52 protein-coding genes and 1 riboswitch are annotated in these 55,136 nt (G+C 69.4%); of the genes, 26 read left to right on the top strand and 26 right to left on the bottom strand.

Going from position 1 to position 55,136, the window contains the following annotated elements; genetic code table 11:
• Window positions 1-80: 80 nt before the first annotated feature.
• Window positions 81-746: a thiamine phosphate synthase gene (thiE, locus tag H5411_RS32910; protein ID WP_101437280.1), complete on the bottom strand. Its 666-nt coding sequence runs from the start codon at window positions 744-746 to the stop codon at window positions 81-83.
• 30 nt (window positions 747-776) lie between these two features.
• A riboswitch (TPP riboswitch) is annotated at window positions 777-882 on the top strand.
• On the opposite strand from thiE, the gene thiO reads away from it, so the two are divergent.
• From thiO to thiG, 3 genes are all read left to right on the top strand, one after another.
• On the top strand, window positions 879-1,967 hold the full coding sequence (gene thiO / locus H5411_RS32905) for a glycine oxidase ThiO (RefSeq protein ID WP_183126044.1): 1,089 nt from the start codon (window positions 879-881) through the stop codon (window positions 1,965-1,967). (Overlaps the previous riboswitch by 4 nt.)
• Window positions 1,967-2,167, top strand: a complete 201-nt coding sequence (gene thiS / locus H5411_RS32900; protein ID WP_037361904.1) for a sulfur carrier protein ThiS — start codon at window positions 1,967-1,969, stop codon at window positions 2,165-2,167. Before thiO ends, thiS begins: the two co-directional genes overlap by 1 nt.
• A gap of 2 nt (window positions 2,168-2,169) precedes the next feature.
• Window positions 2,170-2,922 carry a thiazole synthase gene (gene thiG, locus H5411_RS32895; RefSeq protein WP_037807946.1) on the top strand — a complete coding sequence of 251 codons (753 nt, stop codon included), beginning with the start codon at window positions 2,170-2,172 and terminating at the stop codon, window positions 2,920-2,922.
• A gap of 1 nt (window position 2,923) precedes the next feature.
• Here thiG and H5411_RS32890 read toward each other — a convergent pair whose 3' ends face one another.
• Window positions 2,924-3,865: an NAD(P)-dependent alcohol dehydrogenase gene (locus H5411_RS32890; RefSeq protein WP_183126043.1), complete on the bottom strand. Its 942-nt coding sequence runs from the start codon at window positions 3,863-3,865 to the stop codon at window positions 2,924-2,926.
• A gap of 57 nt (window positions 3,866-3,922) precedes the next feature.
• On the opposite strand from H5411_RS32890, the gene H5411_RS32885 reads away from it, so the two are divergent.
• Entirely contained in the window at window positions 3,923-4,546 is a 624-nt protein-coding gene (locus tag H5411_RS32885) for a TetR/AcrR family transcriptional regulator (protein ID WP_183126042.1), read from the top strand.
• 143 nt (window positions 4,547-4,689) lie between these two features.
• Entirely contained in the window at window positions 4,690-5,121 is a 432-nt protein-coding gene (locus tag H5411_RS32880; RefSeq protein WP_101440995.1) for a MarR family winged helix-turn-helix transcriptional regulator, read from the top strand.
• Here the strand turns inward: H5411_RS32880 and thiD (H5411_RS32875) are convergent.
• Entirely contained in the window at window positions 5,118-5,951 is an 834-nt protein-coding gene (gene thiD, locus H5411_RS32875) for a bifunctional hydroxymethylpyrimidine kinase/phosphomethylpyrimidine kinase (protein WP_101437285.1), read from the bottom strand. The genes H5411_RS32880 and thiD (H5411_RS32875) overlap by 4 nt on opposite strands.
• Window positions 5,952-6,063: 112 nt before the next feature.
• Between thiD (H5411_RS32875) and H5411_RS32870 the strand changes: the two genes are divergently transcribed.
• Window positions 6,064-7,071 (top strand): phosphatidylinositol-specific phospholipase C domain-containing protein, encoded by a 1,008-nt coding sequence (locus H5411_RS32870; protein WP_183126041.1) that lies wholly within the window; start codon window positions 6,064-6,066, stop codon window positions 7,069-7,071.
• Here the strand turns inward: H5411_RS32870 and H5411_RS32865 are convergent.
• The 4 genes from H5411_RS32865 to H5411_RS32850 all read right to left on the bottom strand — a co-directional run bounded on the left by H5411_RS32865 (window position 7,068) and on the right by H5411_RS32850 (window position 10,792).
• Window positions 7,068-7,271 carry a hypothetical protein gene (locus tag H5411_RS32865; protein WP_183126040.1) on the bottom strand — a complete coding sequence of 68 codons (204 nt, stop codon included), beginning with the start codon at window positions 7,269-7,271 and terminating at the stop codon, window positions 7,068-7,070. The two genes, H5411_RS32870 and H5411_RS32865, sit on opposite strands and share 4 nt — an antisense overlap.
• Before the next feature lie 16 nt (window positions 7,272-7,287).
• Entirely contained in the window at window positions 7,288-8,112 is an 825-nt protein-coding gene (gene thiD / locus H5411_RS32860) for a bifunctional hydroxymethylpyrimidine kinase/phosphomethylpyrimidine kinase (RefSeq protein WP_101437288.1), read from the bottom strand.
• A complete protein-coding gene (gene thiC / locus H5411_RS32855; RefSeq protein ID WP_279630011.1) occupies window positions 8,109-9,752 on the bottom strand; it encodes a phosphomethylpyrimidine synthase ThiC in 1,644 nt (547 codons plus the stop codon). The genes thiD (H5411_RS32860) and thiC overlap by 4 nt, the downstream gene beginning before the upstream one ends.
• 473 nt (window positions 9,753-10,225) lie before the next feature.
• The gene (locus H5411_RS32850) at window positions 10,226-10,792 is read right to left on the bottom strand and encodes a peptide deformylase (RefSeq protein ID WP_101437289.1); all 567 of its coding nucleotides are present in this window, start codon (window positions 10,790-10,792) and stop codon (window positions 10,226-10,228) included.
• A gap of 139 nt (window positions 10,793-10,931) precedes the next feature.
• Here H5411_RS32850 and H5411_RS32845 point away from each other — a divergent pair, with 139 nt between their 5' ends.
• Together H5411_RS32845 and H5411_RS32840 are read left to right on the top strand one after the other, a co-directional pair.
• Window positions 10,932-11,240: a DUF3263 domain-containing protein gene (locus H5411_RS32845; RefSeq protein ID WP_009084016.1), complete on the top strand. Its 309-nt coding sequence runs from the start codon at window positions 10,932-10,934 to the stop codon at window positions 11,238-11,240.
• Window positions 11,237-11,899: a LytR C-terminal domain-containing protein gene (locus H5411_RS32840; RefSeq protein WP_183126039.1), complete on the top strand. Its 663-nt coding sequence runs from the start codon at window positions 11,237-11,239 to the stop codon at window positions 11,897-11,899. The genes H5411_RS32845 and H5411_RS32840 overlap by 4 nt, the downstream gene beginning before the upstream one ends.
• A gap of 375 nt (window positions 11,900-12,274) precedes the next feature.
• Here H5411_RS32840 and H5411_RS32835 read toward each other — a convergent pair whose 3' ends face one another.
• Both H5411_RS32835 and H5411_RS32830 read right to left on the bottom strand, forming a co-directional pair.
• Window positions 12,275-14,563 carry an AAA family ATPase gene (locus H5411_RS32835; RefSeq protein ID WP_183126038.1) on the bottom strand — a complete coding sequence of 763 codons (2,289 nt, stop codon included), beginning with the start codon at window positions 14,561-14,563 and terminating at the stop codon, window positions 12,275-12,277.
• A gap of 54 nt (window positions 14,564-14,617) precedes the next feature.
• Window positions 14,618-15,493, bottom strand: a complete 876-nt coding sequence (locus tag H5411_RS32830) for an alpha/beta fold hydrolase (protein WP_183126037.1) — start codon at window positions 15,491-15,493, stop codon at window positions 14,618-14,620.
• Window positions 15,494-15,543: 50 nt separating this feature from the next.
• Between H5411_RS32830 and H5411_RS32825 the strand changes: the two genes are divergently transcribed.
• Window positions 15,544-16,179, top strand: a complete 636-nt coding sequence (locus tag H5411_RS32825; protein ID WP_246369519.1) for a winged helix-turn-helix transcriptional regulator — start codon at window positions 15,544-15,546, stop codon at window positions 16,177-16,179.
• 1 nt (window position 16,180) lies between these two features.
• Here H5411_RS32825 and H5411_RS32820 read toward each other — a convergent pair whose 3' ends face one another.
• From H5411_RS32820 to H5411_RS32805, 4 genes are all read right to left on the bottom strand, one after another.
• A complete protein-coding gene (locus tag H5411_RS32820) occupies window positions 16,181-16,348 on the bottom strand; it encodes a hypothetical protein (protein ID WP_183126036.1) in 168 nt (55 codons plus the stop codon).
• A 39-nt stretch (window positions 16,349-16,387) separates the two neighbouring features.
• Window positions 16,388-17,356, bottom strand: coding sequence for a CDP-diacylglycerol--serine O-phosphatidyltransferase (gene pssA, locus H5411_RS32815; protein WP_183126035.1), 969 nt, complete (start codon window positions 17,354-17,356; stop codon window positions 16,388-16,390).
• A 2-nt stretch (window positions 17,357-17,358) separates the two neighbouring features.
• Window positions 17,359-18,072: a phosphatidylserine decarboxylase gene (locus H5411_RS32810; RefSeq protein ID WP_101437295.1), complete on the bottom strand. Its 714-nt coding sequence runs from the start codon at window positions 18,070-18,072 to the stop codon at window positions 17,359-17,361.
• A 441-nt stretch (window positions 18,073-18,513) separates the two neighbouring features.
• The gene (locus tag H5411_RS32805) at window positions 18,514-18,804 is read right to left on the bottom strand and encodes a GlsB/YeaQ/YmgE family stress response membrane protein (RefSeq protein ID WP_101437297.1); all 291 of its coding nucleotides are present in this window, start codon (window positions 18,802-18,804) and stop codon (window positions 18,514-18,516) included.
• Between the two features lie 60 nt (window positions 18,805-18,864).
• Between H5411_RS32805 and H5411_RS32800 the strand changes: the two genes are divergently transcribed.
• Together H5411_RS32800 and H5411_RS32795 are read left to right on the top strand one after the other, a co-directional pair.
• Complete coding sequence (locus tag H5411_RS32800; protein ID WP_183126034.1) at window positions 18,865-19,410, top strand: ArsR/SmtB family transcription factor; 546 nt, start codon at window positions 18,865-18,867, stop codon at window positions 19,408-19,410.
• Window positions 19,407-20,630 carry an MFS transporter gene (locus H5411_RS32795; RefSeq protein WP_183126033.1) on the top strand — a complete coding sequence of 408 codons (1,224 nt, stop codon included), beginning with the start codon at window positions 19,407-19,409 and terminating at the stop codon, window positions 20,628-20,630. The genes H5411_RS32800 and H5411_RS32795 overlap by 4 nt, the downstream gene beginning before the upstream one ends.
• Here H5411_RS32795 and moeA read toward each other — a convergent pair.
• Window positions 20,627-21,820, bottom strand: a complete 1,194-nt coding sequence (gene moeA, locus H5411_RS32790) for a molybdopterin molybdotransferase MoeA (protein ID WP_183126032.1) — start codon at window positions 21,818-21,820, stop codon at window positions 20,627-20,629. The two genes, H5411_RS32795 and moeA, sit on opposite strands and share 4 nt — an antisense overlap.
• Window positions 21,821-21,954: 134 nt before the next feature.
• Here moeA and H5411_RS32785 point away from each other — a divergent pair, with 134 nt between their 5' ends.
• The 4 genes from H5411_RS32785 to groL all read left to right on the top strand — a co-directional run bounded on the left by H5411_RS32785 (window position 21,955) and on the right by groL (window position 26,530).
• Window positions 21,955-22,566: an AIM24 family protein gene (locus H5411_RS32785; protein WP_183126031.1), complete on the top strand. Its 612-nt coding sequence runs from the start codon at window positions 21,955-21,957 to the stop codon at window positions 22,564-22,566.
• Window positions 22,567-22,671: 105 nt separating this feature from the next.
• Window positions 22,672-22,875 (top strand): cold-shock protein, encoded by a 204-nt coding sequence (locus H5411_RS32780; protein WP_009083993.1) that lies wholly within the window; start codon window positions 22,672-22,674, stop codon window positions 22,873-22,875.
• 71 nt (window positions 22,876-22,946) lie between these two features.
• The gene (locus tag H5411_RS32775; RefSeq protein WP_312878664.1) at window positions 22,947-24,635 is read left to right on the top strand and encodes a serine/threonine-protein kinase; all 1,689 of its coding nucleotides are present in this window, start codon (window positions 22,947-22,949) and stop codon (window positions 24,633-24,635) included.
• Window positions 24,636-24,901: 266 nt separating this feature from the next.
• Window positions 24,902-26,530: a chaperonin GroEL gene (gene groL / locus H5411_RS32770; RefSeq protein WP_037361473.1), complete on the top strand. Its 1,629-nt coding sequence runs from the start codon at window positions 24,902-24,904 to the stop codon at window positions 26,528-26,530.
• 68 nt (window positions 26,531-26,598) lie between these two features.
• Here the strand turns inward: groL and H5411_RS32765 are convergent, their stop codons facing one another.
• Together H5411_RS32765 and H5411_RS32760 are read right to left on the bottom strand one after the other, a co-directional pair.
• Window positions 26,599-26,808 (bottom strand): PspC domain-containing protein, encoded by a 210-nt coding sequence (locus H5411_RS32765; protein ID WP_167441980.1) that lies wholly within the window; start codon window positions 26,806-26,808, stop codon window positions 26,599-26,601.
• Between the two features lie 85 nt (window positions 26,809-26,893).
• Window positions 26,894-27,832 carry an o-succinylbenzoate synthase gene (locus H5411_RS32760; protein WP_183126030.1) on the bottom strand — a complete coding sequence of 313 codons (939 nt, stop codon included), beginning with the start codon at window positions 27,830-27,832 and terminating at the stop codon, window positions 26,894-26,896.
• A gap of 67 nt (window positions 27,833-27,899) precedes the next feature.
• Between H5411_RS32760 and H5411_RS32755 the strand changes: the two genes are divergently transcribed.
• Window positions 27,900-30,686, top strand: coding sequence for an AfsR/SARP family transcriptional regulator (locus tag H5411_RS32755; RefSeq protein WP_183126029.1), 2,787 nt, complete (start codon window positions 27,900-27,902; stop codon window positions 30,684-30,686).
• Between the two features lie 570 nt (window positions 30,687-31,256).
• Here H5411_RS32755 and H5411_RS32750 read toward each other — a convergent pair.
• The gene (locus tag H5411_RS32750; RefSeq protein ID WP_183126028.1) at window positions 31,257-32,108 is read right to left on the bottom strand and encodes a DUF72 domain-containing protein; all 852 of its coding nucleotides are present in this window, start codon (window positions 32,106-32,108) and stop codon (window positions 31,257-31,259) included.
• A gap of 296 nt (window positions 32,109-32,404) precedes the next feature.
• Window positions 32,405-33,286 (bottom strand): SDR family oxidoreductase, encoded by an 882-nt coding sequence (locus tag H5411_RS32745; protein ID WP_183126027.1) that lies wholly within the window; start codon window positions 33,284-33,286, stop codon window positions 32,405-32,407.
• Between the two features lie 82 nt (window positions 33,287-33,368).
• Between H5411_RS32745 and H5411_RS32740 the strand changes: the two genes are divergently transcribed.
• The gene (locus H5411_RS32740; protein WP_183126026.1) at window positions 33,369-33,947 is read left to right on the top strand and encodes a TetR/AcrR family transcriptional regulator; all 579 of its coding nucleotides are present in this window, start codon (window positions 33,369-33,371) and stop codon (window positions 33,945-33,947) included.
• Between the two features lie 684 nt (window positions 33,948-34,631).
• On the opposite strand, the gene H5411_RS32735 is transcribed toward H5411_RS32740, so the two are convergent.
• Both H5411_RS32735 and H5411_RS32730 read right to left on the bottom strand, forming a co-directional pair.
• Window positions 34,632-35,393, bottom strand: a complete 762-nt coding sequence (locus H5411_RS32735; protein ID WP_101437307.1) for a DUF4253 domain-containing protein — start codon at window positions 35,391-35,393, stop codon at window positions 34,632-34,634.
• A 132-nt stretch (window positions 35,394-35,525) separates the two neighbouring features.
• On the bottom strand, window positions 35,526-36,167 hold the full coding sequence (locus tag H5411_RS32730) for a DedA family protein (protein WP_208637769.1): 642 nt from the start codon (window positions 36,165-36,167) through the stop codon (window positions 35,526-35,528).
• A gap of 136 nt (window positions 36,168-36,303) precedes the next feature.
• On the opposite strand from H5411_RS32730, the gene H5411_RS32725 reads away from it, so the two are divergent.
• Both H5411_RS32725 and H5411_RS32720 read left to right on the top strand, forming a co-directional pair.
• Window positions 36,304-37,431 carry a sensor histidine kinase gene (locus tag H5411_RS32725; RefSeq protein WP_101437309.1) on the top strand — a complete coding sequence of 376 codons (1,128 nt, stop codon included), beginning with the start codon at window positions 36,304-36,306 and terminating at the stop codon, window positions 37,429-37,431.
• Window positions 37,422-38,066, top strand: coding sequence for a response regulator transcription factor (locus tag H5411_RS32720; protein ID WP_183126025.1), 645 nt, complete (start codon window positions 37,422-37,424; stop codon window positions 38,064-38,066). Before H5411_RS32725 ends, H5411_RS32720 begins: the two co-directional genes overlap by 10 nt.
• A gap of 1 nt (window position 38,067) precedes the next feature.
• Here the strand turns inward: H5411_RS32720 and H5411_RS32715 are convergent, their stop codons facing one another.
• Window positions 38,068-39,714 carry a DNA repair helicase XPB gene (locus H5411_RS32715; protein WP_183126024.1) on the bottom strand — a complete coding sequence of 549 codons (1,647 nt, stop codon included), beginning with the start codon at window positions 39,712-39,714 and terminating at the stop codon, window positions 38,068-38,070.
• 78 nt (window positions 39,715-39,792) lie between these two features.
• On the opposite strand from H5411_RS32715, the gene H5411_RS32710 reads away from it, so the two are divergent.
• Entirely contained in the window at window positions 39,793-40,482 is a 690-nt protein-coding gene (locus H5411_RS32710; protein WP_246369518.1) for an LppU/SCO3897 family protein, read from the top strand.
• On the opposite strand, the gene H5411_RS32705 is transcribed toward H5411_RS32710, so the two are convergent.
• On the bottom strand, window positions 40,415-41,434 hold the full coding sequence (locus H5411_RS32705; protein WP_244194695.1) for an ABC transporter substrate-binding protein: 1,020 nt from the start codon (window positions 41,432-41,434) through the stop codon (window positions 40,415-40,417). The two genes, H5411_RS32710 and H5411_RS32705, sit on opposite strands and share 68 nt — an antisense overlap.
• 135 nt (window positions 41,435-41,569) lie before the next feature.
• On the opposite strand from H5411_RS32705, the gene H5411_RS32700 reads away from it, so the two are divergent.
• The 5 genes from H5411_RS32700 to H5411_RS32680 all read left to right on the top strand — a co-directional run bounded on the left by H5411_RS32700 (window position 41,570) and on the right by H5411_RS32680 (window position 49,050).
• Window positions 41,570-44,254 (top strand): sensor histidine kinase, encoded by a 2,685-nt coding sequence (locus H5411_RS32700; RefSeq protein WP_183126023.1) that lies wholly within the window; start codon window positions 41,570-41,572, stop codon window positions 44,252-44,254.
• A 3-nt stretch (window positions 44,255-44,257) separates the two neighbouring features.
• Window positions 44,258-44,935: a copper homeostasis protein CutC gene (locus H5411_RS32695; RefSeq protein ID WP_183126022.1), complete on the top strand. Its 678-nt coding sequence runs from the start codon at window positions 44,258-44,260 to the stop codon at window positions 44,933-44,935.
• Window positions 44,936-45,257: 322 nt separating this feature from the next.
• Complete coding sequence (locus H5411_RS32690; RefSeq protein WP_101437315.1) at window positions 45,258-46,898, top strand: S53 family peptidase; 1,641 nt, start codon at window positions 45,258-45,260, stop codon at window positions 46,896-46,898.
• A gap of 123 nt (window positions 46,899-47,021) precedes the next feature.
• Window positions 47,022-48,239: an acyl-CoA dehydrogenase family protein gene (locus H5411_RS32685; RefSeq protein WP_208637397.1), complete on the top strand. Its 1,218-nt coding sequence runs from the start codon at window positions 47,022-47,024 to the stop codon at window positions 48,237-48,239.
• A 91-nt stretch (window positions 48,240-48,330) separates the two neighbouring features.
• A complete protein-coding gene (locus tag H5411_RS32680) occupies window positions 48,331-49,050 on the top strand; it encodes a hypothetical protein (protein ID WP_246369517.1) in 720 nt (239 codons plus the stop codon).
• Here H5411_RS32680 and H5411_RS32675 read toward each other — a convergent pair whose 3' ends face one another.
• From H5411_RS32675 to H5411_RS32660, 4 genes are read right to left on the bottom strand one after another with little or no spacing between them, the layout of a single operon-like run.
• A complete protein-coding gene (locus tag H5411_RS32675; protein WP_183126021.1) occupies window positions 49,051-49,908 on the bottom strand; it encodes an ABC transporter ATP-binding protein in 858 nt (285 codons plus the stop codon).
• Window positions 49,909-49,922: 14 nt separating this feature from the next.
• Window positions 49,923-50,747: an ABC transporter permease gene (locus H5411_RS32670; RefSeq protein WP_376772259.1), complete on the bottom strand. Its 825-nt coding sequence runs from the start codon at window positions 50,745-50,747 to the stop codon at window positions 49,923-49,925.
• Window positions 50,744-51,511 (bottom strand): ABC transporter permease, encoded by a 768-nt coding sequence (locus tag H5411_RS32665; RefSeq protein ID WP_101437317.1) that lies wholly within the window; start codon window positions 51,509-51,511, stop codon window positions 50,744-50,746. The genes H5411_RS32670 and H5411_RS32665 overlap by 4 nt, the downstream gene beginning before the upstream one ends.
• Before the next feature lies 1 nt (window position 51,512).
• Window positions 51,513-52,475 carry an ABC transporter substrate-binding protein gene (locus H5411_RS32660; protein WP_183126045.1) on the bottom strand — a complete coding sequence of 321 codons (963 nt, stop codon included), beginning with the start codon at window positions 52,473-52,475 and terminating at the stop codon, window positions 51,513-51,515.
• A 693-nt stretch (window positions 52,476-53,168) separates the two neighbouring features.
• Between H5411_RS32660 and H5411_RS32655 the strand changes: the two genes are divergently transcribed.
• A partial coding sequence (locus H5411_RS32655) for a sensor histidine kinase (RefSeq protein WP_312878663.1) occupies window positions 53,169-55,136 on the top strand: 1,968 nt, incomplete at its 3' end.

Below are 55,136 nucleotides of genomic sequence, written 5' to 3'. Positions count from 1 at the left end.
GCAGGGAGGCTTCGTATCGGGGTGCGGGGGTGGTGTGGGTGCCTCGATTGTGGGTGCGTTGGTGGCGGTTTTGTTGGGGGTTAGGGGAGCTGTGATTTTAGTGTTTCTGCGGCGGCTTTTGGATCTTCTGCTTCGGTGATGGCCCTGACCACGACGATGCGGGAGGCGCCTGCGTCCAGGACTTCTGGCAGGCGGGTCTCGTCGATTCCGCCGATCGCGAACCAGGGTCGGGTCGTGCCGATCGCTGCGGTTGAGCGGACTAGGCCCAGGCCGGGGGCGGAGCGGCCGGGTTTGGTGGGCGTCGGCCAGCAGGGGCCGGTGCAGAAGTAGTCCACTCCGTCTTCGACCGCGGCTGCCGCTGCTTGCTCCTCCGAATGGGTGGACCGGCCGATCACCACGTCGTCGCCCAGGACTCGGCGCGCGAGCGATACCGGAATGTCGTCCTGGCCCAGGTGCAGGACATCAGCTCCGACGGCCAGCGCCACATCCGCCCGGTCGTTGACCGAGAGCAACGCTCCATGCTGCGCGCAGGCCTCCGCCAGGACCTCTAGCGCCGCGATCTCCTGCTTGGCCTCCAGCGGCGCGCCGCCGGTCTTGTCCCGCAGCTGCACGATGTCCACGCCACCGGCCAGTGCGGCGTCGGCGAACTCGGCGAGGTCTCCGCGGGAGGCACGGGCGTCGGTGCACAAGTACAGCCGAGCGTCGGCTAGCCGGGCGCGAATCTGGTCTCCGGTCAAGGCAGGCATGGCGGTGACGTTACCCGCGCGCTACGGTGTGGGGGTCCGCACGGGAGCCCGAGGCACGGGCTGAGAGGGAGCTGCCGCTCCGACCGTGGAACCTGATCCGGGTCATGCCGGCGCAGGGAGCGTGATTCCACTGTGAACACCAGCACCACAACCGTCACTGTCGTCGGCGGCGGCGTCATCGGGCTGTCCGCGGCCTGGCGCGCGGCCGCCCGAGGATGGCGCGTCACGGTCGTCGACCCGGATCCGGTGCGCGGCGGCGCGTCCTGGCTGGCCGGCGGGATGCTCGCGCCGGTCACTGAGGCGTGGCCGGGCGAGGAAGCCGTGCTCAGCCTGGGGGAAGCGTCGCTGCGGCGCTGGCCGGGCTTCGCGCGGGACCTCGCCGCCGAAGGCACCGATCCCGGGCTGGCCGAGCACGGCACGATCGTCGTCGGGTTCGACAGCGCCGACGCCGGGCACCTCGACATCCTCGCCGGGTACCTGCGTTCGCTCGATCGCGACGTCGAGACGCTCACCGGCCGCGAGGCGAAGCGGCTCGCGGCAGGCCTTGGCGCGGTCCGCAGCGGCCTGCACGTGCCGGGCGATTTGGCGGTGGACAACCGGAAACTGCTCACAGCGCTGAGCAAAGCGGCTACGAAGCGTGGGGTTGAGTTCCGTCGCGAACGGCTGCAGAGCCTCTCTGAGGTGTCCGGTCCGGTGATCCTCGCTGCCGGAGCGTGGACCGGCCAGCTGCATTCGTCGCTGGAGCACGCCGTACGCCCGCTGAAGGGCGAAATCCTGCGGCTGCGTCCGCGTCGCGGCTGCCTGCCTCCTCCGCCGTACACGGTGCGCGCGATGGTCGAAGGACGGCCGATCTATCTGGTACCGCGAGAAGGCGGCGAACTGGTTCTTGGCGCGACGCAGTACGAGGCTGGTTTCGATCAGGCTGTCACCGCGCGCGGCGTACGCGAGTTGCTGGAAGGCGCGGAACGGATCCTGCCCGGCATCACGGAGTACGAGCTGGTGGAAGTCGCCGCCGGACTGCGCGCCGCGAGCCGCGACGCTTTGCCGTACATCGGCGAAGTGAGCGAAGGCGTGTACGCGGCGACAGGACACCACCGCAACGGTTTGCTGATGGCACCCGCGACTGCGGACGCCGTGGTCGCATGGCTGGCCGGCGAAGCCCCGCCCCCGGAGGTCGCCGCGGCGACGCCGGCCCGTCTGGTCGAGAAGGAGCGAGTCTGATGGAGATCAAGGTCAACGGCGAATGGCGGGAATTCCCCGACGACAGCACCGTTTCCGCGGTCTTGGACGCGCTGGGAGCGGAACGCCGCGGCGTGGCCGTCGCGGTCAACGGCGAGGTCGTGCGGCGTGGCGAATGGGAAGAGGCGGTCGTGCCGAAGGGCGCGCAGCTCGAAGTGCTGACTGCGGTTCAAGGAGGTTGAGCATGGACGACCTGATCATCGGCGAACACAAGCTGTCGTCGCGATTGATCATCGGCACCGGTGGCGCGGCGAATCTCGAAGTGCTGGAACGAGCGCTGGTCGCGTCGGGCACCCAGCTCACCACCGTGGCGATGCGCCGCGCCGACGCCGAGGGCGGCTCCGGCGTGCTGGAGTTGCTGCGGCGCTTGGACATCGAGCTGCTGCCCAACACCGCGGGCTGCCGGACGGCGGCCGAAGCCGTGCTCACCGCCCAGCTGGCCCGCGAGGCGCTGGAAACGAACCTGATCAAACTCGAGGTCCACGCCGACGACCGCACCCTGCTGCCCGATCCGCTGGAAACCCTCGAAGCAGCCGAACGCCTGGTGGCGGACGGGTTCACGGTGTTCGCCTACACCAACGACGACCCGGTGCTCGCCCTCCGCCTGGAGGAGGCGGGCTGCGCCGCGGTGATGCCGCTCGGCGCCCCGATCGGCACCGGGCTGGGCATCCGGAACCCGCACAACATCGAGCTGATCGTCTCGCGCGCGTCGGTGCCGATCGTGCTGGACGCGGGGATCGGCACGGCGTCGGACGCCACGCTGGCGATGGAACTCGGCTGCTCCGCGGTGCTGCTGTCGACCGCGGTGACCCGGGCGGCGGATCCGGAACGGATGGCGCTGGCGATGCGGAGCGCGGTGGAAGCCGGGTACCTGGCACGCGGCGCGGGACGGGTGCCGCAGCGGTTTTGGGCGCAGGCGTCGAGTCCGCCTCGCTGAACTACACCTCGACGACGATTTTGCCGCGCACACCGCCGTTTTCGAGCGCGCGGTGCGCGTCGGCAATGTCTGCCAGCGGAAACGCCTGATCCACCAACGGCCGCACCAACCCGGCAGTGACCCACCGGCTCAGATCAGCGAGCAGATCCGCCTTGGGGTTCCCGCTGAAAGCCCGTACCCAGCGGGTGGGCCGCAGCGAGTTCGCCGCGACATAGCCGAGCGTGCGGGCCGGATGGGCGAGGTCGAACGCGATCGCGACCATCCGTCCGCGCGCGGTCAGCAGCCGCCGGAACGTGTCGAGGTCGCGGCCGACCGTGTCGAGGATGACGTCGAACTTCCCGAGGACGCCCGGATCGCGGTAGTCGAGCGCGACGTCCGCGCCGAGTTCCCTTGCCAGCCCCAGGTTCTTGGCGCTGGCCAGCCCGGTCACGTGCGCGCCCATCGCCTTGCCGAGCTGGGTGGCCACGAAACCGACCCCGCCGGTCGCGCCGCGGATCAACAGGCGTTCGCCGGGCATGAGATGGGCTTTGTCGCGCAGCGCGGTAATCGCGGTGATGCCCGCCAGCAGCGACGCCGCCTGCGCCGGATCGAGCTCGGCCGGCACGTGGTCCAGCCGATCGGCGGCCATCGCGTGGTACTCAGCGGCGGTGCCCATCCGTCGCCCGCCGCCCCAGACGAGGTCGCCGACGGCGAACCTGCTCGTCCCGGGCTCGACCACCTCGCCGACCAGGTCCACGCCGATCCGCTTGGGGAAACGCTTGCCGCTGAACGGAAGCAGCTTCCCCGACCGCATGGCGAGTTCGCCGCCGTTGACCGACAGCGCGCGCACCCGGACGAGCACTTCGCCAGGGCCTGGCACCGGCGTCGGAACGGTGGTCCCGCGCAGGACGTCCGGCGGTCCGTAGCGGTCGTAGGTGATGGCTCGCATCGAAGTGGAAGGCATGTTCCACTTCTAGCACGGAAAGTGGAAAGGGTCTTCCGGTTCGCGTAAAGTGAGAGAGTGCCGGAAAAATCCACTCGGTTGCGCACTGACGCCGCCCACAATCGCGCGCGCATCCTCGAGGTCGCTGAACGCACCTTCGAGACCGAGGGCCTGGACGTGTCGATGAGCGAGCTGGCGCGCCGCGCTGGCCTCGGCGTCGCGACGGTGTACCGCCATTTCCCGACGAAAGCCGACCTGGTCGCCGAAGCCTTCGCGGAGCCGATGGCCGAATGCGCGGGCATGCTCGACGAGGCGCTCGCCGACCCCGATCCGTGGCGCGGGTTCTGCCGGGTGATCGAGGAGGTCTGCGCGATGCAGGCGCGCAACCACGGTTTCTCCGCCGCGATCGTGACCGCGCTGCCGGATCAGGCCGCTTTCGCGGAGCTGCGAGACCGGGCGTTGCGGGGGTTCGCCGAGTTGATCCGCCGGGCGCAAGAAGCCGGTGCGCTGCGGGCTGACTTCGCGGTTTCCGACCTGTCGCTGGTCTTGCTGGCGAACGGCGGACTGCGGTCGGGCGCGGGAGCCGCGGCGGCGGCGGCGTCGCGTCGGCTCGCGGGATACCTGCTGCAGTCGTTCCGGGCGGACGCCGCCGCGCCGCTGCCGCCGCCCGCGGAACTTCCGCTCGACGTGTCGGTGCTCTGAACGGGCGGGCAAGCTGCACAAATACCCAGGTTATGGTGATTTCGCCCGCGCTTGACACGGATTGTGCACGGGAACGCCGTATGGTTGACGGCACCCTTTCCGGCGCACCCAGCGGCGGGCACCAGCGTCAGAAGGAGCCGATCGTGACTCTTTCCTCGGTCCAGGACGTATCGGGCCGGTTGTACCTTGCGGTGGGACGGCTCTCGCGGTCGCTGCGCCAGGCGGGCGTGCCTGGGCCGGGCCACGGGTCGATCTCCGCGCTGGCCACCCTGGTCCACTTCGGCGAGCTGCGGCTGGGCGACCTCGCCGCGAAGGAAGGCGTCGCGGCGGCCACGATGTCGCGGATCGTGGCCACGCTGGTCGAGGCCGGCTACGTCACGCGCGAGTCCGACCCGCTCGACCGGCGCGCGTGGCTCGCCCGCGCCACGGAGGAAGGCGAACGCCTCGTCTCCGGCGTGCGCTCCACTCGCGTGCAGGAGCTCAACCGCCGCCTCGACCGGCTCACGCCCGAGGCACGCGAGTCGATCATCTCCGCGCTGCCCGCCCTGGAAGCCCTGATCTCCGACGAGGGCTAGCGCTCTTCCGGGGCCAGCCGCCAGAACGCCGACACCGGGCCGACCTTCGCGCCCATCGGGTACGAGTGCTCGACGGCCTGCGAGACGAACCACTTGCCATACCGCGCCGCTTCGACCACCGGCATGCCCTTGGCCAGCCCCGCGGTCAGCGCGGACGCCATGGTGTCGCCGGCCCCGTGCGTGTGCGGCGTCTGCCAGCGCGGGCCGGGCAGCTCCACGAAGGTCGAACCGTCGAAAAGCAGGTCGACGCACTCCGGGTCGGACTGCAGGTGGCCGCTCTTCACGAGCACGTACTTCGGGCCGAGCTGGTGCAGCACGACAGCCGCGGTGTGCATGCCTTCGCGGTCGGTCACGGTCATGCCGGTAAGCAGCCGCACCTCGTCCAGGTTCGGCGTGAGCACGGTGGCGCGCGGCAGGAGCTCGTCGCGCAACGCGGCGAGGCCGTTGTCGTCGAACAGAGACTGACCGGTCATCGCCGCGGCCACCGGGTCGACCACGAACGGAATCGCGCCGTCGCGCCCGATCCCGGCCTTGTCGCAGGCCGCCGCGACCGCGTGGATGATCTCCGCGGACGCCAGCATGCCGGTCTTCGCCGCGCCGACGCCCATGTCCGCCGCGACCGCCTCGATCTGCCCGGCGACGATGTGCGGCGGCAGGTCGGAGCGGTCGTGCACGCCGAGCGTGTTCTGGACGGTGACCGCGGTGACCGCGACCAGGCCGTGCACCCCGCAGGTGAGGAAGGTCCGCAGGTCCGCCTGCAGCCCGGCGGCCCCGCCGGAATCCGATCCGGCGATGGTGAGCGCGGAGGGCGGGCTCGGGTTCTCTGTCATGTGCGCGTTCCGACTTCTGGTCTGGTCCATTGAGGCAACTGTGCTTCAGTCACAGTCCACCACGATGGCACAGTAGGTGTTCGTGCTGGTCCAGTGACGAAGGAGACACCCTGTGAAGCTCGCCGCGGCCGGTCTTCTGCTCTTGTCCGCGCTGGCCTTCCCGGGGGTGGCCAGCGCGGACAGCCCGAAGCTCTCGCACGTGACCACGGTCGGCGTGCACAACACCTACGACCCGGCCGCGTACCCGTATCTCGCGCAGGCGCTGGACAACGGCTCCTCCCTGCTCGAACTCGACGTCTGGCCGGACTTCTTCACTCACGAGTGGAAGGTCAGCCACTCCAGCCCGCTCGGAAACGGCAACAACTGCGTCGACGCCCGAACGGCGGCCGACCTGTACTCCGGCGGGACCAACAAAGACCTCGAATCGTGCCTGGACGACATCCGGATCTGGCTCGGCGCCCATCCCGGCCGTCCGCCGCTCACGGTGAAGATCGAAATGAAGACCGGATTCTCCGCGAATACCGGCCTCGGTCCGGCCCAGCTGGACGCCGCGTTCCGCGACCATCTCGGTGCCGCGGTGTTCAAGCCCGCGGATCTTCTCGGCAACCACGCCACGCTCGATGAAGCGTCCAAAGCGGACAATTGGCCGACGCTGGACGCGTTGCGGGGCAAGGTGCTCACCGAGATCATCCCCGGCACCGTCGAAGAGGGAAACCCGACCGACACGTTGCACACCGACGTCGAGTACGCCGGTTATCTGCTGGACCAGAAGGCCGCCGGAAAGCTGGATTCGGTGCAGATCTTCCCGACCGTGCACGGCGCCGCGAGCGGCGATCCGCGCGACAAATACTCCGCGGAGCAGAAACCGTGGTTTGTCGTGTTCGACGGCGACGCGAGCGAATGGCTCGCGAAGGCCGGAATGTCCTGGTACGACGAAAACCACTACTACGTGGTCATGACGGACGCGCAGAACGTCGCGCCGGCCATCGACGACCACAACCCGACCGTCGACCAGGCGACGCAACGCGTGGCCGAACTGGCCAAACAGCACGCATCCGTGGTGACGTCCGACTGGACCGGCCTGACGACCGTGCTGCCGACGGTGGACGCGCGCGGCTAAAACCGCGGCGGCGGCTTCAGCACCGACATCCGGTATTGGTACACCGCTTGTGCTTCGGCGATCCCGGGCCGGGGCGCGACGCCCGAATTGCGGATCGTTTTGACCGCCGACGCGGTGCGGTGCTCGGTGACCAGGCCGTCGACCTCGTGCTGCACCTCAAGCGGCAGCTTCGCCCACAACGCTTCCGGTGTCTCGCTCATCCGCCCAGTGTCGCATTCACTGCGGGTTCGCGAGCCGCCAGAACGGGGAAACCGGGCCGACCCCGGCGCCGAGCGGATACGCCTCCTGGACGCAGCGTTCGATGAACCGCTTCGCCTCGGCGACCGCGGTGGGCACGTCCGCGCCCTTCGCGAGCGACGAGGTGATCGCCGACGCCATGGTGTCGCCGCCGCCGTGGGTGTTTTCCGTGTCGATGCGCGGACCGCTCAGCTCGAGCACCGTCGAACCATCGGTGAGCAGATCGACGCAATCGGCGGCGTCGTAGAGGTGCCCGCCCTTCACGAGAACCCACTGGGAACCGAACTCCAGCAACGCTTCCGCGGCCGCGCGCTGGCTCGTGGCATCGGTGACCGTGACGCCGGTCAGCAGCCGGACCTCGTCGAGATTCGGCGTGACGAGCGTGGCTCGCGGGAACAGTTCCGTCCGGATCGCTTCCAGTGCTTCTTCGCGCAGCAGCGCGTGGCCGGTCATCGACGCGGCCACCGGGTCGACCACGAACGGCGTGTCCGTGGTGCGTCCAATGTGGACTTCGTCCAGGGTTTTCGCCACCGCCTGAATGATTTCCGCGGTGGCGAGCATGCCGGTTTTCGCCGCGTTGACGCCCATGTCCTCGGCGACCGCTTTGATCTGCGCGGTGACGACGTCGACCGGAATCTCGGAAAACCCTTGCACGCCCAGCGAGTTCTGCACGGTGACCGCGGTGAGCGCGACCAGTCCGTGCACCCCGTTGGCGAAAAACGTGCGCAGGTCCGCCTGCACGCCCGCACCACCGCCGGAATCGGATCCGGCGATGGTGAGGGCGGTGCGGGGCGTGCTGGTCACTGGTTGACCACGGGCAGGTAGACCTTGTTGCCCTGCTCGGAAAACTCCGCGGACTTCTCGGCCATGCCCGCCTCGATCGCCTCCACGGAGGACAGACCGTGCTCCTCGGCGTACTTGCGCACGTCCTGGGTGATCCGCATCGAGCAGAACTTCGGCCCGCACATCGAGCAGAAGTGCGCGGTCTTGGCCGGTTCCGCGGGCAGCGTCTCGTCGTGGAAGGACCGCGCGGTGTCCGGGTCGAGCGACAGGTTGAACTGGTCGTTCCACCGGAATTCGAAGCGGGCCTTGGACAATTCGTCGTCCCAGTCCTGCGCGTACTGGTGCCCTTTGGCGAGGTCGGCGGCGTGCGCGGCGATCTTGTAAGTGATCACGCCGGTCTTCACGTCGTCGCGGTTCGGCAGGCCCAAGTGCTCCTTCGGCGTGACGTAGCACAGCATCGCCGTGCCGTACCAGCCGATCTGCGCCGCACCGATCGCCGAGGTGATGTGGTCATAGGCCGGAGCGATGTCCGTGGCGAGCGGGCCGAGCGTGTAGAACGGAGCCTCGCCGGTGAGCTTTTCCTCCAGCTCCACGTTTTCCTTGATCTTGTGCATCGGCACGTGGCCGGGGCCCTCGATCATCACCTGCACGTCGTGCTCGCGCGCGATGTGCGTCAGCTCGCCGAGGGTTTCCAGTTCGGCGAACTGGGCGCGGTCGTTGGCGTCCGCGATCGAACCGGGACGGAGGCCGTCGCCGAGCGAGAACGTGACGTCGTACTCTCGCAGGATCTCGCACAGCTCGGAGAAATGCGTGTACAGGAAGGATTCCTGGTGATGCGCGAGACACCAGGCGGCCATGATCGACCCGCCGCGGCTGACGATGCCGGTGACCCGGTGCGCGGTCAGCGGGATGTAGCGCAGCAGCACGCCGGCGTGCACCGTCATGTAGTCGACACCCTGCTCGCACTGCTCGATCACGGTGTCGCGGTAGATCTCCCAGGTGAGCTTTTCCGGCTCCCCGTTGACCTTTTCCAGCGCCTGGTAGATCGGCACGGTGCCGACCGGGACCGGCGAGTTGCGCACGATCCACTCACGCGTTTCGTGGATCCGCTTGCCGGTGGACAGGTCCATGATCGTGTCGGCTCCCCAGCGGGTCGCCCACACCATCTTGTCGACCTCTTCCTCCACAGAGGACCAGACGGCCGAATTTCCCATGTTGGCGTTGATCTTCACCAGGAAGTTCTTGCCGATGATCATCGGCTCGGTCTCCGGATGCTTGCGGTTGACCGGAATCACCGCGCGACCGCGGGCGACCTCGTCCCGCACGAACTCCGGCGTACAGCGTTCGCGCGCGGCGATGAACTCCATTTCCCGGGTGATCACCCCGGCTTTCGCCCAGCCGAGCTGGGTGTTGTGCTCCCGCCCGTCGGCCCAGCCGGACCGCAGCGGGTGAAGTCCATTGTGGACATCGATGTTCGCGTCCGGATCAGTGTAGGGCCCGGACGTGTCGTACACGTCGAAGTGCTCCCCGTTCGACAGGTCGATCCGCCGCGCCGGAACCCGCAGTCCGGATTCGGTGCGGTGGTACACCTTCCGCGAACCGGTGATCGGCCCGGTGGTGACGGACGGGGCGATGGCACCCTGATTTTCCAGCGTCGTCAACGACGTTCACTCCCTACGCCGGCATTACCCGGTCAGGTTCATGCGGTCGGTGACACCGGGTGTCCGCGAGATGGACACCAGCCACCCTCTCAGCCCGCCAAGGCGCGAGCTCCCGCGTTGCATTCGGTTGAGGTTGCCTGTCCGACGATGCCATGCGGTGTCGGGTCGGCACAACCCCGCCGCGGTGTTGGATTGCCCCGGCGGTGTTGATGGCCTCGGCTCCGCCGAGGCGCCGAGATCGCCGGGAAGCTGGTTTCTTCCCTCCCGATTTCCCCGGCCTGGGGGCCGGGGAAATCGCTCAGTCCAGAAACCAGCGCGATCTCGGGTTGTGGTCCGGAGACTGGCGCGCTCTTGCGGTGTGGTCCGGAGATCGGCGCGGTCTCGCGGGGTGGTCTAGTGACCGGCGCGGTCTCGCGGGGTGGTCCAGTGACCGGCGCGAGCATGCGGTGTGGTCTCGCGACCCGTCGCGCGGGTCAGGCGTCTGCGGGTTCCTTGGGCGGCAGCCAGGTCAGGCCGGGCACGCCCCATTTGTTCTTCTTCAGCATCTTCTTCGCCGCGCGCGCGTGGCGGCCGACGAGGCGGTCCAGGTAGATGAAGCCGTCGAGGTGATCGGTCTCATGCTGCAGGCACCGCGCGAAGTAGCCGGTGCCCTCGACCTCGATCGGATTTCCCTCGACGTCGAAGCCGGTCACCTTCGCCCACGAGGCGCGCCCGGTCGGGTACGACTCGCCAGGGGCGGACAGGCAGCCCTCCCAGTCGTCGTCCGGGTCCGGCATGGTCTCCGGGATCTCGGAGGTCTCCAGCTTCGGGTTGACCACCACGCCCTTGTGCTGCTTGCCCTCGTCGTCCGGGCAGTCGTATACGAATACCCGCAGGTCGAGCCCGATCTGATTGGCCGCGAGGCCCACGCCCTCGGCCGCGTACATGGTCTCGAACATGTCCTCGACGAGGGTGGCGAGCTTGTCGTCGAACTCGGTGATCTCGCGCGTGGGCTGGTGCAGCACGGGTTCGCCGGCGATGCAGATGGGGTGGACGGTCACGGACGCCGAGTTTAGTCGGACCCTTCTGATAGACCTGGATCGGACCGTGACGCGCCGTGTCGGATGCCCATGTCGAGCATGGGTTCCGTGGTTCAATGACGCCCGCGGAAGGACTGCCGACACCGATTGCGAGGACCGCATGGACGCCGCGGAGTCGATGGCTGGGAACCAGCCGTCGCCGCCGGAGAATGTCGGTGGCCTGACCGAACGCGAACTGGACATCCTCGCGTTCGAGCGGCAGTGGTGGCGCCACGCCGGGGCGAAGGAGAACGCCATCCGGGAGCGCTTCGGACTGTCCTCCACCCGTTACTACCAGTTGCTGAACACGCTGCTGGCCAAGCCGGAGGCGGTCGCGGCCGATCCGATGCTGGTCAAGCGGCTGCGCAAAACGCGCGCCGCCCGTCAGCGCAAACGCGGGGCCCGGCGGTTGGGGATCGAGCTGTCATGAGCGTCTTCTCGGGACTGTCCCGGCCGCTGAAAGCCGCGGGCGTCGCGCTGATCGGGGTCGCGGTCGTCGCCGCCGTCATCGGCGGGGTGACCGTGCTCAACACGAGCGGGGACCAGAACGCCGGGCCGAGCACGTCCGGCGAGCCCACCGCGCCCGGCGGATCGTCGTCCGCGCCGCAGCAGTCCTCCTCGGCTCCCAGCTCCGCGCCGTCGTCGCCCGCCTCCTCGTCGGCCCCGGCCTCGTCGTCCGCCGCCTCGTCGGGTCCGGCTTCGGGCCAGCCCGGGCAGCCCGGCGGCCAGCCGGGCCAGCAGCCAGGACAGCCAGGCCAGGCGGGTCCGGACCAGCAGGCCTCGAACAAGTGGGTCACCCTGCGGGTCTACAACAACTCGCTGATCAAGCACCTCGCCGAACAGGCCGCCGCCGACTTCCGCGGGTCGGGCTGGAACGTCGCCGAGGTCGGCAACTACTCGCAGGGCAACATCCCGACGACCACGGCCTACTTCCGGCCGGGCACCGACGAGGAAGCCGCCGCGAAGCAGCTGGCCGCCGAATTCGGCTTCCAGGCCCAGCCCCGGTTCGAGGGCATCCAGAACTCGAGCCCGGGCGTGATAGTGATCATCACGAAGGACTACCAGCCCGGCGGACACAAGGGCAGCTGACCTTCCCGCACCTACGACAAAGCCCGCGCTACGGCGCGGGCTTTGTCATGTGTGCTGGCTGCCGGGTCGTGCCGCGGTGCGGGCTGCCGGGTGGGTGGTGCTGGGCCGCGCACAGGGGGTTGCCCGATGGGCTGCCCGCGTTTAGTGCTCGGCTGGTTCACGTGCGGAGCGCGGCCGCTCGACACGTCTGGCAGCTCGGCAAGCATGTCCGGCAGCGAGCCGCTGCCGATCAGCTGTCGCGAGGTGGCGAGTACTGCCTGCGCGCCTGTCCGGCTCAGCGCACCCCAATGCCACATCGGGGCGGTCGTCTAGTACGCGACATCGGCGGCCGCGGAGGGCGAGCGGTTCGGCACGGCGGGCGGCGCACTCACGGCCTCACCGTTCCTGCTGCGCCTGCGCGTAAGCCTCCAGCGTCGCCAGCTGCGCGGCGTCCAGCGACGGCCGCACCGCCTCGCGCGCCTTGTCCAAGTGCGCCGCGGTCACCTCGCGTGCCTCCAGCGACTCGCGCATCGCGGTCAGCGCCGCCTCGCGGATCAGCGCGGCGCAGTCGGCGGCCGAGTAGCCCTCCAACGCCTCCGCGGTGGCCGCGAGGTCCACATCGGACGCCAGCGGGGTGTGCTTGGCCGTCGCGGCGAGGATCGCGGCGCGGGATTCGGCGTCCGGCGGCGGGACGTAGATCCGCCGCTCCAGCCGTCCGGGACGCAGGAGCGCCGGGTCGACCAGTTCGGGCCGGTTCGTCGCGCCCAGCACGACGACCTCGCGCATCGGCTCGACGCCGTCCAGTTCGGTGAGCAGCGCGGCGACCACGCGGTCGGCCACGCCGGAGTCGGACGACTGGCCGCGGCGCGGGGCGAGCGCGTCGATTTCGTCGAGGAAGATCAGCGAGGGGGCGGCGTCGGCGGCCCGGCGGAACAGGTCGCGGACCGCGCGCTCCGATTCGCCGACCCATTTGTCCAGCAGTTCCGCGCCCTTGATCGCGAAGACGTTCAGCGCGCCGGTGCCGGCGAGCGCCCGGACCAGGAACGTCTTGCCGCCGCCGGGCGGGCCGTACAGCAGCACACCGCGCGGCGGTTCGATGCCGAGCCGCGCGAACGAGTCCGGGTAGCGCAGCGGCCACAGCACGGTTTCGGTGAGCGCTTCCTTGACCGACGTCATGTTGCCGACGTCGTCCAGGGTCAGCCCGCCGGTGGCCAGGTTGTCCGAAGTGGACAGCGAGATCGGCCGGACGGTCGCGAGCGCGTCGAGCAGGTCCTGCTGGGAGATCTTGGGTTCGTCGACGTCCCGCTGACGCAGCGCGGCCCGCAACGCCGCGTCCCGGCGGAGGGCGAGCAGGTCGGCGGCGACGAATCCGGGGGTCCGTTCGGCGAGCACGCCCAGGTCTGCACCGGATTCGACCGGCACGTCGCGAAGCAGGATCCGGAGCAGTTCGACGCGCGTTTTCGCGTCCGGCAGCGGCAGTCCCAGCTCGCGGTCGAGCAGGTCGGTGCCGCGTAGCCGCGGATCCACCGACTCGGCCCGCGCGGTCGTGGCCACCACGGCCAGCCCGTCCCGGCGCAGCGCGGCGCGCAGTTCTTCCAACACCACGGTGGCCACCGGCGGTGGCTGGGTGGCCGGGAGCAGCGCGTCGATGTCGTTGATCAACAGCACGCCGGGACCGTCGCCGTCCGCGGCGCGATCGATGGCCGCCCGCAGCGACCGGTGCGCCGCATTCGGTTCCAGCACCGCGATATTCGGCGCGGTCACCGACACCACGCGCACCTTCTCCGCCGCGGCGACCGACCGCACCAGCGTCGCCTTGCCGACGCCCTCCGGTCCGGACAGCAGCACGCCCAGATGCGCCGAAGTGCCCAGCTTCGCCAGGAGTTCCGGTCGGTGGAACGCCAAATCGAACCACTCGGACAGCTTGCGCGCCGCGCTCTCGGCCCCGACCAGATCGGCGACCGGCACCGGCTCGTCCTGCTCTTCCTCGCGAGCCTCCGTAACGACCTCTTCGACGATCTCCGCTTCGAGATAGTCCTCGGCCGCGGTGACGGCGGTGGTGCGGACGAGCGCGGTCGCGTTGCGCGCCGACGGTTCGCTGGCGGGGGTGCCAGTGCGGGCGCCGTCCCGCCAGCTGACCACAGTGGACGGTCCGACGACGACCACGCCAGCCGGTTCCGTCGCCGTGACAGTCAGCAGCTCATTGGTCCACGTCGCCCCGATCACGCGGGACAGCTGGCCCCGCACGGCGGCGACGTCCGATCCCGGCGCGGGCGCGAGGTCTTGCGGCAACAGGGAAACCGCGTCGCCGCGGGTGAGCACCTTGCCCGTGAGCGCGAGCCGCAACGTCTGCGGCGACACCGAAACCGACGCCAGCCGAGACCCGGACACGGTGACCGTGCGGGCAGCGGCGACCTCTGCGGGCGACACCACGACCTCGCCGCCCTCAGCGACGCCGAGGTTCGACATGGTGACGTCGTCGGTCAACACGACCCCCGGCGTCGCTTCCTCCGCGGCGGGCGCGGCCAACGCGGCACTGCGCCGCGCGCCGGTGAGATGCACGGCGTCCCAGGCGCGCAGGCCGAGCGCGTCGAGCACTTCCGGATGCAGCCGGACAACTCCGCGCCGCGCGTCGAGCGCGGACGGCGTGTGCCGGACGGTCAGGGTGATCTGCGGATCGCTCACCCTGCTCACCCTAATGAACCGGCGGGCGGTTATGGGCGAACGAGAGAACCGCGCTTACTGCGTCGCGGACCAGTCGCGGATCGCGGCGACGAACTCCTCGGGCGCGTCGGACTCCACGTAAAGCCCTACGCCGTCAAGGGTCACGGTCTGGTGATGGGGGAAGGTCGCTTCCAGCCGTTCGCGTTCCCGGGTGCGGAAGCCGATCTGAGCGTTGCCCCACACGATCAGGGTCGGCAGTTCGGCGAGAGCGGGAAGGCCGGCCTCGACCTCGGCGAAGAAGGCCCGGCTGCCGAGAATTCGGCCGGGGAGCACGCCGGAGGCCTGGCGTCGCTCGGGCGTGTCCATCGCGCGACGGTAGTGGGTCATTTCGGCCGCGGTCAGCTTCCGCTTGCGGTGGCCCATGGGGAGGAACGCCTTGACGACGAGGTTGAGCCGCCGGGCCAGAAAGCGGATCGGCGGTCCGCCGCCGAGGAGCCCGAACGCCTCGAAGTACGGGTCGCCGTTGACCGGCCAGGCCCAGGTGTTGACGAGGACCAGCCGCTCGAACACACCCGGTCTGCGCTGCGCGGCAGCGAGGCCGATCGGCCCGCCCCAGTCCTGTCCGACCAGGGTGGCCCCGCTGAGGCCGAGCGCGTCGACGAAACCGGTGACCACGTCGGCGTGTTCCTCGGGCAGGTAGCGGTAACCGGGCCGTGCCGTCGACAGTCCGAAGCCCGGATAGTCGAGGGCGACGCACCGGAAGTCTTCGCGGAGTGCGCGGATCACGTCGCGCCAGAGGAATGACCAGGTCGGATTGCCGTGCAGGAGCAGCAGAGTCGGGCCGGAACCCTCGTCGACGTAATGGACGGTGTGCCCGTCGATGTCGGCAAACCGGCTCTTGAACGGGAACAAGTCGTCATCGACCCAGGCGGGCCGTGCGCTCTCAGCCATGTCGCCCCCTATGCTTGAGCACGACAAGCGTACTTGAGATTGTCAAGTGGATGGACATAATGCGCAGCTACGGCCAGTACTGCGGGCTCGCCCGGTCCCTCGAAATCGTCGGCGACCGGTGGAACCTGCTGATCGTCCGCCAGCTCCTGCTCGGCCCCGCGCGCTACCGGGACCTGATCGACGGGCTCCCGGGCATCGCGACCAACCTCCTCGCCGACCGGCTCCGCGACCTCGAGGCCGCGGGTGTGGTGGAGCGGCGGCTGGCGGGCAAGGGCAATGCGGTCGAGTACGCCCTCACGTCATGGGGCGCTGAGCTGCGCGAACCGATCGAGAGCCTGATCCGTTGGTCCACGCCGTTGATGGTCCGCGGCCCGGAGGGCGATTCGTTCCGCCCCGAATGGCTCGCGCTCGCCGTTCCCGCCCTGCTCAACGCCAGGGTCAAGATCCGAACCGCGGCGACGGTCGGCCTTGACATCGGCGGCCCGCCCTTCCAGCTCCGCGCGACGCGCTCCGGCTTCGAGGTCAGCCCACAGGACGGCCGCGACCTCGACGCCACCGTCCGCGCTGATCCGGCCTGCGTCCTCGGCCTCGCCGCGGGCGCTCTCGCGCTCGACGACGCCCGAGCCCTCGGGATGCTCGAAATCGACGGCGACGAGTCTGTGGTTCGCGCGGTGTTCGCCGCCTGAGCTACTGCCGCGTCCAGCCGTCGAAGGAAAGGATGTCGTCCACCGGCGGGCGGCTGGCGGGGGCGAACTCGCGCTGGGTCGAGTAGGCCACCGCGAGCAGGCCGATCTGCTGGACGGCCTCGTGGCCCGGATGTTCGAGGCCGACTGCCGACCGGATTTCGAGACGCAACCGGACCTGCTGGTGTCCGCGCTGGGGAAGGGACTGAACCTACCGGCGCCGGATGCCGATCCGACGCCAGCTGCGCCGCCGCTGGGTAGGCCCGGACGTGGCCGAGCTGTGGTCCCGCTCCCGCAGATTCCGGCTCCGCACCAGGTCCGAGTTCGTCCGCCGCACCGCGCGCATCGCCGCACCGGCGACGCGGCCCGAGGCCGGGCGCAACCGCAGCCGTCGGTGGCTGCGGGCCCGGCGGATCGCGCGGCGCTCCCGCGGCGGCACCTCCCAGGCCTCCGGGTGCGCGGCGAGCCAGCGGTGCCGGTAGACCGAATACGGGATGTGCAGCAGGTACAGCACCAGTGCGATCGCCAGCGCCACCAACGGGAACACGATGATCGCGGCGGCCAGCAGGCCGACGCCGACCAGGATCGGCGCGATCGCTTTCGCCGGAGCCTTCACGGTCTTCAGCGACAGCGTCGGGATGCGGCTGATCAGGAGCGCGGCGACCGCGATGGTCCACACGAAGACGACGTACTGCTGGGACCACCAGCCCTCGCCCCACTGCAGCGTGGCGATCAGCGGCAGCATCGCGACCAGACCGCCGGCCGGTGCGGGCACGCCGACGAAAAACTCGGCCGCGTACGGCGGCTGGTCGGTGTCGTCGAGCAGCGTGTTGAAGCGGGCGAGTCGCAGGATCATGCAGACCGCGAAGATCAGCGACGCGACCCAGCCGATGCGGTCCCCGTGCGACTGCCAGACGTAGAGCACCAGCGCGGGCGCGACGCCGAACGAGATGCCGTCGGACAGCGAGTCGAGTTCGGCTCCCATTTTGGACGTCGCGTCGAGCAGCCGGGCGATGCGGCCGTCGAGGCTGTCGAGGACGGCGGCGATGCCGATCGAGCCGATCGACATGGCGTAGTTCCCGGTGAGGGCGAACTGCACCGAGGAGAGACCGGCGCAGAGCGCGAGCACGGTGATCGCGTTCGGCAGCAGCCGGACGCCCGGGGTGGTCACGCGGACCATGGTCAGCTTTCTCCCTGCACAGGAAGTTCGGCGAGCACGGTTTCGCCGCCAACGGTGCGCTGGCCCTTGGCCACCACGACCCGGCTGCCTGGCGGCAGGTAAGTGTCGACGCGCGAGCCGAAGCGGATGATGCCGTAGGTGTCGCCCGCGGACACCTTGTCGCCCTCGCGGACGTCGCACCGGATGCGGCGCGCGACCAGCCCGGCGATCTGCACGACGACGAGCTCGTGGCCGTCGACGGTGTGCAGCACCAGCGAATTGCGCTCGTTGACCTCGCTCGCCTTGTCGAGGTCCGCGGAAAGGAATTTGCCCGGCTTGTACGCGACCTTCGAGATCACGCCCGCCGCCGGCGTGCGCTGGACGTGCACGTCGTAGACCGACAGGAAGACGCTCACCCGCATCCGCGGTTCGGCGGGAAGGCCGAGCTCGGCGGGCGGGACCGCTTCCTCGATGAGCGAGACGGTGCCGTCGGCGGCCGAGATCGCGACGTTGTCCCGCGCCGGGGGCACGCGCTTCGGCTCGCGGAAGAACGCCGCCATGCCCGCGGTGGCGAGCCCGCCGACCACGCCGAGGCGCTTGGAGAACCGGCGCAGCACGAGCGTCGCGGCGAGGCCGCCGAAGAGGAACGGCCGTCCTGCCGGGTGCATCGGCGGGAACGTCTCGCGGGCCAGCTGGACAGCGTGCGCGAGGGGGTTACCGGTGGGCTGGCCGCTCATGGGTCGAGTTCCCCGCTGTTCGTCTCGGTCGGTGTAAGGGTCCGATTTGGGCTTCCCCACGCTACCGCCCGCCTGCGGCGGACCCGGCGGCCCCTGGTCGTAAGGGTCGCCGCGGCACGGGTGGGCGCGACCACAAACCGGTAACGACGCGTCGAACAATCCGATAACACCGAGTAGTTGACGCCGCTCGGGACCGGTGCCCGGGCCGACCTGGCGAGGGAGACGATGGCGGTACCCGATCTGCTCGCGCAGCTGTTGCGCGCCTGGCGCCGGGATGTCGTTTCGACGCCCGTTCCGCAGCTCGTCGACCCTGTTCACGCCGCTCGGCTCGTGCGGGCCGCGGCCCGGGTGCGTGCGTCCCCCGACGAAGCACGCACCCGGCCGCGGAACGGATCAGTTTAGCCCGCACACCAGGTGTTCTGACGGATCGTCGGAAAACCGTTACCAACGGTCACGATCGCGGCGGCTCGAGGTCGCGGCTCCGACCAGCCGCAGGACGAGCAGCAGCACGACCGCGCCGAGGATGGCGACGCCGAAGCTCGGGAAATCGAAGTCGAAGTGCTGCTGCTCACCGGTCGCGAGCCGGTAGATGAAACCGCCGAGGGCCGCCCCGACCACGCCGACCAGCACGCTGACGAGACAGCCCTGCCGCTGCCGTTCCCGGCCGCCGACCACGAGGTTCGCGATCCAGCCGACCAGCGCGCCGAAGACGATCCACAGGATGATGCCCATGCCTCGAGGATACCCGCGGGGTATTGCACAAGAGTTATTGTACAACTACTCTTGTGCAATATGGAGGTCCGCGATTCCCAGGTGCTGGCCGCGATGTCGCATCCGTTGCGCCGCCGCCTGCTGGACATGCTGAAGCTGGACGGCCCGGCCACCGCGTCGGTGCTCGCGGAGAAAACCGGGCAGGCGGTGGGCAACGTGAGCCACCACTTGAAGGTGCTTTCCGGGGCCGGTCTGGTGGTCGAAGCGCCGGAGTTGGCGCGGGATCGGCGAGAACGGTGGTGGCGGCGCCCGTCCGACACGTTGTCGTGGGTCACTTCGGACTTCGCTGGGGACCCGGTGGCGGAGGTCGCGGAGGCGGTGAGCCTCGATCGGCAGACGACGTTGTCGCGGGCCTGGCTTTCGGAAATGGAGACGGCTCCGAAGGAATGGCGCGACGCGTGGTTCTCGACTGATGCGTGGATGCGGTTGACGCCTGCGGAATTAGCGGAGTTGAACGATCGGATGACCGCGCTTTTCCAGGAATTCGGTGCTAAGGCGGCTTCTGATCCTTCGACGGAACGGCTGCCGGTCTTCGTGTTTGGGCGTGGTTTCAGAGCGCAGCCGTGAGAGGCGTCGCGTTCCGTTTCTTGTGGACTGGGCAGACCGTCAGCACGGTCGGCAGCGCGGTGGCCAGTGCGTCGGTTCCGTTGGTAGCGTTGCTAGTTCTGCACGCCTCGACGTTCGAGGTCGCTTCGCTGACCGCTGCCGCGTGGGTTCCGTGGCTCGCGGTGGGGTTGCCTGCCGGGGCTTGGGTCGACCGGTGGCCTAAACGGCGGGTGATGCTCATCTGCGACGTCATCCAGATGGCTGCTTTTCTCGCCGTTCCTGTTTCGTGGGCTTTTTGCTTTCTTTCTGTCTGGGCGCTCTTAGCTGCCGCTTTAGTGGGCGGCTTTGCTAAGGTCTTCTTTTCCCTTGCCTATCGAGCTTTCCTTCCGTCTGTTGTGGACGATACGGATCTATTGGGAGCCAACGTCCGGCTCCAGGGTGCGGAGTCCGCCGCGCAAGTCGGCGGTCCTGGTTTGGCTGGACTGCTGGCTTCGTCGTTCGGACCAGTCAGCGGGGTGCTCGTGGATGCGCTGAGCTTCGGGTTTTCCGCACTATGCTTGGGTTTTTTGCGCGCCGACGAACCATCTCCGCGCCCGCGAACGCGCTTGCGCACCGAAATCGCCGAGGGCATGCGAATCGTGATCCGGGACCCTTACCTGCGGGTGCTGGTTTTGTCCGGCGGGGTCGCGAACCTGGCCCTGAACGGCTTTTTCGCGGTGGCAGTGGTGTTCCTGGTTGACGTGCTTGGTCAAGGCCCGGGTGCCGTCGGACTTGTGCTCGCTCTAGGCGAGGTCGGCGGAGTGCTCGGCGCGACGCTGGTGAGCCGCGTGGCCCGCCGGACCGGCACCGCTCGGGGTTTCCTGTGGTGCGAAGCGCTGGTAGTCCCGGCGATGCTGCTGGGCCCGCTGGCTCAGCCGGGATGGGGCTTGACGCTGTTTGTCCTTGCCGGAGCAGGAATCGCGGCGGGCGTGGTGGGGTCGAACGTGCTGGGCGCGACGTTCCGGCAGTGGTATTGCCCGCGCCATCTCTACGGACGGATCAGCGCGAGTTCAGCGATGGTCAACTACGGCACGATCCCGCTGGGCGCGCTGCTGGGCGGAGCGCTCGGACAAGCGGCCGGGGTACGGGTGGCGATGTTCGCGATGGTGGGCATTCAGCTGGCTTCGCTGGGAGTGCTGCTCGTGGGCCCGTTGCGGCGGGCGCGGGATTTTCCGGCAGCAACCCCTCTCGCCCAGCGCTAAAGCAGCAACACCTCAACCTCATCCCCCTCCGAAACCTCCGAAACCTCCTCCGGCAGCACAATCAGGCAGTTCGCCTGTGTGAACGCCGCCAGCAAATGCGATCCCGGCCCGCCCCTCGGCCCGACCATTCCGGTCACCTCGCCGAGAACCGGCGTGAAGAACCCCCTCCGGAACTGGCGTCGTCCGGCTGGAGAGGTCATGTCCTCGGTCAACCGGGCCCGCACTCGTCGGCGGTCCACGTCTGAATGGCCCATCGCCGACAGCACCGCCGGGCGCAGGAACGCTTCGAACGACACCAGCACACTCACCGGGTTCCCCGGCAGAGTCACCACTGGCACGCCGTTCCACCGGCCGCACCCCTGCGGGCCGCCCGGTTGCATCGCGATCTTCTGGAATTCCACGCCCTGCCCGGTCAGCGCGTCCTTCACCACTTCGTACGCGCCCGCCGACACCCCGCCGGAAGTGATCAGCAGGTCCACCGACTCCAGGCGCGGCTCGATGATCTTGCGGAATTCCTCCACCTCATCGACGACGCTCCGCACGACCTCGACCTGACAGCCGAGCTCCCGCAGCGCCGCCGCCAGCATCACGCTGTTCGACTCGTAGATTTGCCCGTGCTGCAACGGGTTCGGGGCTTCCACCAGCTCCGTGCCGGTCGACACCACCAGCACCGACAGCGGCCGGTACACCTCCAGTTCCGCCAGGCCGACCGCCGCGGCGAGACCGAGGTGCGCGTGGCTCAGGACGGTGCCCGCGTGCAGGGCGACGGCCCCCTTCGTGACGTCCTCGCCGGTCCGGCGGATGTGGTTGCCTTCCGCGGCCGCGCGGGAGATCCGGACTTCCGACGTACCGCGGTCGGTGTCCTCGACCATCACGATCGCGTCCGCGCCCGGCGGCAGCGGCGCGCCGGTCATGATCCGCTGAGCGGTACCCGATTCGAGCGGTTTGACGTCGACCCGGCCGGCCGGGATGTCGTCGGCCACGGGGAGCGTCACCGGCGCCTCGGCGACGTCCGCGGCGCGCACGGCGTACCCGTCCATCGCGGAGTTGTCGAAGGGCGGCAGCGCCACGCCGGCGAGCACGTCACGGGCCAGGACGAGCCCGGCGGCCTCAGCCACGGGAACAGTGCGGACAGGAGCGCGGCCGAGCAGTTCGGTCACGGTCTCGCGGTAGGCGTCGACGGAGATCACGCGGACCATCCTCCCTCTTGCTGCCCGTCGTGCAACACTCTCCCGGCACAAGCCGGGGAGTACGGGGAGAGTTCTGATGCAGTTTCGGGTCCGCAACCAGCCCGGGCGCGCCGCGCTCGCGACGCCCCGCTGACATGCGCGTCCACACCAGGCACACGCCGGGGTTCGGCGTCGCCCGCGTACTGCTCGCCCCCGGCGAAGCCGTGCAGGCCGCCGCGGAAACGTTGCTGGCCAGCAGCTTCAACGTGGCGGAGACGAACCAGAACCGCGGCCGCAAGGGCGGCCGTTCGGTGTTCACCGCACCGCAGGAGGGCGGCTGGGTCGACCTGGCCCCGCTCGGCCCCGGCGACGTCTACCCGCTCGAACTCACCGGGTCCACCGGCTGGTCGGTGCACCGCGAGAGCGTGCTCGCCCGGCCGAGCACGGTCCGCGTCGACCAGAACTGGGCCCCGCTGCAGCAGTTGTTCGGCGCCGATTCCGGGTTCCTCGAGCACTACAGCGGCCGCGGCCCGCTGCTGCTCACCGCGCCCGGCCCGGTCGACTCGTTCGACCTCGGCCGCGGCGAGATCGTGACCGTGCGGCCGGACTATCTCCTCGCCTATCCCGACACCGTGCAATGCCGGTTGCGCGCGCTCGACCCGAGCGGCCCGCAATCGCTGCGCACCGGCGAAGGGCTCGTCCTCGATTTCGCCGGACCGGGGACCGTCCTCGTCCAATCACGCAACCGGCGAGTAGCGCGGGCGTAAGAGGAATCTGCCGATTACCCCATTGCCGGGAGCGCTGATTCCGGTAGCGTGAACTGCACTTCGCACGCTGATGGACAGCGGATTCTCGTCCCGAGGGAGGGCGCCGTGGCAGTCGGCACCGTCAAGTGGTTCAACTCGGAAAAGGGCTACGGGTTCATCGAATCCCCCGAAGGCCCGGACGTCTTCGTTCACTATTCGGCCATCCAGGCCGACGGATTCCGCACTCTCGACGAGGGCGACCGGGTGGAGTTCGAAGTCCAGTCCGGCCGCGACGGCCGAAGCCAGGCCGCGGACGTCCGCAAGGTCTAGCGAGGCAGGTCCGCTGACCGGTTGGGCGAACCGGCAGTGGCAGCGGATACCGGCGCGTTAAGCTGCGCTGCGTGACAGGCGACGTGTCGGGGGACCTCACCGGTCGCCAGCTGGGCCACTACCGCATCGACTCGGTGCTCGGCAAGGGCGGCATGAGCGTGACCTATCAGGCCACGGACACGCGGCTCGGCCGCAAGGTGGCGCTGAAGGTCATCGGTGACCACCTCGGCGCCGACGCCGAGTTCCGCGAGCGGTTCGTCGACGAGGCACGCAACACCTCCGCGATCGACCACGCCAACGTCGTGCCGCTGTACGACTTCGGCGAACTCGACGGCATGCTCTACATCGCCATGCGGATGGTCGACGGCGGAGACCTCGCCGGCCTCATGTCCGCGGGCCCGATCAGCCCGTCCCGCGCGCTCAGCCTGCTCGACCAGGTCGCCGACGCCCTCGACACGCTGCACAACCACGGCCTCGTGCACCTTGACGTCAAACCGGCCAACGTCCTCGTCACCAGCCGCGAGACCTCGCGCGAGCACGTCTACGTCGCCGACTTCGGTCTCACCCGCCGCGGCGCCACCGGCCACCGCACCCGCGGCGGCGACTTCCTCGGCTCGCCCACCTACGCCGCGCCGGAACACCTGCGCGGCGAACCGCTCGACGGCCGCACCGACCAGTACGCCCTCACCTGCGTGCTGTTCGCCTGCCTGACCGGCAACCCGCCGTTCCGCGGTGACGTCCCCACCGTCATCAAGGGCCACCTCGGCGGAGAACCGCCGTCGGTGGCGAGCGTGGTCGCGCTCCCGGCCGCCGTGGACGACGTGATCCGCAAGGGCATGGCGAAAAACCCGAACGACCGCTACCCGAACTGCGTCGCGATGATCGCCGCGGCCAGGGTCGCGCTCGGCTCGCTCGCGACCTCGGACACCCCGCCGGGCCCCGCCCGGCCGAACGGACTTCCGGAGGCGGGCATGCAGCAAGGACCTGGCGGCGCCGGCGGACCGGGAGCCAGCGGACCCGGCGGTTCGGGACCCGGGGCTGGCGGACCGGCTGGGCAAGGCGGACCTGGCGCTGGTCCCGGCGGGCAGCCTGGAGCTCCCGGAGTTCCGGGACAGGGCGGTCCCGGCGGTGGTGCGCCGGGCGGCCAGGGCGTCCCCGGTGGTTGGGGCGCCCCGCAACCCGGTCAAGCGGGATACCCCGCCCAAGGCGGCTACGGCGGTCCCGCCGGTTACGGCAACCAGCCCCCGCCCGGTTATCCAGCACAGCCCGGACAGCCGCACCCTGGCCAGCAGGGCTACCCCGGCCAAGCACCGGCAGGCCCGCCTCCCGGCTACGGCTACCCCGGCCAACCGGGACACCCGGGCCAGCAGCCACCGCAAGGCCCCCCGCCCGGCTACGGCGGCTACCCGAACCAGCCCGGCTACCCCGCTCAGCCCACCCAGCAGGGGCACCCGAACCAGGCCTTCGGCGACCCGATGCGGCTGCGCCCGCCGTCCCCGGCAGGCGGCGCGGGCGCGTTCGAAACGAAGCCCAAGAGCGGCGGCCTGAAGTGGCTGTGGATCGCGCTGGGGGTGCTCGTCGTGGCCGGACTGGTCGTCGGCGCGATCTTCCTCTTCGGCGGGGACGACAAGGACAACGGCGGCACCGCTCCGACGTCCTCGGCGCCCAACATCCCGGTCGGTCCGGGCGGCTCGAAGTCGGCCGGACCGTCGTCGCTGCGCCCGCCGCCGTCGTCGATCCACATCCAGCCGAGCCACTGACCGGGTCGACCTGGTCCCGCCGGGCACCGGCGCTGACCTGCGCTCCTTGCACTCGACCCCGGAGAGTGCTAAACACGGCATTGGCACTCGACGCCGTCGAGTGCTAGGCGAGCGGTCACCGACCGCCTGCCTGAAGGTCGGGACGGTGAGGCTGACCCACCGGTCAGTCGTCCGTCGCGGGCACCGAGCCTGGCCGAGGACGTGTCCTGCTGCCGCCGCTGGAGACAGCGCGGCGGTGGCGCCCAATACCGGAGGACCACACCGCAATGGCCAAACTGATCGCGTTCGACGAGGACGCCCGCCGCGGTCTTGAGCGCGGCTTGAACACCCTCGCCGAAGCCGTCAAGGTGACCCTCGGCCCGCGGGGCCGGAACGTCGTGCTCGAAAAGAAGTGGGGCGCGCCGACGATCACCAACGACGGTGTCTCCATCGCCAAGGAGATCGAGCTCGAGGACCCGTGGGAGAAGATCGGGGCCGAGCTCGTCAAGGAAGTTGCCAAGAAGACCGACGACGTCGCGGGCGACGGCACCACCACCGCCACCGTGCTGGCCCAGGCGCTCGTGCGCGAGGGCCTGCGCAACGTCGCGGCCGGTGCCGACCCGATCTCGCTGAAGCGCGGCATCGAGGCGGCTGTCGAGGCCATCACCGAGCAGCTGCACAAGGCCGCCGTCCAGATCGAGACCAAGGAGCAGATCGCTGCTACCGCCTCGATCTCGGCCGCTGACCGCACCATCGGCGAGCTGATCGCCGAGGCGCTGGACAAGGTCGGCAAGGAAGGCGTCGTCACCGTCGAGGAGAGCAACACCTTCGGGCTCGAGCTGGAGCTCACCGAGGGCATGCGCTTCGACAAGGGCTACGTGTCCGGTTACTTCGTGACCGACCCGGAGCGCCAGGAAGCCGAGCTGGAGGACCCGTACGTCCTGCTCTTCGGTTCCAAGATCTCCAACGTCAAGGACGTCCTGCCGCTGCTGGAGAAGGTCATCCAGTCCGGCAAGCCGCTCCTGATCATCGCCGAGGACGTCGAGGGCGAAGCCCTGGCGACCCTGGTCGTCAACAAGATCCGCGGCACCTTCAAGTCCGTCGCCGTCAAGGCCCCGGGCTTCGGCGACCGCCGCAAGGCGATCCTGCAGGACATCGCGATCCTGACCGGCGGCCAGGTCATCTCCGAGGACGTCGGCCTCAAGCTGGAGAACGCGGACCTGTCGCTGCTGGGCCGTGCCCGCAAGGCCGTCATCACCCGTGACGAGACCACCATCGTCGAGGGTGCGGGCGACGCCGACCAGATCCAGGGTCGCGTCAACCAGATCCGCGCGGAGATCGAGAACTCCGACTCGGACTACGACCGCGAGAAGCTGCAGGAGCGGCTCGCGAAGCTGGCCGGCGGCGTGGCCGTCATCAAGGCCGGCGCCGCGACCGAGGTCGAGCTGAAGGAGCGCAAGCACCGCATCGAGGACGCGGTGCGCAACGCCAAGGCCGCCGTGGAAGAGGGCATCGTCGCCGGCGGTGGCGTGGCCCTGATCCAGGCTGCCGAGGCCGCTTTCGCGGGCCTGAAGCTCGAGGGCGACGAGGCCACTGGCGCGAACATCGTCAAGGTCGCCGTCGAGGCTCCGCTCAAGCAGATCGCGATCAACGCCGGTCTCGAGGGCGGCGTCGTGGCGGAGAAGGTCAAGGGCCTGCCGCAGGGCCACGGCCTGAACGCCGCCACCGGCGAGTACGAGGACCTGCTCGCGGCCGGCGTGCCGGACCCGACGAAGGTCACCCGCTCCGCGCTGCAGAACGCCGCTTCCATCGCGGCGCTGTTCCTGACCACCGAGGCTGTCGTCGCGGACAAGCCGGAGAAGGCTGCTGCCGCTCCGGCCGACCCGTCCGGCGGCATGGGTGGCATGGACTTCTGAGTTCGGCTGCTTTTCCGGCGAAGCCCGGTTCACCCTCGCGGTGGGCCGGGCTTCGCCCGTTCCTGGGCTCAGTCTTCGGGCGTCAGGACCGCGGCGGCGGCGTAGACCGGGAGGATCACCCCGGCCGAAAGCACGGCCCCGGCGACCGCGGCGATGCGCACCACCGCGGGGTCGACGTTGAGGTAGTTGGCCCATCCGCCGCACACGCCGGTGAGCATGCGGTCGGAGCGGCTGCGGAAGATCTTCTTGGCCGGTGCGGCCTGCACGTTGTCCGTCATGCCAGCAATACTCCGCGCCGGGAGCCCGCCGCACATCCGGGAACGTCCCGGAGAAAGCCCTGGGGACGCGACCCTGAAGTCTCCCTTATCCGCTGATCTTCCGGACCCGCTCGAACCGGTCCAGCCACGCCGCTTCCACCTCGGGCGACGCGGCGAATTCGGCGTAGGCGTCGGGTTCCGGCGCTTGCCGCAGCACCGGCAGATGACCGTCCACAGGGGACAGTGTGGCGGTGCAGACATCCCCGCGCAGCAATGACATCGTGCCGAGTCCGCAGGCGAAGTCCAGCTCCGGCAAGGCTCCGGCGAGGGCGAGCCCGGCGGCCAGCCCGACACTTGTCTCGACCGCCGACGACACCACGCACGGCAGGCCGCACGCCTCCGCGACCTCCAGCGCACGCCGTACTCCGCCGAGCGGGGCGACCTTGAGCACCGCGATGTCGGCAGCTCCCGCGACCGCGACCTTCAGCGGATCTTCCGCGCGGCGGATCGATTCGTCGGCCGCGATCCGCACCGACACCCGGCGTCGAACGGCGGCCAGGTCGTCGATGGTCGGGCACGGCTGCTCGGCGTACTCCAGTCCACCTGCTGCGCGGTCCAGTTCGCCCAGCGCGTGCACGGCGGTGTCGACATCCCACGCCATGTTGGCGTCGACCCGGATCGCGCCGGACGGACCCAACGCGTCGCGCACCGCTTCGATGCGCGCGCAGTCCTCGGCCAGTGTCGCGCGTTTGTCGGCGACCTTGACCTTCGCGGTGCGGCAACCGGAGGTTCGGACCAGTTCGTGCGCGCGTTCCGGCGACACGATGGGGACTGTCGTGTTCACCTCAATGCGGTCGCGGACCGGTTCGGGCCAGCCTTCTTCGCTCGCCTCGAGCGCGGCGGCGAGCCAGGGAACGCTCTCGGTGTCCGAATAGTCCGCGAACGGGCAGAACTCGCCCCAGCCGGCGGCACCGCGAACCAACAGCCCTTCACGGACGGTGATGTCCCGGAACCGGGTGTGCAGCGGGAGCGCGTAGACCTGCATGACTGCCGATCATGCCATCGCCGCCGCGGCGGAACCTAGGTGCCGCGGGGGCCGTCTCAACGCCACAATGGAACGTGTGGACGGCCTCGACTTCCGGGTGCTCGGCCCGGCCGAGGTGCTGGCCGGGGACCAGGTGGTGCCGCTGGGCGGCAGCCGCCCGCTGATCGTGCTCGCCGGACTGCTGCTGCGGGCCAACCGCCTGGTGTCGGTCGACGTGCTCAGCCACTGGCTGTGGGGCGACGACCAGCGCCGGTCGAAGGGTGCGCTGCAGACCTACGTCCTGCGGTTGCGGCGGGCGCTCGGCGACGGCGCGTCGATCCGCACCGAACGCGGCGGCTACCTGCTGGAAGTCGACGAGAACGCGGTGGACCTCGGTCGGTTCCGGCAATTCGCGGCGCGGGGCCGCAGCGCGGCGGAACGAGGCGAACACCGGCGGGCGGCGGGGTATTTCGAGGCCGCGCTGGGGCAGTGGCGGGGCCCGGCGCTGCAGAACGTCGAGTCGGACGCACTGCACCGGGACGAGGTCGGGCAGCTCGCCGAGGAGCGCACGCGGGTGCGCGAGCTGTGGGCCGAGACGTTGCTGACCGTCGGCGAACACGACACCGTCGTGCCCGAGTTGGAGCGGTTGACGCGCGAAAATCCGTTGCGGGAACGACCGCACGAACAGTTGATGTACGCGCTCCTCCGCTCCGGGCGGCAGGCCGAGGCGCTGGACGTGTACCGGCGGATCAGCGGATTGCTCGCCGAGGAACTGGGCTTGGACCCCGGTGCCGGACTGCAGCGCGCACACCGGCTCGTGCTGGGCGGCGACGCGGGCACCCGTTTCCGGACGCCTCTGGAACCCCATATACCGCACCAACTTCCGGCCGATCTAGGTGCTTTCGCCGGTCGAGCAGCGGATCTGAAAGCCCTGCGCGCGTTGCTGCCGGAAGCCCTCGACGACGGGACCTCCACGCCCATCGCGTCGGTGGAAGGCATGGGCGGACAAGGGAAAACCACCCTGTCTGTCCACTTCGCACACCAGATCGCCGATCGTTTTACCGGTGGTCAAGTGTTTCTGGACTTGCGTGGCTACGGTCCAGGCGCACCGGTGCCACCGATCGCCGCGCTGGAGACAATGCTCATCGCGCTGGGTGTTCCCGCCGACCGAATTCCGTCCGGTTTGGACGAACGAGCGGCGACTTGGCGCACGTACACCACCGGTCGGCGGCTACTGGTGGTTCTGGACAATGCGAACAGCACCGAACAAGTGCGCTACTTGTTGCCTGGACCGGGATGCCTTGTCGTGGTGACGAGTCGCTGGCAGTTGCGCGGACTGGTCGCGACACACGGCGCCCGACGAATCGCTCTGTCTGAATTGGACAGTGAAGAAGCGGTGGAACTGCTCGCCTCGGCCATCGGGGTCGAGCGGGTGCACGAGGATCCCGTCGCGGCTGGCCGGTTTGTGCAGTATTGCGGCGGACTCCCGCTGGCGATCCGGATCCTCGCCGTGCGCGCGGCGCAGTTCCCGCGGCTGCCGCTGGACGAGTTCGTGACAGCGCTGCCCTCGGATGCCGGCCGGTTGAGCACTTTCGACCTAGGCGACGGCGACGAGACCAACATCCGCACGGTCTTTTCTTATTCCTACCGGGTTTTGTGTCCAGCGGCGGCGAGGCTGCTGCGGTTGCTGGCGCTGTCGGTCGGCCCGGATTTGTCGCTGGGTATGGCAGTAGCGCTCAACGGAAGGTCTGAAAAGGACACTCGCGGCGCTCTCGACACGCTCGTTTCGGCGCACCTGCTCACCCAGCCGAAACCGGGCCGGTACCAGTTCCACGACCTGATTCGCGCCTATGCCACTGAACTGTCGGAACAAGAAGACGACGCCGCCGAACGCATGGCGGCCAGCGCGCGATTGCTCGACTGGTTCATCGCGTCGGCGCGGAACGCGGGTCTGGCGATGCGTCCGCACCAGCTGATGGACGAAATCGGGCCGATCCTGTCTGACGGAGTGCTCGAGTTTTCGGACTTCCACCGGGCGTTGGCTTGGTTTATCGAGGAACACGCGAATCTGCTCTCGGTGATCCAATGGTCGTTCCGGATCGGCCAGTACGCGCGGTGCTGGCGACTGGCGTGGTCGCTGTTCACCTACTTCGCCGGCCGCGCACGGGTCGACGAATGGCGGTACGTCTTCGAGATTGGCCTGCGGGCGGCGCGGAATTCCGGTGAGCGGCACGGTGAAGCGGCGATCCTCAATGGACTCGGCGTGATCGAGGGAGTCGCGCGGAACTACGTGCTGGCGCGCGAGTATCTCGAGCAGGCGCTGGCTGTGCAGCTGGAACTGGGCTCGCTGCCGGGAGAGGCGCGGGCGCGTTACAACCTGGCGATGACCGCGCAGAACATCGAGGACTTCCCGGAGGCGTACCGGCATGGCCTGCGGTCGCTGGAAATCACGCGGGAACTGGGATTCACCTCGGTGGAGGCGAACGTTTTGCGCGCCTTGGGCGACCTGTGCGCGATGATGGGCGACTACCCGCAGGCCCTGTCGCTCGCGGACGAGGCGCTGGCTTTGGTCCCTCCGGACGACCTGCCGCAGGGCCGCTTTTCGTTAGCCGCGAGGGCCCGCGCGTTGCTGGGCTTGGGGCGGCACGTGGAGGGAATCGAGTGCCTGTCCGAGGCAGTCGACATGTTCTTCGCCATGGATGAGGAGTATGAGGCCGCGGATGTGCTGTCGGAACTCGGCACCGCACACCTACGCTACGGCCGCACCGCCGCGGCCCGAGACTGCTGGCTACGCGCGGTCCGGTTGTTGACGAGGCTGGACCACCCGGACGCGGACCGGGTGCGGGCGCAGCTGGCTGGGTTGGTGCGGGGGTAGTTTCGGCGGTGATGCCGCGATGCCGGGCTCGGGATCGCTGGCTGGGCAAGGTTGTTGATGCGGTTGGTGCATTCGGATGCGGATCGTCCGCAAAGCCGCAGTGCGCACACGCGCGATGGCAGCGCCGCCGTGGTGCGGGATTGCTGGGTAAGTGCGGTTCGGTTGTTGGCTCGGCCGGACCACTCTGATAGGGATCGGATGCGAGCGCGGTCGACCGGATTACGGTGAAAGGAGGTCCGGCCTTACCGCTGCTGCGCGAGATTGGTTGGCCCACCGGGACGGAGCAACTGCGGGACCAATTGGCCAGAGGCGTGAGGGCGGCTTCGGCCAGATCGCTGCGGTCCGAGATGGTGCGGGGTCTGGCAGGTGGCGCGGCTGGAACATCCCGGCGCGAAGTGGGCAAGCACAGTTGCCTGGCACCAGGGCCAACTTCCGCCGTTTGACAGAGTGTTTCCTGTTGTTCACCTGAGGGCAGCGGGGCGCGGTGGTCCGCGTGCCGACCCCCAGCGGCAGCACGTAGACCACCGGCGGCCCGTGCCACTACCCAACCGGAGTGCGCTCACTGTCCGCTCACTGTGTCGGGTCGGGTTCTGCGGGGAGGCCGAGCAGGCGGGCGAGCGTGACGGCGTTGTGCGGGGCCGCGACTTTGCTGTCGTTGTCGAAGTAGACGTGCACGTCGCGGCGGCCGTTGTCGTGCCATTCGGTGATCTTCGCGGCCCAGGCGCGCAGGGCTGAGTCGGAGTAATTGCTGGTGTAGAGCTCTTCCGCGCCATGCAACCGGACATAACTGAAATCAGTGGTCTGGTCCTCCCGGTACGGCCACGGCGCGGCGGCGTCGGAGGTCACCAGGGCTACCTGGTGTTTTTTGAGCAAATCCAGCGCTTCGCTCGTGGTGAAGCTCGGGTGGCGCACTTCGAGCGCGTGCCGCATCGGTCGGTCGGATCCTGGTTCCAGAAACGGCGGGGACTTGAGTTTGTCGTCGTGTTTCGCTCCGAGCGTGGCTGCTTCGGTGGTGGTGCGGGGGAGTTGGCTGAGGAACGTCGAAACCCGATCGGCGTCGAAGGCCAGCCGCGCTGGGAGTTGCCAGAGGAACGGTCCCAGTTTGTCGGCGAGCGCGAGGACGCCGGACGCGAAGAAGTTGGCGAGCGCGGTTTCGACGTCCCGCAACTGTTTGAGGTGCGTGATGAACCGGCCGCCCTTGACGGCGAACAGAAATCCGGCTGGGGTTTCGGCGCGCCAGCCGAGGTAGCGCTCCGGTCGCTGCAGCGAGTAGAAGGACCCGTTGATCTCGACGGCGTTCATCTGCCGGGAGAGGTGCTCGAGTTCGCGTCGTTGCGGCAGTCCAGACGGGTAGAACGCGCCGCGCCACGGCGGGTATCGCCAGCCGGACGTGCCCACTCGGATCTGGCCGATTTCGCTCACCGCCTTTCGTGCCCGGGGATTCCCGTCTGGACGGTCGCGGAAACCCAGCCTTTGGGACAGCTGGGCTGATTATTGGGACAGATGTCCTGTTCGCCGGGCTGCGGCGGTCACAACAGTCGCGGCCCGGATACCGGAGTGCTAGACGTGCGTGGAGCTGATGACCTGACCGCCCGGTGGGCGCGGGACGATGTCGAACGGAGTCGCGACGTTGGGGGCATGTTGCGTGGCCGCGTCGATGAGCTTGCGCGGTGCCGGGAGGTCGGTCAGAGCGAGCAGGAAACCGTCGGACCCGAGGTTTACGGCTGGAGGTTCTCCAGGTCCTCGAGCAGGTTCGGGTGCGTGGGCTGCCAGCCGAGGACTTCGCGCGTACGGACGCTGGTGGCGGGCTGGTCCCGGGCGAAGATCGGGCCGAACGGGCCGAAGTTTTCCTGCGGCACCGGTTCGACTGGCAAGCCGAGCCGTCGGCCGATGACGGCCGCGATGTCGCGGACCGCGTCGCCCTCGTCGGCTACGGCATGCCAGGCCGTTCCGGCCGGTGCTGATTCGAGCGCCAGGCGGAACAGGGCCGCCGCGTCGCGTGCGTGCACGGCTGGCCAGCGTTGGGTGCCGTCGCCGGGGTAGCCGACCACGCCGGTGCGGCGCGCCTGTTCGGTGAGCAGTCCGGCGAAGCCGCCCTGGCCCTCGTTGTGGACTGTGCGCGGCATGCGGACCGCCGTGGCGCGCACGCCGCGTGAAGCCATCGCCAGCAGCGCATTGACCGAGCGGCCGCGGCCGGCGACTGGACCGTCGGTCGGCAGCGGATCGTCTTCGGTAGCAGCGCGGCCGGGAACCCACGGCGTACCCGAGACCGTCACGATCGGACGGTCGCTGCCGACGAGTTCTTCTCCCAGCGCGGCCATGGCGGCGCTCTCTTCGGCGATCGACCGCGCGAGCGCTTCCTCGGTGCTGTAGTCGCTGCCGAACGCCAGGCTGATCACGCCGTCGGACTGCGCGGCACCGGTCCGCAGGACGTCGAGGTCGGCGATTTGCCCGCGCAGCACCTGGGCGCCGGCGTCGGTGAGGGCCTGCGCGGACTTGTCCGAGCGGGCCAGCGCGAGAACCGTGTGCCCGTTGGCGAGCAGTTCGGCCACGACCGCGGAGCCGATCGTGCCCGTACCGCCGGTGACGAAAACCTGCATGAGACTCTCCCGAGGTGATAAGACCTTTGTCCCGTCACCATACACAGTGACGGGACTCTTGTCCCGTCACTAGGATGAGCTCATGGCCCGATGGCAACCGGAGACAACGCAGCGGCTTGTCGTGGCGGCGGTCGACCTGTTCACCGAGCAGGGCTACGACGCCACCACCGTCGCGCAGATCGCCGAACGCGCGGGCGTCACCAAGAGCACGTTCTTCCGGCACTTCTCCGACAAGCGGGAGCTGCTGGTCGCCGGTCAGGAGACGTTGAGCCGGCTGCTCTCCGAGGGAATCGCCGAGGCGCCCGCGGAAGCCAGCCCACTGGAGGCAGTCGCGGCCGGTCTCGAACGAGCGTCCGGGGCGATGGGGCCGGCGAACCGCGAACTCGGCCCTCGCCTCAAGGCCGCGGTGGCGGCCAGCACCGAGCTTCAGGAACGGGACGCGCTCAAGAACGTCGGCCTCGCGGCTTCGATGTCCTCCGCGCTGGTCGCGCGCGGGGTCCCCGACCCGACCGCGCATCTCGCGGCTGAGTTGGGGGTTATCGCGTTCAAACGGGGCTATACGCAGTGGTCCGAAGCCGAGCGCGACAGTGAGCACGGTCTCGCGCACTACGCGCTGGCGGCGCTACGGGATTTGCGTGCGGCTGCGGCGTCATTGGAGTGACGCGCGGCGCGAGGCTTGTCTGAGGGGTCTGGCTCAGTGCTCGACGCGGTCACTATCGTGCCTCGCCTCGCCTCGCCTCGCCTCGCCTCGCCTCGCCTCGCCTCGCCTCGCCTCGCCTCGCCGTGCCCGCGGCCGCCGGGCTGTGACGAGTCGGCCAAGCCGATGAGACCCGTCGGATGTCCCTGCCGCGCTGGCCGGTGAGGCTCCGTCGAGACGGTCAGGTCTGCCCGGCCCGACGGATTCGCCGACGTCGCCGTGCCTGCCAGTTCGCGGTCAGGTCGACGGATCGCCCGGCGCTGCCGGATGCCGCCGTCTTTGTGGGGGCCGCAGCTTCGCCGGGTCCGATGGATCCTGGCGGGTTGGACGGATCGCTCAGTTCCCTCCGTCGACGGATCGGTCGGCGCCGCCGTATCCGCCAGCTAGCGGCCAGGTTCGACGGATCGCCTGGCGCTGCCGGACGCCGCCTTCCTGGGGAGGTCCGCCAGCTCCGCCGGAGCCGATGGATCCTGCCGCGTTTGACGGATCCGTCAGCTCCCCCGCCGACGGATCCGTCAGCGTCGCCGTATCCGCCGGGCCCGCCAGCTCCGCCAAGCCTCGCTGTGCCGTTGGAGACCGGCGGATCCGGAGCGGCATCGGCGGAGCCTGCGCCGCCTTCGGCCCCGCAGTCCGCACCTCCTCATTTCCTCAGGCCCACGAGAATCGCCACCGTCGGCTCTGTACCAGGGACGTCGCGTACTCCCGCAAATTCCCCGGCTGGGCGAGGTATGTCGGGAGGCTGAAGGCCCGGTGCTCGGCCGCCACTGTCAGCGCCCTGGCGTGGGTGCGGGGTGGGGCGGAGACCGACAACTCGAGCGAGTCGAAGCCCAACGTCACCAGCGTCGCGCCGAAGCGGTCTTCCCAGCTGCGCAGGACCGCTGACAGTTCCGCGACCTGGTCTGTCGACTTGATCATTCCCGTCCAGCCGATGAGGGCCGGGACGTCGGCCGGACGGTCGGCTTGGACCAGGCCGAGCCGGTGCGGGGTGCGGGCGGTCAGGATCGAGCCGGTGTTGCCCGCCTCGGCCAGCGGGTCCGAGCGGCGGTGCGAGCGTTTCGCCAGCCCGGGGAAGCGGGTGCCGAAGGGGCGCAGGCAGGCTCCGCCACAGCACGAGCCGTCCCACCAGCGGGCCAGTACTTCGGCGGGGTCGGCGTTGCCGATGCGGTGACCGGCCGGAGCGAGGCGGCCGCGGTCGTCCAGCCAGTCCTCGCCGCGGGCGGTGAAGCGCTGGTCGGGCGGGATCAGCACGGGCCACAGCCCCGACCGCTCGAACTCCGCGACACAGCTCAGGTACCGCTGCGGCCGCGCGAGCGGCTCCTCCGACACCCAGATCCGCCCGTGCCAGCGCCCTGGCGGCAAGGTCTGGACCGGCGGTGCCCCGACGCCGGGGCGGAACGGTGCGATCGTCATGAGCTTCCCCTCGAACTGGTGTTCGGTACCTGCAGATCGAACAGTAGTTCGAACCACCGACAATTTCCAGGGCACCACTCGCTCGTCCGTTCGAGTGAATCTGGCGAAAGCCCAGGTCGAGGGCGGAAAGAGTCAGCGCCGGGAGACGCGGCGCACCCGGACCGCGACGAACAGGCCGACGGCGATCGCCACCGCGGCGAGCACGACGTACTGGAACACCGACGCGTACCGGTCCACCAGCGACCAGCTCTCCCCGAGCACATACCCGGCCACGACGAACGCGGTGTTCCGCAGGAGGCTGCCGGCCGTCGTCAGCAGCAGGAAGCGGCCGAACGGCATCCGTTCGACGCCAGCCGGCAGCGAGATCAGGCTGCGGAAGATCGGCACCATCCGGCCCAGGAACACCGCCTTCCCGCCATGCCGGGTGAACCACGCTTCGGTCCGGTCGAAGTCGGCGGCGTCCATCAGCGGCAGGCGGCCGAGCAGCGCCCGGCACCGGTCGCGGCCGAGCAGAGCGCCTAGCCAGTAGACGATCACGGCTCCGGCCAGCGAGCCCAGCGTCGTCCAGAAGAGGGCTCCGGCCAGGCTGAAGGTGCCGCGGCTCGCGGAGAAGCCGGCTAACGGGAGGACGAGTTCGCTGGGGATCGGCGGGAACAGGTTGTCCAGGCCGACGACGATCGCGGCGCCGATGCCGCCGAGCGAGTCCATCAGTCCGACGGCCCACCCGGCCAGTCCGGTGAGGGGTTCGGCGGGGGCGGCGAGCAAGAGGTGCACGGGGAGTCCTTTCACGACGGAGACAACGTCGTCGAAGGTAGAAAGCCAAGGCGCGCAACACATTGCTGTCGGCCACCCGGAGAATTGCGGAAAACCGCAGTACTCCGCCCCGACCAGACTGGCTAGCCTGATCAACGTGAACAGACCGCGAGTGCTGCGCCGGACGGCGGGCGTCGGCCTAGGCGCGCTGACGGCGCTCATCGAGGTGTCGTACCTGGTACTCGCCGCGCCGCTCCTCGTCATCCCCGCCGCCCGGCTGCGGGTCTTCCGCGGCGCGCGCAGGCTCGCCGAAGCAGAACGCGCCCGGCAGCAGCGGTTCTTCGACGCCAGCAACGGCGACGACTACGACGGCCGACGCGCCCTCCAATACCTCGTCCCACGCAGCCTCACCGGTCTGCTCGCGCTGGGAGTGTGGGTGTGCATCGGCGCGGGTGTCGGAGCAGGGGCGTTCTACTTCGTCCAACTGGTTTCCGGACAGGCTCCTGGCGGTGCGGGAGAGGGGACCCTCCTGGACTGGCTGCCGGTGCTGGTCCTCGGCGCGATCGCGATATTCCTTTGTGGACAGGGCCTGATCGGCGTGGCCGGACTCGATCGTCGGCTGGCGCGGCGGTTCTTCGGGCCGAGCAGTCAGGAACTGTTGCGGCGCAGGGTTTCCGAGCTGGCGACTACCCGGAGCGAAGTGGTCGAGGCCGTCAACGAAGAACGTCGCCGCATCGAGCGTGACCTGCACGACGGGGTGCAGCAAAGGCTGGTCGCGTTGGGGGTCCTGCTGGGCAGGGCGCGTCGGGCGGACGACGCCCGCCGAGCGGCTGAGCTGGTCCGGCAGGCGCACGAAGAATCGCAGGAAGCGTTGCGCGAGCTGCGAGAGGTGAGCTGGCGCGTGTACCCGATCGCGCTGGACGAAAGCGGTCTCGAGGCCGCGCTGGAGTCTCTGGCCGAGCGCGCCACGATCCCGGTCGACCTTCGTTACGCGCTCGGCGAGCCCTCGCCGGAGCAGGCGACGGTGGTCTATTTCGTGGCTTCCGAGTCGGTCACCAACGCGGCCAAACACGCCAGCGCCAACAAGGTCACCATTGACGTCCGCCAGGAAGAAACCAAGCTCGTCGCCGAGATCACCGACGACGGTTGCGGCGGTGCCCGAGTCGGCTCGAGCGGCGGATTGTCTGGACTAGCCAGGCGGGTGGCGGCGATGGACGGCGAATTCTCCTTGCAGAGCCCCGAAAACGGGCCAACTATAGTGCGGGTGACGCTGCCGTGCGAGTGATCCTGGCCGAGGACGCGACGTTGCTCAGGGAAGGTCTCGTACGGCTGCTGGCGGAGGAAGGCCACGACGTGGTCGTCGCGGTGGGCGATGGCGAGAAACTCCTCGAAGCGACCGCCGAACACCAGCCCGACGTGGTCGTCACCGACGTTCGCATGCCGCCGACCCACACCGACGAAGGACTGCGTGCCGCGCTGGAAATCCGCGAACGCTGGCCGGACACCGGGGTGCTCGTGCTGTCCCAGTACGTCGAGAAACGTTACGCCGCAAAGCTGATCGGCGGCGACGGCGGCCGCGTCGGGTACCTGCTCAAGGACCGGGTGGCGCAGGTCGGCGACTTCCTCGACGCACTGGATCGGGTCGGGGCCGGCGGCGCGGCCTTCGATCCGGAGGTGGTGCGCAGGCTGGTCGCCCGCACCTCGCACGAGGACGCGCTCGCCCGGCTGACCCCGCGCGAGCGCGATGTTCTGGAGAAAATGGCGCAGGGCCACACGAACGCGAGCATCGCCACGCTGCTGTTCGTCTCGCAGAGCGCCGTGGAGAAGCACGCGAACGCGATCTTCGACAAGCTCGACCTGCCGCAGGAGAAGGGCTACAGCCGCCGCGTGCTGGCCGTTCTCCGTTACCTCGGCTCGTAATTCACAGCGGCCGCCGCAGATCCTCCGCGTCGACGATGTGGTACGCGTACCCCTGTTCGGCCAGGAACCGCTGCCGGTGCGCCGCGTACTCCGTGTCCACAGTGTCCCGCGACACGATCGAATAGAAATGCGCCTGCCGTCCGTCGCCCTTCGGACGCAGCAGCCGGCCGAGGCGTTGCGCTTCCTCCTGCCGTGAGCCGAACGTGCCCGACACCTGAATCGCCACCGACGCTTCCGGCAGGTCGATCGAGAAGTTCGCCACCTTCGACACCACCAGCGTGCGCAGTTCGCCGCGGCGGAACTTGTCGAACAGCTCCTCGCGCTCCTTGTTCCGCGTCGAGCCCTGGATGACCGGGGCCTCCAGCTCCGCGCCGAGCATCTCCAGCTGGTCGAGGTACGCGCCGATCACCAGGGTCGGCTCGCCGTGATGCTTGTCCACAATGGACCGGATCACCGGGATTTTCGTCATCGCCGTGGCGGCCAGTTTGTACCGCTCGTCGGAGTCCGCGGTGGCGTACTGCAGCCGCTCGTTTTCCGTGAGCGTCACCCGCACCTCGGTGCATTCCGCCGGCGCGATCCAGCCCTGCGCTTCGATGTCGCGCCACGGCACGTCGTACCGCTTCGGGCCGATCAGCGAGAACACGTCGCCCTCGCGGCCGTCCTCGCGCACCAGCGTGGCGGTCAGCCCGAGCCGCCGCCGCGACTGCAGGTCCGCGGTCATCCGGAACACCGGCGCGGGCAGCAGGTGCACCTCGTCGTAGACGACCAGGCCCCAGTCGCGCGAATCGAACAGCTCCAGGTGCCGGTACTCGCCCTTGGTCTTGCGCGTGACCACCTGGTACGTCGCGATGGTGACCGGCCGGATCTCCTTCTTCTCCCCGGAGTACTCGCCGATCTCGTCCTCGGTGAGCGACGTGCGCGCGACCAGTTCGCGCTTCCACTGCCGCCCGGCGACGGTGTTGGTGACCAGGATCAGCGTGGTCGCCCTGGCGTGCGCCATCGCGGCCGCGCCGACCAGCGTTTTGCCCGCGCCGCACGGCAGCACGACGACGCCGGAACCGCCCGCCCAGAACGCTTCCGCCGCCTGCCGCTGGTAGTCGCGCAGGTGCCAGTCTTCCTCGGCGAGCTCGATCGGGTGCGCTTCCCCGTCCACGTACCCGGCGAGGTCCTCGGCGGGCCAGCCGACCTTCAGCAGCGCCTGCTTGAGCCGCCCGCGTTCGGACGGGTGCACGATCACCGTGTCGTCGTCGATCCGCGAGCCCAGCATCGGGCTGATCTTCTTGTTGCGCGAGACCTCTTCCAGCACCGCGCGGTCGGTGGTGGTCATGACCAGGCCGTGCGCCGGGTGGTTGGCGATCTGCAGCCGCCCGAACCGGCCCATCACGTCCACGACGTCGATCAAGAGCGGCTGCGGCACCGGGAAGCGCGAATACGTGGTGAGCGCGTCCACCACCTGTTCCGCGTCGTGCCCGGCGGCGCGCGCGTTCCACAACGCGAGCGGCGTGATCCGGTAGGTGTGCACGTGTTCGGGCGCTCGTTCCAGTTCGGCGAACGGCGCGATCGCGATCCGCGCGTCGTCGGCACGCGGATTGTCGACCTCGAGCAGCACGGTTTTGTCGGACTGGACGATCAGGGGGCCATCAGTCACCTCTCCTTTATACGTTCCCTCCCGTCCCGCGGCCCGGGGATGCCAAGATGGCGGAACGAAGCCGCGGGAGGGGACCCAGTGACCACACCACCGTTCGGCATGCCGCCGATCGCGAACCCGTACCAGCCGCCCCCGCGGCAGCCGGTCCAGCGCGGTCCGAAGCGGGTGTCGGGCAAGCTGAAGGCGCTCTTCGCCGCTCTTGTGGTCGTGGCGCTCGGGCTCGGCACCCTCGGCGCGTTCGGGTTCGCCGCGATCGCGCGCTCGGCGGGACCGCCGGTCGTGGGCAGTTGCCTTTACCTCTCTTCGCTGGGCTCGGAGACGCAGACCTACACCGGGGCGGACTGCTCCGACCAGGCCGCCACCTTCCGTGTCGACGCCGTGTCCAACGGCCGATCCTCCTGCCGCGGCGAGGACTACGTGCGGTTCGAGCTGTATACGTCGGCCCGCAGCACCAGCAAGCCGTCCGAGACGCTGTGCCTGGCGCTGAACGTCGTGTCCGGCGAGTGCGTGCGCGACGTTTCGGACGAGTCGAAGGGTCGGCAAGGTCGCGTGCGACGACCCCAAGGCGGAAGCACGCGCTGTGGTGCACAACGGCACGCGGTCGGCGTCGAGCTGCGGCGACAAGGACGTGTCGCTGGTCTATGTGGGGCCGCCGGTGCGGACGATTTGCCTGCAGCCGACCGGGGCGAGCATCTAGCGCCTACAAGGCGTTCGGGAGCATCGCCGCCACGTCGAGGCGGTTGGCGAGCTGTCCGGAGCTGTGCATGAGATCGGCCACGCGCTGCAGGCGGGTCGCCGACAGCGTGGTCGGGTAGCTGCCGAGCGAGATCAGCGCGGCGGTGGTCTGGTCGATGTCCGAGAACGACGGCAGCGCGTCGCGCACCTTGGCCGTGTCGGACGCGGCCAGCTGGGCCTGGGTGAGGACGTTCCGGAACGCCGTCAGCGTGCGCGGGTTCGCGGCGGCGAACTGGCCGGTCGCGGCGTAGCCGGACGCTGGGAAGTCCAGCGTCGCGCCGGTCGAACCGTCGGCGAGGATCTGCGCGCCCAGCTCTTTCTCCGCGCGGGTGATGTACGGCTCGACCATCAGCGCGGCGTCCGCGTCGCCGGATTGGAGCGCGGCCGGCATCTGCCCGAACGGCCGGGGCACGAACTCGATCTTCGATTTGTCGACGCCCGCCGTGCCGAGGACCGCACGCGCGGTGAGCGCGCCGATGTCGTCGGGGGAGTCCACCGCGATCTTCGGGGATTTCTTCGCGGTCGGTTCGGTGTAGTCGGAGCCGGGCAGCGTGACGAGGGCGATAGTGGTGCGGCCGAAGGTGTACGCCTCGCCTTGCAATTGCAGCGCGGTGCCGGACGCGGCGGCACGGAACAGCGACACGTCGCTGCCGAATGTCACATCGACCTGTCCGGACTTCAGTTTTTCCACGCCGTCGCCGTCGCCGAGTTCCACCAGTTGGACATTCAGCCCGGCCTGGCGGAACTTTCCCGCCGCGACGGCCATCCGCAGCGGGGCGGTGTCGATCGGGCTCGCGACACCGACCCGCAGCGTCGTGCGTTCCGGCGGCGGCGCTTGCCCGGAGTCACCGGATCCGAACACGGAGCAGCCGCTGAGGGCGAACAACGTCGCCACCAGCGCAAACCTCAGACCGGTCGCTTTCACGTGCCATCCCCTGCCGGGAGAATCTCTGCCTCGTGCTGGATCGTATGGGCCGCTGCCCATACGATCGCCCGCAGGGCTGTGCCCCCGCCAGGGTGGCTTCCCGATCTTTTCGCCGGAACTACCAAGCGGTAGCTTCCGGCCGGAGCCCCAGGACGTCCGCGGGCAGAGGTTCCCGCGGTGGAAAAGGAAGCACAGGTGACCCGTCGCGACGACCGTCCCCGTTCGGGTGACGCGACGGATCCGGCTGCCTCGCGTCCGGTCGGCGGCCGGTGGCGGCTGCGGAACTGGCGGCTGCGCACCAAGCTCTTCGTCGTCCTGCTGATCCCGGCGCTCGCCGTGGTCGTGCTGGTCGGCCTGCGGGTCAACAGCGACCTGCGCGACGCCCGCCAGCTCGCCGAGTTCGCCGCTCGCTGCCGGGTCGACACGACGGTCGCCGAGGTCGTGCACCAGCTGCAGCGGGAACGCGACGTCACGGTGCGGTTCGTCGCGGGCGACCGGAAGGGCCCCACGGACGTCCTCGTCGGCCAGCGCACCCGCGTCGACCTGGCGATCGGCGCGTTCGAGCGGTCGCTCGCCGACAGCAAGCCGCGGCTCGACGAGTCGGCGGCGGGCGATCTGCAGCAGAGCGACGACCGGCTGAGAGTGCTGGGCGGCCTTCGGTATTCGGCCGAGCACTCCGCGTATCCGGCGGACGCGGTGCTCCGTTCTTACAGCGAGCTGATCTCCGGCCTGCTCGACATCAGCGACACCGTCGCGGCCGACGTCACCGAACCCGACCTGGCCCGGCTGCGGCTGGCCGGGAACGCGCTCGCGCGGATCAAGGACCAGATGTCGGTCAAGCGCGCGATCATGTCCGCCGCGATCGCGCAGGGCACGCTCAACCGCGACCGGACGCGCGCGCTGCTCGGCGCGGAAGCCGAACTGGCCGCCGCGCGCAATGACTACCGCACCTTCGCCACGCCGGACGAGCAGCGGATGTACTCGGACACGGTGATCGGCATCGTCGTGGACATCGGCAACGACATGGTCGAGTCGGCCCTCACGCGCACGGAGAACAACCAGCCGCTCTCCGGCCTGGACGCCGACCAGTGGGACACCGCGTCGACGTACACGGTCAATCTCGCCCACCAGGTGCAGCAGGCGCTGCTCGTCCAGCTCCAGGACAAAACGGACGCACGCGCCGCCAGCGCCCGCGCGTCGACGATCTGGGACGGCGGAATCGTCATCGGCGTCCTGCTGGTCGCCGGGGTGCTTTCGGTGGTGATCGCGCGCTCGCTGCTGCGGCCGTTGCGGATCCTGCGCCGCACCGCGCTGGAGGTCGCCGACCACCGGCTGCCCGAGGCCGTGCAGCGGCTGCTCACCGAGCCCGACCCGGCGCCGGAGAACCTGCGGCACCGGGCGGCGGTCGCTCCGGTGCCGATCTTCACCCGCGAGGAAGTCGGGCAGGTCGCGCGTGCGTTCGACGCGGTGCACGGCGAGGCGGTCCGGCTGGCCGCCGAACAGGCGATGCTGCGCGAGAACGTCAACGCGATGTTCGTCAACCTGTCGCAGCGCAGCCAGGACCTGGTGGAGCGGCAGCTGTCCGTGCTCGACCGGATGGAGGCGGGCGAACAGGACCCGGAGACCCTCGGCGGGCTGTTCGAACTCGACCACCTTGCCACCCGGATGCGGCGCAACAGCGAGAACCTGCTGGTGCTGTCCGGCACCGACCTGGCGCGCGAGGACACCGGACCGGTGGTGGCCGACGAGATCATCGGGGCCGCACTGTCCGAAGTGGAGGATTACCAGCGGATCGAGATCGGCCCGGCCCCGGCGCTCGCGGTGCGCGGCGACGCGGTCAACGACCTCGTGCACGTGGTGTCCGAGCTGCTGGAGAACGCCACCCGGTACTCCGGGCCGCAGACGGCGGTCACCGTGGACAGCGCGCGGACGCCGGAGGGGGCGTGGCGGATCGAGATCACCGACCGCGGCGCGGGCATGCCGCAGGCGGAGATCGACCGCACCAACGCGCGGCTGGCGCATCCGCCCGAGGTCGACGTCGAGGTGTCGCGCCGGATGGGCCTGTTCGTGGTCGCGACGCTGGCCGAACGGCACGCCATCGCGGTGAAGCTGAGCCCGGCCGAGGGACGCGGTCTCACCGCGACGGTCGTCGTTCCGCCCGCGTTGATCACCGAAGCCCCGCCGCTGCCGCAGCCGCCCCCGCCGGTCGAACCGGAGCCCGCGCCGGAGCCGGAGCTGCTCGCCCCGCTCGCGCCGCTGGCCCCGCCCGAGGAACCGGAGGAGCCCGCCGAACTGGTCGCGCCGACCCTCGACGCCGGTCCGCTGCGGCGGGCCCCGGTGGTCGAGGAAACGCCGTCGTGGCCGGTCGAATCGGCGCGGTCGCATCTGGAGATCGACGCGCCGACGGACCGGATGCCCGCGTACCGCGACGTGCTGTCCCGCTGGTTCGATCTCTCCGCGCCGCCGGAGGAGCAGGTGGCCCCGGAGCCGCGCCTGGTCGCGCCGATGCCGGAGGTGCCCGCGTTCGAACCAGAACCAGAACCAGAGCCGGAACCTGCGCCCGAGCCCGACCACCAGGCCGCCGAGCCGCGGCACGCCTACGAAGCGCCGCCGGAGTTTCCGACCGAAGACCCGGACGACGCGGCCCCCGCCTGGCCCACCCCGGCGCACCTGGAACAAGAGGACGGGGCCGAGGACACCTGGCCGTTCCTGCGGGTCGCCGACGTGACCGGCGGCCCCGCCGCGGAGCCCGGGCAGCGGCCGATACTCTCGCTTTCCCCCGACGCGGTGCGCGCCCGGATGACGAGCCTGCAAGGCGGCTTCCGGCGCGGCAGGCACGCCAGGGGGGAAGACACCCCGCCACTGGATCGAAACGGATGAGGCATGAGGTCGAACACCGCCCTGCTGGAAGTGATCGCGCTGGGCGCGCAGGATGCGGAGCGGGCGCAGGAGGGCGGAGCGGACCGGCTCGAACTGGTCGCCGACATGGCCAGCGACGGGCTCACCCCGAGCGAGGCGACGGTGCGCGAGGTGCTCGCGGCCACTGATTTGCCGGTGCGCGTGATGCTGCGCGCGGAGAACACTTTCGACGCTCGCGCGATCGACGACGTGCGTGCCTCGGCGGCCCGGCTGGTGTCCGTGGGTGCTCAGGAATTCGTGTTCGGCTTCCTGACCGAGGAGGGCGAGGTCGACGCCGAAGCGTGCCGCGCGCTGCTGAAGGAGATCGACGGCCGGCCATGGACGTTCCACCGCGCCATCGACCGCTCGCGCGACCCGATCGCCGCGTACGACGTGCTGGCCGAACTCGGCTGCGACACCGTGCTGGCGGCGGGGCACCCGAACGGTGTCGCGAGTGGACTGTCGGTGCTGCAGCAGCTGGCCCGGCGGACCGACGGCCCGGCGCTGTTGGTCGGCGGCGGTCTGCGGGCGCAGCAGGTGCACTTGCTGCGCGCCGGCGGCGTGCGCGGTTTCCACGTGGGCGGCGCGGTGCGTCCGTCCGGGTGGGACGCCCCGGTGGACGCGGCGGCCGTGCGCGAGTGGGCCGAACTCGTCAAAGGCTGACCAGTCCGTGCGGGAAGGGAACCTCGCCGGGAATTCCAATTCCGGCAAGGTTCCCTTTTTTGCTTGACGAGCACAGGGCGCGTGTGTGCGCAACCGGTCCGGAATGTCCGCGGCGACCGTCTTCCGACGTCCGATGGTTTCCGGATGGGGCAGGACATCGCGGCGTCAATCAGTCATAAATCGTGCAAGTGGAAAACAAACCAACCGCGATAAGGTCAGCCAAAAGTAGGTTTCTTTGTTTCGAGGGGTTTTTTAGGGTCAGTGATACGGGTCGGTACCGCGATTTAGCCGGCCTGGTCCCCGCCTCTCGAGAGGAATTCTCATGCGCTTGCGCAAGCTCGTCGCCGCCGCGGTTCCGCTGCCGGCGTTGCTGTGCCTGTCCGTGGCCGGCGTCGCGAACGCCGATCCGCTGGTCGCCCTTCCCGGCAACGCCGCACCGCTCGCCGCCAGCGCGCGATCCGGCGATGTCGCGGCTGACCAGCTCATTCCCGCCGCCCTGTCCCTCAAACTGCACAATCAGCAGGCGCTGGCCCGCTTTCTTTCCGACGTGCAGGACCCGGCGTCGGCGCAGTACCGCCATTTCCTCTCTCCGGAGCAGTTCACTGCTGCATTCGGCCCAACGCAGGCCGAAGCCGACCAGGCGGTGAATTTCCTCAAGCGCAGCGGTGCGCAGGGTATTGAGGTTTCCGGAAACCGGCAGGCGATCACCTTCTCGGCGACTGCCGGACAGCTGGAATCCGCGTTCCATACACGGATCGGCAATTACACCGACACCGTCACCGGCCGGAAGTTCTACGCGAACGACTCAGCGCCGGAACTGCCGGCGTCAGTGTCCTCCGTGGTCGATTCGGTCGTCGGCCTCGACAACCACGCGGTGAAGCACCACGCCAAGGCGACGCAGGCGCCGCGCACGGTCAAGCCGGTGACGCCGACCATCCTCAAGACCGCGTACGGCACCAGCGGCATGTCCGCGACTGGCGCGGGGGTGAACGTCGGCTTCGTGGAGTTCGACGGCTACAAGACGTCCGACATCACCGCCTACGACACCAAGTACGGCCTCAAGGCGGGCACGGTCAGCACGGTGTCGGTCAACGGAGCCAACTACGACTCCAGCCCCGGCCAGGGCGAGACCGAGGTCGACCTGGACATCGAGGTCGTGCACGCACTCGCCGCGCCGGCGAACGACTACGTGTACGAGGCCCCGAACTCCAACGCGGGCGAGCTGGCGATGTACCAGAAGATCGCGTCGGACAAGAAGGTCAGCGTCGTTTCGATCTCGTGGGGCTCCTGCGAGGCGGCGGAAGGCTCGGCCGCGGCCAGCAGCGTCGACAAGGCGCTCGCGACCGGTACCGCCGAGGGCATCAGCTACTTCGCCGCGGCAGGCGACGACGGCACCACCGACTGCGCCCGCCAGACCGGCAGCAAGGCGCAGGCCGTGGACTTCCCGGCGTCGAGCCCGAACGTCTCCGGCGTGGGCGGCACGCAGCTGTCGGTGACCTCGTCGAACGGCTACAGCAGCGAGACGACGTGGAACGACGGTGCCACGGGCGGTGCCGGCGGCGGTGGCATCTCGACGCTCTTCGCCGCGCCGTCGTGGCAGTCCAAGCAGAGCACGACCAAGCGCAAGGTCCCGGACGTCGCCGGCGACGCCGCGCAGGGTTCGGCGTACACGATCATCTCCGGCGGCCAGACCGGGAACGTGTGGGGCACCTCGGGCGCGGCTCCGCTGTGGGCGGGCTTCGCCGCGCTGCAGAACCAGGTCCACAAGGGCAGCCTCGGCAACCTGAACCCGACGTTCTACAGCATCGGCAACGGTTCCTCGTACGGTTCCGGCTTCCACGACGTGACGACCGGCAACAACACCTTCAACGGCACCACCGGCTTCTCCGCCGGCAAGGGCTACGACCAGACGACCGGCTGGGGTTCGTTCAACGGCTCCGGACTGTCCGCCCTGATCGGCTGACCACGGCTCTCGCGAGTGCCTGTCCCGGGAATTCCGGGGCAGGCACTCGCGGTTTCTTGTGGACTGAAGCACTGCGGACAATGGCTGATTGACCAAGATCCGGGACGCTGTTTTGATGGCCGGGTGCAGCCTCTCCTGACGCCCAAGCAGCAGGCCCTCGTCGACCGCGCCGCCAAGCTCGCGGACGTTTTCGCCGAGCGCGCGGCCGAGCACGACCGCGACAACACCTTCCCGCACGAGAACTACGACGACCTGCGGGAAGCGGGCTTCCTCCGGCTGTCTGTCCCGGAAGAACTCGGCGGGTTCGGCGCCGGGCTGCCGGAGATCCTGCCGGTGCTGGAACGGCTGGCGATGGGCGACGGCGCGACCGCGCTGGCGTTCACCATGCACCTGTCGCCGCTGGGACAGTGGGCGAGTGTCTGGCGGCGCACGAAGGCGCCCCGGCTGGCGGAACTGCTGCGCAAAGCGGTGGACGGCGAACTGATCTGGGCGTCGATCACCAGCGAAACGGGCTTGCGCAACGACATGACGGACGCGAAAACCCGCGCCGTCCGCGTCGAAGGCGGCTTCGAACTGACCGGCCGCAAGAGCTTCGCGACCAACTCGGCCGTCGCCACGCATTGCTCGACCACCGCCCGCTACGAGGACGCCGACGGCGGCCCTCGGCTGCTGCTGTGCCAGATCGCGCTGGACCAGCCCGGCGTCACGATCCACCAGACGTGGAACACGATGGGCATGCGCGGCACCCAAAGCAACGACGTCGAACTGGACAAGGTGTTCGTCGAGGACGCGGCGGTCGTCCACTCGCTGCCGGTGAAACACCTCGACTCGCGGGTGCTGGAAACTGTCTGGGCCTGGGCGATGCCCGCGTTCTCGGCGGTCTACACGGGAATCGCGGCGGGCGCGCTGGACTGGACCGTGCGAACGCTGGTCCAGCGCGGCAAGGCGGAGGATCCGGTGCTGCAGGACGTGATCGGCGAATGCCAGATCCTGCTGGAAAGCTCCCGCGCGCTGATCTACCGCCAGGCCGACGAGGTGACGAGCCGCCGGTTGTTCACCGGAGACATCCAGGACGGCGTGGCCCGCAGCGCGATCGTGAAGTACACGGCGGCGAACAACGCGGTGCAGATCATGCAGCGGCTGGTCGACGCACTCGGCGGCATGTCCTACACGAAGGCGCTGCCGTTCGAGCGCATGTGGCGGGACGTGCAGGCGAGCACGTTCATGCCGATGGGCAACCTGGCGACCCGGAAACTGGTCGGGGCCAACGTGCTGGGCGTGCGGACGCTGCCGGAGATCGGCCCGGACGAGACCGGACCGGATTCCCGCGCGAAGGGCTGAACGGGTGAACCCGGTCGGAACCGGGTGAGTGTGCGCTGCTCACGGGCTATCTTGATCGCTTCGGTCTTGGTGTCCAGGGGAGGGGCAGCGAGTGGCGAAGCAGAAGTACGCGACCCGTCCGGATGGGACGGTGTACCCGATTACGCCCAAGAAAGGCGGCGGGGCAAAGGTTTTCGTAGTCGGAGCGGCAGTAGCCGTCGTGGTCGGCGGCGGGACCGCGGCCGGACTCGGCGGTGCGGCGAGCGTGGGATCCGGGGCGGTGGAGGCGCTGCCGGGAAACCTCGCCGGAGACGTCGCGGATTCCTTGCCCGGCCGGAGCCTCAAGACACGCAAGGCCGAGGGCAAGAAGTCAGCTCAGCGTGGCCGCAAGGACGAGACCTTCAGCCGGTTCAAGCTCAAACAGCTGAAGCAGGCGGCGAAACACGAGCTCGACTGCCTGCTGAACTCCACCGACCGCGTCCGCGAGTATCTCGCACAGCACCGCTGCACCTCATTGGACCGAAACCTCTTCGCGGTCGGCGACGGGCACGGCAACGCCGCGGTGATTTCCGTTGCCCGCGTGGGGTTTTCGCAGAGGAGCGAGGCCGAGGGCTGCCAGAAGGTCGAGGAGGTGCAGGGCAGCGGGGACATCAAACCCCTCGGCGCCGCCCTGCTCGGCCTCGACGGCGTGAAATTATCCGGCCACCACTTTCAGTCCAGAGTGGACGGTCGCGCGATGGTGGTCGCCGAAGCGGAAACCGCTGCCGGAAAACTTGATTCCGAAACCCTGGACGCCCTTGCCGACGTCTCGGTGTGGTTTCCGAAGCTCTGACTACTTCTTCTCCGAGACGACCGCGTCCGATTCGGACGAAGCCGCAGCCTCCGCCGCCTCGTGCTCCGCGAGGTCAGCCGCCGCCTGCACCGCCGGACCGTGCAGCAACCTGGCCACTTCACCGCGCAGCGAAACGAATTCCGCCGATTCCCGCGTGGTGATCTGGTCCCGCTGGGCAGGCAGATCCACCTTCAAATCCGCCACGATCCGGGCCGGCGACTTCGACAGCACCAGCACCCGGTCGCCCAGGTACACGCTCTCGTCGATGTCGTGCGTCACCAGCAACACCGTCGTGCCCTGTTCGACCTGGACCCGGCGCAGCAGATCCTCCAGCTCAAACCGCGTCTGGGCGTCCACCGACGCGAACGGCTCGTCCATCAGCAGCAGCGCCGGACGGCTGGCCAGCGCACGGGCGATCGACACCCGCTGCTGCATCCCGCCCGACAGCTGCCACGGGTACTTGCTCTCCGCGGCCGACAAACCGACCGCGGCGAGTGCTTCGGCGGCCCGGGCACGCCGGGTCGCCTTGTCGAGTTTGCTCCAGCGCAGCGGGAATTCCACGTTCTTCGCGACCGACAGCCACGGGAACAGGGAGCGGCTGTAGTCCTGGAACACCACGGCGAGATCGTCCGGCACCGAGGTGACGCGGTCGCCGTGCAGGCTCACCGTGCCCGCGGTCGGCGGGATCAGGCCGGCGATCGCGCGCAGCAGCGTGGACTTGCCGCAGCCGGACGGGCCGACGATGCACGCCAGCTGCCCGGTCTCCACCGTGAACGACAGTTCGTTGACCGCGACGTGCGCGGACTCGCCGCTGCCGTAGCGGTGGCTGAGGCCGGAGACCTCGAGCATGGTCGACATAACGGGAAACCTTCCTAGTTCCGGCCGGGCTGCCAGCCGAGCACCCGGCGTTCGATGCCGAGGAGCGCGGCGTTGAACCCGTACCCGAGGATGCCCAGCAGCACGATCCAGGCCCACATCTGGTCGAAGTCGTACGAGCGCTGGGCGGCGAGCAGCGCGTAGCCGATGCCGTTGAGCGCACCCACCAGTTCGGAGATCGCCATCAGGATCAGCGCGATCGAGAGCGACAGCCGCAGCCCGGCGAAGATCTTCGGCAGCGCCGCGGGCAGCACGACCAGCCCGATCCAGTACCGCTTCGGCGTGCGGAACGCGCGCGCCGTCTCCGTCTTGACCTTGTCGACCGACCGGACACCGTCCACTGTGTTCATCAGGACCGGCCAGAGCGAACCGAAAATGATCGTCGCGGTCTGCATGCCCGGCCCGATGCCGAACAGGATGATGAACACCGGCACCAGCGCGGGCGGCGGGATGGCGCGGAAGAACGCGAACAGCGGCCCCACGTAATCCATTCCGGTGCGCGAGCGGCCCAGCGCCGTGCCGAGCGCGACGCCGATGACCACCGACAGCAGCCAGCCGCCGAGCACCCGGCCGAGGCTCGGCAGGATGTGGTCGAACACCGGATCGCCGAGGAACAGCTGCGAAGCCGGGCCGGAGAACCACAGTTTCGCCGCCGCGGCCGCGATCTTCGAAGGCGGCGGGAAGAACACGCTTTCGCTCAGCTGGGTCGCGATCTCCCACAGCACCACCAAGATCGCGAACAGCAGCCACTTGCGGGCGAACCCGCTGATGCCGCGGCTCATCCGGCGCGTCACGGTGGACGGCTTCTCGACCACGCTCACGCGGCGGCTCCTTCGACGGCGCTGCTCCAGCGGAACAGCCGGTGGCCCAGCCGTTCCAGGCCCTCGTTGACGAGGTAGCCGAGGACCCCGGCGACGACCGTTCCGGCGAGCACCAGGTCCATCCGGCCCGGCCCGGAACTGGCCTCGAGCACGAACTGCCCGATGCCGAGTTTCGCCCCGGCCAGGAATTCCGTGCTGATCACCAGGATCAGCGAAATCGCCGCGGACAGCCGGATCCCGGTGAACACGAACGGCGCGGCGTGCGGCAGCGCGACCGAGGTCAGCACCCGCGCGCGCGGAGTTCCGTACGTACGCGCGGTTTCCAGCAGCAGCGGGTCGATTTCAGCCAGTGCGTAAATGGTGTTGAAGAGGATCGGCCACACCGCCGCGTACACGGCCAGCGTGATCTTCGCTTCCGGGCCGCCGCCGACCACGATCAGCACCAGCGGAATCAGTGCCACGGAAGGGATCGGCCGCAGGAATTCGACGATCGCCTTGGTGGCGTCGCGCAGCCAGCGGATGCTGCCGAGCAGCAGGCCGGCGGGGACCGCGATGGCGATCGAGATGAGCAGGGCGATCAACCAGGCGAGCACCGAGGCGATCACGTCGCGGACGAATTCGACGTCGCCGAGCAGTTCGCCGATCCGGGCGAACACGACGGTCGGCGGGGGAAGGTCGTTCTGGTCGATCAGACCGGCCCGCACGACGGCCTCCCAGATCAGGAGGAAGCCGAGCAGGCCGGTCAGGTTCCGGACGAGGCGCACGTCAGGACGCGTTCGCCTGCGGGACGATCATCGACTGCACGTCGATCTTCGACTGGATGGAACCGAACTGCTGCAGCAGGTCCGGCACGCGCTGGATGCGCCGGGCGTCCAAAGTGGACTGGAAGGTGAGCAGCGTGGTGAGCTTCGCGGTCGCCTCGTCCACCTTCGAGAACTGGATCATCAGCGGCTCGATCTTGGAGCGGTCGGCCGCTTCCTTGGTGGCCTTGAGCATCGCGCGCTGGAACGCGGCGACCGTCTTCGGGTTCGCGTCGGTGAACTTGCCGAGCGAACCGTAGCCCGCGGTCGGGAAGTCCTTGGTTCCGCCGGAAGCGGTGTCGATGACCTCGACGGTCCCGTTGACCTTCGCCGACTGCGTGATGAACGGCTCAGTCAGGAAGCCCGCGTCGACGTCGCCGCGCTTGACCGCGGGGCCGATGTCCGGGAACCGCAGCGAGACCCACTTCACGTCGTTGTAGTTGACGCCGTTGTCGCGCATGACCGACTTGGTCAGCGTGTCGCAAATCGTATTGGTGGCGGTGATCGCGATCCGCTTGCCCGCCAGGTCGTGCACGTTCTTGATGTTGCTGTTCGGCATCGCCACGACCTCGGTGCTCTTCGGACCGGCCGAAGACGCGTCGGCGACGAGCTTGATGTCCGCGGCGCCCTTGCTCTTGGCGATGAAGAACGGCGTGTAGCTGGCGTAGGCGATGTCGACCTCGCCCGCCTGCAGCTTCTGCAGCGACGCGTCACCGCTGGCCGCGTCGACGGCTTCGACGTCGAGCCCCTCGTTCTTGAAGTAGCCGTTCTGGACCGCGAGGTGGAAAGGCGCCACGTCGATCGTCGGCATGATCGAGACCTTGATCTTGGTCTTCTCGACCCCGGAGCCGCCGTTCGAACTGCTTGAACTGTCCGATCCTCCCAGCAGGCCGCAGCCGCTGGCGGTCATCGCGACACCGCCCGCCATCGCGAGCGACAGGAACCCGCGCCTCCCGTAACTGCGCCGGCCGCTCACCGCTTCATCAAACAAGGTTGCTCCTAGCAAATGGGCCCGCGTCTGGGATGGACGCGGGGGGAAGGTGGCTCATTGTCCGGAGTCACGCGGCTACTGTAGAGAACCAGGACGATCACTCACAATGGGTGTTCATATACGATTCAGAAGTGGCACTGGTCACTCGATCAGGTGATCGAATCGCCTGGTATGTGGGGGTATGTGGACGTCCTGTGGGTGCCCGGGAGGCCTTGATCCGCTGCCTGGGTGCTCTCCGGGCAACTTCTGGAGGGTTACAAACGGGCCGGGCGTTCGCTACCCTCTGCTCCTGCAATGTGAGGTGTGGACCACCGATGTAGTGAGAGCGCGACTTGGGAAAAGGCTCTCCGCGCACGCCGGCGACGAGCCGGCGCAGGGTGGCCTCGGCCGAACGGACTAAGAGATCGACCACGTGCGGGGACCGAACGTCATGCCAGACCTGAACCGATTCCGCGCCCGAGGCGACGGGCAGCCGCACCCTGAAGTCGATCTTTTCACTCGAAAGGGTGCACCAGGCCGGGCTGCGGTCCAGACCACGCGGGCGGCGGATTACCTGCCGGGAGCGTGCGCGTAGTGGCCACGGCAGGTTCGGAAACAACGGGCCCCTCGGGCCCGGACGGTGGTGCGGCGGTGCCGAACGAAGACACCGCGGGGGCGGGGGAGGCCTTCGCTCGGGAAGACGCGGGGACCGCGCAGCAGCGGTCCTGGCTCGCGCTCGGCAACTGGCGGTTGCGGTCCAAGCTCGCGCTCATTCTCCTCATCCCCACGATCACCGCGCTGGTGCTCGGCGTGCTGCGCGTGGTCGACGACGTGCGGTCGGCGGTCGACCTCAACCACACCGCCAGCCAGGTCGCCTTCGCCGAGAAGGTCACCGCCGTGGTGCACGACCTGCAGCGCGAGCGCGCGCTGGCCGTGGTCCGGATCTCCTCCGGCGACCCGCTGCGCCAGACCGGCCTCGACGCGCAGATGGCGAAGGTCGACCGCGACGTCGACGACCTGCGCAACGCCGCGGTCAACCTCGAGAACGACAACCAGGCCGCCAGCGACCGCTACGCGCACGGCCTCCAGCGCCTCGACGCGCTGCGCCCGCTGCGCGCGGCGATGACCACGTCGGCCTACTCCGACCGCGCGGTGCTCGACACCTACTCCTCGGTGCTCGACTCGCTGATCCAGCTCGGCCGCGAGGTCTCCACCGCGACCACCGACCGCGACCTGCTCCGCCTCGGCACCAGCACGCAGTCGATCAGCGAGGCGAAGGAGTACATCCTCCGCGGCGACTCCGCGCTGCAGATCGCCGCGTTCCGCGACGGCTTCCCCGGCAACCTGATCGACGAGACCCGGGCCGCCGAGGCCAGCGGCGACGCGTCGATCACCGCGTTCCTCGCGAACGCCACCGGCGACCAGGTCCAGCTCTACAACGACACTTACTCCGGCCCCGAGGTCGACGAGCGTCGGCGGTTGCAGACGCAGGCCTTCTCCTTCGCTCAGCAGGGCCAGCCGCTCAACCTCGACGGCACCAAGCTCGGCCAGGACTCCACCGTCGCCGCCGACAAACTGCGCGCGGTCGAGGTCAACCTGCTGACCCAGCTGCGCGCGCAGGCCGACCAGCTGGCCAGCAACGCGGTGCGCTCGGCGTGGGTCGGCGGGGTCATCGTCCTCGCCGCGCTGGTCGCCGCGCTGATGCTGATGCTCGTCATCGCCCGGCTGATGCTGCGCCCGCTGCGGGTGCTGCGGAAGACCGCGCTGGACGTCGCCTACACCCGGCTGCCGGAAACCGTGCAGGCCATCCTCGACGACCCGGACCCGGTCAACGCCTCGAAGAAGGCGGTCGACCCGGTGCCGGTCCTCACCCGCGACGAGATCGGCGAAGTGGCGCGCTCGTTCGACGTGGTGCACGAGCAGGCGGTCAAGATGGCCGCCGAACAGGCTCTGCTGCGCGAGAACGTCAACGGCATCTTCGTGAACCTCTCCCGCCGGTCGCAGCGGCTGGTGGAGCGCCAGCTCGGCGTCATCGACCGGCTCGAGGCCGACGAGCAGGACCCGGACCATCTCGCGAGCCTGTTCGAACTCGACCACCTGGCGACCCGGTTGCGCCGCAACGGCGAATCGCTGCTGGTGCTTTCGGGCGCGGGCCTCGCGAAGTCGGTGCCCAAGCCGGTGCCGGCGGCCGACGTGATCGGCGCGGCGGTGTCGGAGATCGAGCAGTACGCCCGCATCGAGATCGGCATCGTGCCCGAGGTCGCGGTGCAGGGCCTCGCGATCCACGACCTCGTGCACGTGCTCGCGGAACTGCTCGACAACGCGACCTACTTCTCCGAACCGGAAACCAAGATCACCGTCCGCGCGGTCATCACGCGCAAGAAGGCGCTGGCGATCCAGGTCACCGACCACGGCGTCGGGATGAGCGAGGAACGCCTCGCCGAGGTCAACGAGCGTCTCGCCGACCCGCCGGACCTGGACGTGTCGGTGACCCGGCGGATGGGTCTGTACGTGGTCGCGCGGCTGGCCCAGCGGCACGGCATCGAGGTGCGGCTGCGCGAGAACGAGGACATCGAGGGCGGCGTGATCGCCCGCGTCGTGGTCCCGGCCGAACTGCTC

Source organism: Amycolatopsis echigonensis, from assembly GCF_014174495.1.
Taxonomy (GTDB): domain Bacteria; phylum Actinomycetota; class Actinomycetes; order Mycobacteriales; family Pseudonocardiaceae; genus Amycolatopsis; species Amycolatopsis echigonensis.
The sequence above is the reverse complement of the archived record's forward strand: the minus strand, read 5'-3'. Positions and strand labels throughout refer to the sequence as shown.

Coding starts and splice junctions, on each gene's coding strand:
- H5411_RS32735 (WP_101437307.1), bottom strand. CDS start 35,393: ATGACGATCGCACCGTTCCGCCCCGGCGTCGGGGCACCGCCGGTCCAG.
- H5411_RS32695 (WP_183126022.1), top strand. CDS start 44,258: ATGAGGTCGAACACCGCCCTGCTGGAAGTGATCGCGCTGGGCGCGCAG.
- H5411_RS32785 (WP_183126031.1), top strand. CDS start 21,955: ATGCGCGTCCACACCAGGCACACGCCGGGGTTCGGCGTCGCCCGCGTA.
- thiS (WP_037361904.1), top strand. CDS start 1,967: ATGGAGATCAAGGTCAACGGCGAATGGCGGGAATTCCCCGACGACAGC.
- H5411_RS32810 (WP_101437295.1), bottom strand. CDS start 18,072: ATGAGCGGCCAGCCCACCGGTAACCCCCTCGCGCACGCTGTCCAGCTG.
- H5411_RS32890 (WP_183126043.1), bottom strand. CDS start 3,865: ATGCCTTCCACTTCGATGCGAGCCATCACCTACGACCGCTACGGACCG.
- H5411_RS32760 (WP_183126030.1), bottom strand. CDS start 27,832: ATGCAGGTCTACGCGCTCCCGCTGCACACCCGGTTCCGGGACATCACC.
- H5411_RS32805 (WP_101437297.1), bottom strand. CDS start 18,804: ATGGGCATCATCCTGTGGATCGTCTTCGGCGCGCTGGTCGGCTGGATC.
- H5411_RS32825 (WP_246369519.1), top strand. CDS start 15,544: ATGGACATAATGCGCAGCTACGGCCAGTACTGCGGGCTCGCCCGGTCC.
- H5411_RS32755 (WP_183126029.1), top strand. CDS start 27,900: ATGGAACGTGTGGACGGCCTCGACTTCCGGGTGCTCGGCCCGGCCGAG.
- thiD (WP_101437285.1), bottom strand. CDS start 5,951: ATGACAGAGAACCCGAGCCCGCCCTCCGCGCTCACCATCGCCGGATCG.
- H5411_RS32745 (WP_183126027.1), bottom strand. CDS start 33,286: ATGCAGGTTTTCGTCACCGGCGGTACGGGCACGATCGGCTCCGCGGTC.
- pssA (WP_183126035.1), bottom strand. CDS start 17,356: ATGGTCCGCGTGACCACCCCGGGCGTCCGGCTGCTGCCGAACGCGATC.
- H5411_RS32660 (WP_183126045.1), bottom strand. CDS start 52,475: ATGGCGGGCGGTGTCGCGATGACCGCCAGCGGCTGCGGCCTGCTGGGA.
- groL (WP_037361473.1), top strand. CDS start 24,902: ATGGCCAAACTGATCGCGTTCGACGAGGACGCCCGCCGCGGTCTTGAG.
- H5411_RS32865 (WP_183126040.1), bottom strand. CDS start 7,271: ATGAGCGAGACACCGGAAGCGTTGTGGGCGAAGCTGCCGCTTGAGGTG.
- H5411_RS32765 (WP_167441980.1), bottom strand. CDS start 26,808: ATGACGGACAACGTGCAGGCCGCACCGGCCAAGAAGATCTTCCGCAGC.
- H5411_RS32740 (WP_183126026.1), top strand. CDS start 33,369: ATGGCCCGATGGCAACCGGAGACAACGCAGCGGCTTGTCGTGGCGGCG.
- H5411_RS32830 (WP_183126037.1), bottom strand. CDS start 15,493: ATGGCTGAGAGCGCACGGCCCGCCTGGGTCGATGACGACTTGTTCCCG.
- H5411_RS32845 (WP_009084016.1), top strand. CDS start 10,932: ATGGACGCCGCGGAGTCGATGGCTGGGAACCAGCCGTCGCCGCCGGAG.
- H5411_RS32675 (WP_183126021.1), bottom strand. CDS start 49,908: ATGTCGACCATGCTCGAGGTCTCCGGCCTCAGCCACCGCTACGGCAGC.
- thiE (WP_101437280.1), bottom strand. CDS start 746: ATGCCTGCCTTGACCGGAGACCAGATTCGCGCCCGGCTAGCCGACGCT.
- thiG (WP_037807946.1), top strand. CDS start 2,170: ATGGACGACCTGATCATCGGCGAACACAAGCTGTCGTCGCGATTGATC.
- H5411_RS32705 (WP_244194695.1), bottom strand. CDS start 41,434: ATGGGCAGCGGCCCATACGATCCAGCACGAGGCAGAGATTCTCCCGGC.
- H5411_RS32690 (WP_101437315.1), top strand. CDS start 45,258: ATGCGCTTGCGCAAGCTCGTCGCCGCCGCGGTTCCGCTGCCGGCGTTG.
- H5411_RS32840 (WP_183126039.1), top strand. CDS start 11,237: ATGAGCGTCTTCTCGGGACTGTCCCGGCCGCTGAAAGCCGCGGGCGTC.
- H5411_RS32800 (WP_183126034.1), top strand. CDS start 18,865: ATGGAGGTCCGCGATTCCCAGGTGCTGGCCGCGATGTCGCATCCGTTG.